The organism is Okeania sp. SIO2C9 (assembly GCF_010672455.1).
Lineage (GTDB): Bacteria > Cyanobacteriota > Cyanobacteriia > Cyanobacteriales > Microcoleaceae > Okeania.
Genome location: NZ_JAAHGO010000011.1, coordinates 4,903 through 62,573 on the forward strand (window position 1 = coordinate 4,903; position 57,671 = coordinate 62,573).

At 37.2% G+C, this 57,671-nt stretch carries 52 protein-coding genes, 1 tRNA gene and 1 pseudogene; 23 read left to right on the plus strand and 31 right to left on the minus strand.

The genetic code is table 11. The features are described 5' to 3' along the window. Positions 1-168: 168 nt before the first annotated feature. The 3 genes from F6K23_RS09980 to F6K23_RS09990 all read right to left on the minus strand — a co-directional run bounded on the left by F6K23_RS09980 (position 169) and on the right by F6K23_RS09990 (position 3,652). Positions 169-732 carry a Uma2 family endonuclease gene (locus F6K23_RS09980; protein WP_293154161.1) on the minus strand — a complete coding sequence of 188 codons (564 nt, stop codon included), beginning with the start codon at positions 730-732 and terminating at the stop codon, positions 169-171. A gap of 155 nt (positions 733-887) precedes the next feature. Continuing rightward, positions 888-1,793, minus strand: coding sequence for a RimK family alpha-L-glutamate ligase (locus tag F6K23_RS09985; protein ID WP_293154164.1), 906 nt, complete (start codon positions 1,791-1,793; stop codon positions 888-890). Positions 1,794-2,407: 614 nt separating this feature from the next. After that, entirely contained in the window at positions 2,408-3,652 is a 1,245-nt protein-coding gene (locus F6K23_RS09990) for a hypothetical protein (RefSeq protein WP_293154167.1), read from the minus strand. Between the two features lie 222 nt (positions 3,653-3,874). Between F6K23_RS09990 and F6K23_RS09995 the strand changes: the two genes are divergently transcribed. The 4 genes from F6K23_RS09995 to F6K23_RS10010 all read left to right on the plus strand — a co-directional run bounded on the left by F6K23_RS09995 (position 3,875) and on the right by F6K23_RS10010 (position 8,218). Further along, on the plus strand, positions 3,875-4,639 hold the full coding sequence (locus F6K23_RS09995) for a DUF1995 family protein (protein ID WP_293154170.1): 765 nt from the start codon (positions 3,875-3,877) through the stop codon (positions 4,637-4,639). A 302-nt stretch (positions 4,640-4,941) separates the two neighbouring features. Next, positions 4,942-5,742, plus strand: coding sequence for a metallophosphoesterase family protein (locus F6K23_RS10000; RefSeq protein WP_293154173.1), 801 nt, complete (start codon positions 4,942-4,944; stop codon positions 5,740-5,742). A 38-nt stretch (positions 5,743-5,780) separates the two neighbouring features. Next, entirely contained in the window at positions 5,781-6,467 is a 687-nt protein-coding gene (locus F6K23_RS10005) for an RNA methyltransferase (protein ID WP_293154176.1), read from the plus strand. Between the two features lie 938 nt (positions 6,468-7,405). Continuing rightward, positions 7,406-8,218: a class I SAM-dependent methyltransferase gene (locus F6K23_RS10010; RefSeq protein ID WP_293154179.1), complete on the plus strand. Its 813-nt coding sequence runs from the start codon at positions 7,406-7,408 to the stop codon at positions 8,216-8,218. 432 nt (positions 8,219-8,650) lie between these two features. Here F6K23_RS10010 and F6K23_RS10015 read toward each other — a convergent pair whose 3' ends face one another. The 3 genes from F6K23_RS10015 to F6K23_RS10025 all read right to left on the minus strand — a co-directional run bounded on the left by F6K23_RS10015 (position 8,651) and on the right by F6K23_RS10025 (position 10,845). Then, positions 8,651-8,929 (minus strand): hypothetical protein, encoded by a 279-nt coding sequence (locus tag F6K23_RS10015; RefSeq protein WP_293154182.1) that lies wholly within the window; start codon positions 8,927-8,929, stop codon positions 8,651-8,653. Between the two features lie 352 nt (positions 8,930-9,281). Continuing rightward, on the minus strand, positions 9,282-10,043 hold the full coding sequence (locus F6K23_RS10020) for a YebC/PmpR family DNA-binding transcriptional regulator (protein WP_293154185.1): 762 nt from the start codon (positions 10,041-10,043) through the stop codon (positions 9,282-9,284). Positions 10,044-10,197: 154 nt separating this feature from the next. Continuing rightward, entirely contained in the window at positions 10,198-10,845 is a 648-nt protein-coding gene (locus tag F6K23_RS10025; protein WP_293154188.1) for a histidine phosphatase family protein, read from the minus strand. Positions 10,846-12,376: 1,531 nt separating this feature from the next. Here F6K23_RS10025 and F6K23_RS10030 point away from each other — a divergent pair. Further along, the gene (locus F6K23_RS10030; protein ID WP_293154191.1) at positions 12,377-12,634 is read left to right on the plus strand and encodes a helix-turn-helix domain-containing protein; all 258 of its coding nucleotides are present in this window, start codon (positions 12,377-12,379) and stop codon (positions 12,632-12,634) included. Here F6K23_RS10030 and F6K23_RS10035 read toward each other — a convergent pair. Further along, the gene (locus F6K23_RS10035) at positions 12,629-12,976 is read right to left on the minus strand and encodes a zinc ribbon domain-containing protein (RefSeq protein ID WP_293154194.1); all 348 of its coding nucleotides are present in this window, start codon (positions 12,974-12,976) and stop codon (positions 12,629-12,631) included. The two genes, F6K23_RS10030 and F6K23_RS10035, sit on opposite strands and share 6 nt — an antisense overlap. Next, positions 12,969-13,724 carry a hypothetical protein gene (locus F6K23_RS10040; protein WP_293154197.1) on the minus strand — a complete coding sequence of 252 codons (756 nt, stop codon included), beginning with the start codon at positions 13,722-13,724 and terminating at the stop codon, positions 12,969-12,971. Before F6K23_RS10040 ends, F6K23_RS10035 begins: the two co-directional genes overlap by 8 nt. Positions 13,725-13,852: 128 nt before the next feature. On the opposite strand from F6K23_RS10040, the pseudogene F6K23_RS41685 reads away from it, so the two are divergent. Continuing rightward, positions 13,853-13,987, plus strand: a pseudogene (locus F6K23_RS41685) (transposase); the annotation flags it as partial. A 68-nt stretch (positions 13,988-14,055) separates the two neighbouring features. Here F6K23_RS41685 and F6K23_RS10045 read toward each other — a convergent pair. Both F6K23_RS10045 and F6K23_RS10050 read right to left on the minus strand, forming a co-directional pair. Then, on the minus strand, positions 14,056-15,129 hold the full coding sequence (locus F6K23_RS10045; protein WP_293154200.1) for a bifunctional 2-polyprenyl-6-hydroxyphenol methylase/3-demethylubiquinol 3-O-methyltransferase UbiG: 1,074 nt from the start codon (positions 15,127-15,129) through the stop codon (positions 14,056-14,058). Positions 15,130-16,371: 1,242 nt separating this feature from the next. Then, complete coding sequence (locus F6K23_RS10050; RefSeq protein WP_124143727.1) at positions 16,372-16,671, minus strand: 30S ribosomal protein PSRP-3; 300 nt, start codon at positions 16,669-16,671, stop codon at positions 16,372-16,374. 74 nt (positions 16,672-16,745) lie between these two features. On the opposite strand from F6K23_RS10050, the gene F6K23_RS10055 reads away from it, so the two are divergent. Next, entirely contained in the window at positions 16,746-17,537 is a 792-nt protein-coding gene (locus F6K23_RS10055; protein ID WP_293154207.1) for a TIGR01548 family HAD-type hydrolase, read from the plus strand. A 171-nt stretch (positions 17,538-17,708) separates the two neighbouring features. Here the strand turns inward: F6K23_RS10055 and F6K23_RS41690 are convergent, their stop codons facing one another. Together F6K23_RS41690 and F6K23_RS10065 are read right to left on the minus strand one after the other, a co-directional pair. Continuing rightward, the gene (locus tag F6K23_RS41690; RefSeq protein ID WP_367267673.1) at positions 17,709-17,954 is read right to left on the minus strand and encodes a zinc ribbon domain-containing protein; all 246 of its coding nucleotides are present in this window, start codon (positions 17,952-17,954) and stop codon (positions 17,709-17,711) included. A gap of 217 nt (positions 17,955-18,171) precedes the next feature. Continuing rightward, on the minus strand, positions 18,172-18,312 hold the full coding sequence (locus F6K23_RS10065) for a hypothetical protein (RefSeq protein WP_293154210.1): 141 nt from the start codon (positions 18,310-18,312) through the stop codon (positions 18,172-18,174). Between the two features lie 808 nt (positions 18,313-19,120). On the opposite strand from F6K23_RS10065, the gene F6K23_RS10070 reads away from it, so the two are divergent. Then, complete coding sequence (locus F6K23_RS10070) at positions 19,121-20,287, plus strand: histidine decarboxylase (protein ID WP_293154213.1); 1,167 nt, start codon at positions 19,121-19,123, stop codon at positions 20,285-20,287. A gap of 197 nt (positions 20,288-20,484) precedes the next feature. On the opposite strand, the gene F6K23_RS10075 is transcribed toward F6K23_RS10070, so the two are convergent. The 3 genes from F6K23_RS10075 to F6K23_RS10085 all read right to left on the minus strand — a co-directional run bounded on the left by F6K23_RS10075 (position 20,485) and on the right by F6K23_RS10085 (position 23,902). Further along, complete coding sequence (locus F6K23_RS10075) at positions 20,485-21,972, minus strand: pitrilysin family protein (protein ID WP_293154216.1); 1,488 nt, start codon at positions 21,970-21,972, stop codon at positions 20,485-20,487. Positions 21,973-22,148: 176 nt separating this feature from the next. Further along, positions 22,149-22,280 (minus strand): hypothetical protein, encoded by a 132-nt coding sequence (locus F6K23_RS10080; protein ID WP_293154219.1) that lies wholly within the window; start codon positions 22,278-22,280, stop codon positions 22,149-22,151. Between the two features lie 20 nt (positions 22,281-22,300). Continuing rightward, complete coding sequence (locus tag F6K23_RS10085; RefSeq protein ID WP_375340753.1) at positions 22,301-23,902, minus strand: M16 family metallopeptidase; 1,602 nt, start codon at positions 23,900-23,902, stop codon at positions 22,301-22,303. Between the two features lie 735 nt (positions 23,903-24,637). Here F6K23_RS10085 and F6K23_RS10090 point away from each other — a divergent pair. Beyond that, positions 24,638-25,267, plus strand: coding sequence for a TetR/AcrR family transcriptional regulator (locus tag F6K23_RS10090; protein ID WP_293154221.1), 630 nt, complete (start codon positions 24,638-24,640; stop codon positions 25,265-25,267). A 336-nt stretch (positions 25,268-25,603) separates the two neighbouring features. On the opposite strand, the gene F6K23_RS10095 is transcribed toward F6K23_RS10090, so the two are convergent. Next, positions 25,604-26,611 (minus strand): DUF2207 domain-containing protein, encoded by a 1,008-nt coding sequence (locus F6K23_RS10095; protein ID WP_293154223.1) that lies wholly within the window; start codon positions 26,609-26,611, stop codon positions 25,604-25,606. Positions 26,612-26,786: 175 nt separating this feature from the next. Next, complete coding sequence (locus F6K23_RS10100; protein WP_293154225.1) at positions 26,787-26,984, minus strand: hypothetical protein; 198 nt, start codon at positions 26,982-26,984, stop codon at positions 26,787-26,789. A gap of 366 nt (positions 26,985-27,350) precedes the next feature. Here F6K23_RS10100 and F6K23_RS10105 point away from each other — a divergent pair, with 366 nt between their 5' ends. Then, positions 27,351-27,938: a hypothetical protein gene (locus tag F6K23_RS10105; RefSeq protein ID WP_293154228.1), complete on the plus strand. Its 588-nt coding sequence runs from the start codon at positions 27,351-27,353 to the stop codon at positions 27,936-27,938. A 175-nt stretch (positions 27,939-28,113) separates the two neighbouring features. Here F6K23_RS10105 and F6K23_RS10110 read toward each other — a convergent pair whose 3' ends face one another. After that, positions 28,114-28,683, minus strand: coding sequence for a hypothetical protein (locus tag F6K23_RS10110; protein WP_293154230.1), 570 nt, complete (start codon positions 28,681-28,683; stop codon positions 28,114-28,116). 227 nt (positions 28,684-28,910) lie between these two features. On the opposite strand from F6K23_RS10110, the gene F6K23_RS10115 reads away from it, so the two are divergent. Then, complete coding sequence (locus tag F6K23_RS10115; RefSeq protein WP_293154232.1) at positions 28,911-30,275, plus strand: DUF1800 domain-containing protein; 1,365 nt, start codon at positions 28,911-28,913, stop codon at positions 30,273-30,275. 194 nt (positions 30,276-30,469) lie between these two features. Here the strand turns inward: F6K23_RS10115 and F6K23_RS10120 are convergent, their stop codons facing one another. From F6K23_RS10120 to F6K23_RS10130, 3 genes are all read right to left on the minus strand, one after another. Next, the gene (locus F6K23_RS10120; RefSeq protein ID WP_293154234.1) at positions 30,470-30,778 is read right to left on the minus strand and encodes a hypothetical protein; all 309 of its coding nucleotides are present in this window, start codon (positions 30,776-30,778) and stop codon (positions 30,470-30,472) included. After that, on the minus strand, positions 30,757-30,888 hold the full coding sequence (locus F6K23_RS10125; protein WP_293154237.1) for a hypothetical protein: 132 nt from the start codon (positions 30,886-30,888) through the stop codon (positions 30,757-30,759). The genes F6K23_RS10120 and F6K23_RS10125 overlap by 22 nt, the downstream gene beginning before the upstream one ends. 110 nt (positions 30,889-30,998) lie before the next feature. Next, on the minus strand, positions 30,999-32,984 hold the full coding sequence (locus tag F6K23_RS10130) for a protein kinase (protein WP_293154240.1): 1,986 nt from the start codon (positions 32,982-32,984) through the stop codon (positions 30,999-31,001). A 256-nt stretch (positions 32,985-33,240) separates the two neighbouring features. Here F6K23_RS10130 and F6K23_RS10135 point away from each other — a divergent pair, with 256 nt between their 5' ends. Continuing rightward, positions 33,241-33,519, plus strand: a complete 279-nt coding sequence (locus tag F6K23_RS10135) for a hypothetical protein (RefSeq protein WP_293154243.1) — start codon at positions 33,241-33,243, stop codon at positions 33,517-33,519. A gap of 115 nt (positions 33,520-33,634) precedes the next feature. On the opposite strand, the gene F6K23_RS10140 is transcribed toward F6K23_RS10135, so the two are convergent. Both F6K23_RS10140 and F6K23_RS10145 read right to left on the minus strand, forming a co-directional pair. Continuing rightward, positions 33,635-33,796, minus strand: coding sequence for a Uma2 family endonuclease (locus F6K23_RS10140; protein ID WP_293154246.1), 162 nt, complete (start codon positions 33,794-33,796; stop codon positions 33,635-33,637). Positions 33,797-34,312: 516 nt separating this feature from the next. Then, positions 34,313-34,385, minus strand: a tRNA-His gene (locus F6K23_RS10145). Positions 34,386-34,481: 96 nt separating this feature from the next. Here F6K23_RS10145 and F6K23_RS10150 point away from each other — a divergent pair. The 3 genes from F6K23_RS10150 (at position 34,482) to F6K23_RS10160 (ending at position 36,751) form a co-directional block, all read left to right on the plus strand. Continuing rightward, on the plus strand, positions 34,482-36,011 hold the full coding sequence (locus F6K23_RS10150) for a serine/threonine-protein kinase (protein ID WP_293154249.1): 1,530 nt from the start codon (positions 34,482-34,484) through the stop codon (positions 36,009-36,011). A gap of 134 nt (positions 36,012-36,145) precedes the next feature. Continuing rightward, positions 36,146-36,310 (plus strand): VOC family protein, encoded by a 165-nt coding sequence (locus F6K23_RS10155; RefSeq protein ID WP_293154252.1) that lies wholly within the window; start codon positions 36,146-36,148, stop codon positions 36,308-36,310. A 60-nt stretch (positions 36,311-36,370) separates the two neighbouring features. Next, a complete protein-coding gene (locus tag F6K23_RS10160; protein WP_293154255.1) occupies positions 36,371-36,751 on the plus strand; it encodes a hypothetical protein in 381 nt (126 codons plus the stop codon). A gap of 1,211 nt (positions 36,752-37,962) precedes the next feature. Here F6K23_RS10160 and xseB read toward each other — a convergent pair. Together xseB and xseA are read right to left on the minus strand one after the other, a co-directional pair. Beyond that, positions 37,963-38,160 carry an exodeoxyribonuclease VII small subunit gene (xseB, locus tag F6K23_RS10165; protein ID WP_293154258.1) on the minus strand — a complete coding sequence of 66 codons (198 nt, stop codon included), beginning with the start codon at positions 38,158-38,160 and terminating at the stop codon, positions 37,963-37,965. A 4-nt stretch (positions 38,161-38,164) separates the two neighbouring features. After that, the gene (xseA, locus tag F6K23_RS10170) at positions 38,165-39,349 is read right to left on the minus strand and encodes an exodeoxyribonuclease VII large subunit (protein WP_293154261.1); all 1,185 of its coding nucleotides are present in this window, start codon (positions 39,347-39,349) and stop codon (positions 38,165-38,167) included. 780 nt (positions 39,350-40,129) lie between these two features. Here xseA and F6K23_RS10175 point away from each other — a divergent pair. The 7 genes from F6K23_RS10175 to F6K23_RS10205 all read left to right on the plus strand — a co-directional run bounded on the left by F6K23_RS10175 (position 40,130) and on the right by F6K23_RS10205 (position 46,203). After that, a complete protein-coding gene (locus tag F6K23_RS10175; protein ID WP_293154264.1) occupies positions 40,130-40,786 on the plus strand; it encodes a pentapeptide repeat-containing protein in 657 nt (218 codons plus the stop codon). Positions 40,787-40,801: 15 nt separating this feature from the next. Then, the gene (locus F6K23_RS10180; RefSeq protein ID WP_293154267.1) at positions 40,802-41,089 is read left to right on the plus strand and encodes a DUF559 domain-containing protein; all 288 of its coding nucleotides are present in this window, start codon (positions 40,802-40,804) and stop codon (positions 41,087-41,089) included. A 457-nt stretch (positions 41,090-41,546) separates the two neighbouring features. Further along, entirely contained in the window at positions 41,547-43,289 is a 1,743-nt protein-coding gene (locus F6K23_RS10185) for a mechanosensitive ion channel family protein (RefSeq protein ID WP_293154270.1), read from the plus strand. A gap of 709 nt (positions 43,290-43,998) precedes the next feature. After that, positions 43,999-44,145 carry a hypothetical protein gene (locus tag F6K23_RS10190; RefSeq protein WP_293154273.1) on the plus strand — a complete coding sequence of 49 codons (147 nt, stop codon included), beginning with the start codon at positions 43,999-44,001 and terminating at the stop codon, positions 44,143-44,145. A 210-nt stretch (positions 44,146-44,355) separates the two neighbouring features. After that, on the plus strand, positions 44,356-44,901 hold the full coding sequence (locus F6K23_RS10195) for a serine protease (RefSeq protein ID WP_293154276.1): 546 nt from the start codon (positions 44,356-44,358) through the stop codon (positions 44,899-44,901). Then, the gene (locus tag F6K23_RS10200; protein ID WP_293154279.1) at positions 44,855-45,289 is read left to right on the plus strand and encodes a tetratricopeptide repeat protein; all 435 of its coding nucleotides are present in this window, start codon (positions 44,855-44,857) and stop codon (positions 45,287-45,289) included. Before F6K23_RS10195 ends, F6K23_RS10200 begins: the two co-directional genes overlap by 47 nt. Before the next feature lie 167 nt (positions 45,290-45,456). Further along, positions 45,457-46,203 (plus strand): tetratricopeptide repeat protein, encoded by a 747-nt coding sequence (locus tag F6K23_RS10205; protein ID WP_293154281.1) that lies wholly within the window; start codon positions 45,457-45,459, stop codon positions 46,201-46,203. A 212-nt stretch (positions 46,204-46,415) separates the two neighbouring features. Here the strand turns inward: F6K23_RS10205 and F6K23_RS10210 are convergent, their stop codons facing one another. From F6K23_RS10210 to F6K23_RS10220, 3 genes are all read right to left on the minus strand, one after another. Then, complete coding sequence (locus F6K23_RS10210) at positions 46,416-46,748, minus strand: hypothetical protein (RefSeq protein WP_293154283.1); 333 nt, start codon at positions 46,746-46,748, stop codon at positions 46,416-46,418. A gap of 257 nt (positions 46,749-47,005) precedes the next feature. Then, positions 47,006-47,923, minus strand: coding sequence for an alpha/beta fold hydrolase (locus F6K23_RS10215; RefSeq protein ID WP_293154286.1), 918 nt, complete (start codon positions 47,921-47,923; stop codon positions 47,006-47,008). A gap of 572 nt (positions 47,924-48,495) precedes the next feature. Next, on the minus strand, positions 48,496-49,275 hold the full coding sequence (locus tag F6K23_RS10220; protein ID WP_293154288.1) for a hypothetical protein: 780 nt from the start codon (positions 49,273-49,275) through the stop codon (positions 48,496-48,498). A gap of 328 nt (positions 49,276-49,603) precedes the next feature. On the opposite strand from F6K23_RS10220, the gene F6K23_RS10225 reads away from it, so the two are divergent. Continuing rightward, positions 49,604-49,885 carry a hypothetical protein gene (locus F6K23_RS10225; protein ID WP_293154291.1) on the plus strand — a complete coding sequence of 94 codons (282 nt, stop codon included), beginning with the start codon at positions 49,604-49,606 and terminating at the stop codon, positions 49,883-49,885. 1,761 nt (positions 49,886-51,646) lie between these two features. On the opposite strand, the gene F6K23_RS10230 is transcribed toward F6K23_RS10225, so the two are convergent. From F6K23_RS10230 to F6K23_RS10240, 3 genes are all read right to left on the minus strand, one after another. Next, positions 51,647-52,981, minus strand: coding sequence for a response regulator (locus F6K23_RS10230; protein WP_293154294.1), 1,335 nt, complete (start codon positions 52,979-52,981; stop codon positions 51,647-51,649). Positions 52,982-53,288: 307 nt separating this feature from the next. After that, complete coding sequence (locus F6K23_RS10235; protein WP_293154297.1) at positions 53,289-55,622, minus strand: ATP-binding protein; 2,334 nt, start codon at positions 55,620-55,622, stop codon at positions 53,289-53,291. Positions 55,623-55,918: 296 nt separating this feature from the next. Next, on the minus strand, positions 55,919-57,481 hold the full coding sequence (locus F6K23_RS10240) for an ABC transporter substrate-binding protein (protein ID WP_293154299.1): 1,563 nt from the start codon (positions 57,479-57,481) through the stop codon (positions 55,919-55,921). Positions 57,482-57,671 lie beyond the last annotated feature (190 nt).

The window sequence follows — 57,671 nt, forward strand, 5'->3', positions numbered from 1 at the left end:
TCTACAGTAAATAGTCGTCGCAATAATTGTACAGACATTTTCAACTCCTTGAGAATAATTGTATTCAGCATTCAGCTATTTTTTAGTTATAGCTCAAAGCTTTTTTTACTAATACTCAGAACACAATAAATTTATATAGTATTGGGTAATTAATGTTGAAAATTTCTGTTAATCTCCCAATATTTCATCAACAGTAAAAGTCACATTAGGCAAAGCTTGAATTGTTACAGTTTCACCGCTCTTAAAAGTCTGCACAATTTCATAACCATTCGCAGTAGGTTGTCGATAAACTTCCAGACATTTTTCAGTCAGATTCACCAACCAAACTTCAACAATATTATTCTCAGCATATAAAGGAATTTTTACTTCTTGGTCATATTTAACTGTTGTATCTGACACTTCTATGAGGAGAAATACATCTTCCGGTTGAGGATGTTGAGTCTGATAAAAATCTGGTCGTCGTTGCAGCAAACTTATATCTGGTTCTGGTTCAGAATTATTATTCAATCTCACAGGATTTTGAATTCTCACAGTAACAGTTTTTGCTAAACGCAAAAAGAATAGTTCGTTAATACGGTCCACACAAGCTGCGTGATGAATACCAATAGGGGACATTTTGACAATTTCTCCTCGGATTAGTTCTACTCGTTCATTTTCAGTTAATATTCCTGCTTCCAGCATTTTATAGTACTGCTCTACAGTAAATAGTCGTCGCAATAATTGTATAGACATTTCCAACTCCTTAAGAATAGTTACATGAATTTGCTTATATATAACAATTATATTTACGATAAATATTCTTGCCTAACTTTAAAAAGCGTTTTAGTCCGGAATGCTCCGCAAACAGATACCATTATCTATACACAAATTTTTAAGCTGGTAGCTAGTTAACTTGTTAATAGTTCAATCAAATCCTCAGTTATCGGACAACCTGTTTCCCTTTCAAAATGAAGAAACATCGGGCTAAAATTCGCCTCCAAGAAAACAAAGTCTCCATTAGGTTTAAATCGCCAATCAATACCAGTCCATTTTAATCCGAATGCTTTAGTAATAGCTAAACATTGTTTTTTCATATCCTCTGGTGTTTCTAAATAGATTAATTTTGCTCGTTTATCTTCCCGAAAATCTAAGGAACTACTCCGAATTTCAGCAGAATAAACTTTTTCTCCAATCACATAACTACGAATATTTGTACCAGGAATAAATTCTTGGATAGTTACCGGAGAAATTCTTAATGCTAATTTCATCCGATTAATTTCTAGATGTTCTTTCGTTAAAAATTGAGTATGAGAACCTCCATAAACAGGTTTAAAAATTACATCTTTAAATGTTTGAGAAAATTCTAAAATTTCATCAGCATTATTAGTAATAATAGTCGCGGGAATAGTCACGCCTATTTTATTAGCTAAACTTAATTGCAAAGGTTTTTCTTTATGAAATTCATAAGCATCCCAACTATTCACCCATTTTTCAGGTTTAGACCGCATAAAAGAACGTAATAAACCCATCGAATCATTAACTGCTATTCTCTCCTGATATGAATCAGTTAATTTCGGAACATTTACCCCGGCAAAAGTCCGCCAAAAAATTTTATTTATATCTGCTAAATTCCATTTTCTGCCATCTGGAAATATTAAACATCCTGTGTGACTAATAGGTTGCCAAGAAATTTTTAACTTAGTGGGAAATAAACGAGTATCTAAATAATCAACTGTTATTCCTTTTTCCATCAGAGACTTTTTGAGATGGGCAGCATGAATATCTTCTTCACTGCCGAGGATTAAAATATTCATTAAAGTTATACCAATTTGACAACTGTTTGCTACAAATAGTTAGGCTATTTCTTAGGACTCAGGAGTCAGGACTCAGGAGTCAGAATGAATTGCTTTGCTCCCATTTTTTAGTCGTAATTTATCTTTTTAGTCAAAGGGACATCTCCTGTCAAGTATTTTATAACAGTCGAAGCAAAGGTTAGGACAGATCAAAAACTTAAAACTCAGACAAGGTAATACTTTTCCTTCTTCCTTCTTCCTTCTTCCTTCTTTCTTCTGCTATAAAGGAAGAAAGGGAATGAGAAAGAAAAGGAAGACTTGGGAGAAAAAAGCGTAGATATTCAGGACTTACCCATGAGGTACAAAAAACTAGGATTTGAGATTGCTTCCCTATCAGTAGCTTCGGACGAAAATACCTTAGTATTGCGTAATACCAAATTGAAATGAAGCTGCATAGAATAATCTTTCAAGCATAATTGACTTCAAGCATAATTGACCGCAGGTAAGCGTAGATAAAAATAGATCGATTTAATGAATTTCATCATTCTATGCAACCTCAAATAAAACTGGTATAAGTTCTAATATTATGAGTTTGAATATATTTCTGCTTACAAGTCTACTTTCCCATTTATTAACTAAATAAAATTAAGGTTTAAATTATCTAGAGATGAAACATTTTCTATGATCGCAATCAAATCTCCTGATACAGTAGATATATTAACTGAATTCTTAACTATTTCAAAACGATAATCATTCAAACTTCCTGATAACTGAATTCGGTCTAAAGGAACATCAAAATTTTGAATTAAAGCAAAGTCTAAATCACCAAAACCAAGATAAAAAGGCGACCCTGGGGAAGAACCAAGTATAAATTGATCTACTCCTTCTGTTCCCGAACTACCAACTAATATATCAATTTCTCCCGTTCCCAAATCACTAGGTATAACTCGGTCGTTGATGAGGTCATATCCAATAACACTAACACCAACAATTCTGGTATTGTTGCCGAAAGCATTAATAATATCATTACTATCATTGTCAGTAAAAAAACCAATGCGTTCAATTTCAAATTGTCCAAACAGAATGTAATGTTCTAAAGCAGAACTAAATTCTCCTCTATTGATAGCAACATCAATACCAGGATAAGATTGCCGATAAATCTCTTCATTAAAATCTCCACCTTCCTCTCCTATAGCTAAAGTAGTGACACCACCTTCTTCAGAACCTGGTTGAGTAAGAGTTCCATTATTAATAGGAGTAGCAAAACCACCTTCTTCCCCTATTGCTTGAGTTGTTGCGAAACCTTCTTCAGAACCTGGTTGAGTAAGAGTTTCATTATTAATAGGAGTAGCAAAACCACCTTCTTCCCCTATTGCTTGAGTTGTTGCTTCTCCCGGTGGCACTCCTATTGGAGTCATACCACCTTCTTCTCCTATTGCTTGAGTGGTTGCGAAACCTTCTTCAGAACCTGGTTGAGTAAGAGTTTCATTATTAATAGGAGTAGCAAAACCTCCCTCTTCTCCTAGTGCTTGAGTTGTTGCTTCTCCCGGTAGCATTCCTATGGGAGTAAGACCACCTTCTTCTCCCAGCGCTAGAGTCGTAGGTACAGGAAGATTACCACCTTCTTCTCCTATTGCTAAAGTAGTTGCTATAGCTTCACTGGTACCCCCTTCTTCTCCTAGTTCTAAGGTTGTAGCTATCAGTTCGCCACCATTTTCTGAATCATCAAAAGCTTCTGTTGTAGCACCACCTTCTTCCCCTGTTGCTAAAGTAGTTGCTATACCTTGAGAAGGATCATTAGGAGTATTACGCTTAGGTTCAACTTGACTTTTTTGTAAAGACTCAAGAGTCTCTAGGTCATTCTCAAATGGATGTCTCATATTTTCCTTTTGTTCAACTTTAATTTATCAGGACTTACGCGCGGACACGCTTATCGAGTGAGTGCGAATGCCATTCGCCCCTACAAATGGCGTTTTCAAGGGAGTTGCATGCCTAAGTCCTGTTTGATTTATTATGTTATGGAAAGTACTGAAGATTGTTGAAAATCTTCTATCAGTTACAGTATAGTTGAGAAATTTAGAAATATCGATCGCTATTTATAGATGAATAAACTACCCAATGACATAGATGAAGCACTCGCTCAAGCGATAGAAGCTACTAAGATAGCTCTCCAGGATGGTTACAGTAGAATCCAAATCGAAATAGTTATTCCAGAAATTGAACTTCAAGCTCAATCTCTAGCAGCACAATTTATCCCTGCTTTACTTGAAGAAGGTATTCAACCAAAAGTCTTCTTTCCTGATACTGGTGCTGCAGCATTAGCAAGACGAGATTGGCAAGAAGCGTCCTTTAAAGTAAAAGTAGAAGATATTGGTACAAGTAGGTCTCCAGTTGATAGCAGAATTTCACCGGAAGACGAGTTTTTTCTGTTAGTTGCCCTTTCTTCTGTAGAAGTGGCCCAGGCCGAAAAATTGTGTAATCTGGCAGGCGATCGCCCAGTTGTGATGTTGATTCCTAAATTAGAAGATATATCTATTGTAGGAATTGGTTATGCAGCACGCCAACTCCGCGAAAGATTTCTTAAAACTATTGAATCTTGCTACTATATCAAGTCTTTTGGTGAGGCTGCATTGTATCGTTGTTATCCTTCTCCCTGGCAAGTTTGGCTTGAGGAAAATGGCCAATATAAATTAATTGCAGAGCGACCTGAGAAACCGATGGGAGATGCGGTGGAAATAATTTTAGCTGAAGCTACTGCTACAGTTAAAACAGATAGCTCTACTTCTTCTGAGCAAACTACTGCTACACCAAGACGGAAAGGATTTTTAACTGAAATTCAAAAATTCCTGCGTGCTTTAAGTAACTAAATTTTCCGCAGAAATGAACTTACTAAAAGTATTTTTCGTCTAAGGTAGGCCGACCCCAATTTTGATCGAAGCTACAATTTATTTCAAATTAGCTACATTCTGGATTTGCCTGAAAATTAGGGTCGGTTGACCTCAGAAACTATGTGTTATTATAGATATAAATAAATTGAATAATATATTTAGATGTTTTAATTAAATTTTCTGACATTAAAATTTAACATAAATAGTCTTTTTTGCCTTAGTTAATGCAATTAAGTAGACAGAGGAAAACTAGATATTATAGGAAATCTTTAGAAGTAAAAATGAAGCAAAGACGTATTATAATTGGCGATGTACATGGGCATTATGATGGTCTGATGGTTTTGCTAGAGGCGATCGCCCCTGGAAAAGATGAAAAGGTGTATTTTTTAGGGGACTTAATAGATCGAGGCCCAAAAAGCTCCCAAGTAATAGAATTTGTCAGAAATAGCTCTTATGAGTGTCTCCTGGGAAATCACGAACAAATGATGATTCAAGCTCTCTCAGATAAAGGGGGCAAAAAAGGAGTATGGGAAGCTTGGTTTTACAGTGGAGGGAATGAAACGGTAGAAAGTTATAGAGATACAGGAATTATGCCTTATGAGGATGTAGAATGGATTCGATCACTACCTCTGTATCTAGACTTAGGAGATATTTGGTTAGTTCATGCAGGGGTAAATCCAGAACTACCTATTCAAAAGCAAACCTATCATGAATATTGTTGGATTCGCAAAGAATTTCATGGTATTGAAAAACCTTACTTTCCCAATAAGTTAATGATTATAGGTCATACTATAACTTTTACTTTTAATAATGTTGAGCCTGGGGAGTTAGTTCGTGGGGCAGGTTGGCTAAATATTGACACGAGTGCGTATCATCCTCGTAGTGGATGGCTAACAGGATTAGATGTTGATAATAATATTGTTTATCAAGTTAATGTTAATAATAATGAAACTAGGAAAATGCCTCTAGAAGAACTTGTAAAACCTTATGTACCCAAGCCAACTTTAAAAGAAGTAATGCAAGAACGTTTATTAGCTCAAAAAAAGCACAAAGAGAAACTCAAGCTCAAGAACAATCGGTGATTATAGAAGTTTCTCTGTAAATATTAGATTAATGCTGAATGCAACTAGAAGAAAAACAAAAATTAATTACTTATTTAGGTCAATTTGTTACCCATGCTCGTTGGGAAAAAATTGTATCTATTTTGCATCAACGAACCCGTCATATTACTGTTATTTTAGAAGATATTTATCAACCCCACAATGCTAGTGCGGTACTCCGAAGTTGTGACAGTTTTGGGGTACAAGATGTGCATATTATAGAGAATAAAAATATATTCACAATTACTCAAGGTGTTAGTGTTGGTTCAGACCGCTGGTTAACATTATACCGCTATAATCAAGAAGGCATAAATAATACTCAAGAATGTTTAAAAAAATTAAGAAGTGAGGGTTATATTATAGCAGCAACAACCCCCCATACAAAGCAAATCACTGTTGAACAATTATCTGTAAATACAAAAGTAGCATTAATGTTTGGTTCGGAAATTAATGGGTTGTCAGAATATGCTCAAAACAATGCAGATGTATCGGTAAAAATTCCAATGCAGGGATTTAGTGAAAGTTTTAATATTTCAGTTAGTGTTGCTTTGTGTTTATATGATATGACAAATCGTTTGCGACGAAAGCATAATAATTGGGAATTAACTGAAACAGAAAAATTAGATTTGGAATTAAATTGGCTGCGGAAATCTATTAAAGCTGGGGAACTTATTGAGAAGAAGTTTTTCAGAGATATTTGTAATTGAATAAGGAAGAAGTAAGAAGTAAGAAAGCGTTTAGTTATTTAGGAGGTAGCTGTATTTTGGTATCATTATTATTTTGATTGCTCTTTAAGTGATAAATTTCCTAAATAATTTATCAAAATCAAAAATTAATGATGGCAAATCGGATATTTTTTTGTTTAGTTATTTGATAATTCACTTATGCTGAATATGTCTATCAGGACTTACGCATTTTCATGGTAAAAACACTATATATACCATAGTGCTATAGTTTGAATTTACTATATGTAGTGGCTTTGCGTAAGTCCTGACAGAGATAGGAGCAGCAATTAGGGAAAACCAAGTCACGACCCTATGGCTGAGTGCAGGATTATTCCAACCGATGGTAGAAGAGCAACTAGAAAACTTACCATTACCCACATCTTTCTTAACATAAGGTTTGACAAAAAAAAGCATTTATGTATGGAGTAGCGATATAGCTGCCCCTAGGCTCCGCCAACGCTAAACTTACTCTCCGAAAATCGTCATTAAGCTCTGCTTGTTGATAATTAGATTTTGAGGTAACATAAACTACGTGATAAATATATTAGTCGCTCCTTGGGCATACCTCCTCCGGAGGAGCTGCGCTAACGGAGACAAAAAAGCGCACCGAACCCGCGCCGCCGAAAGGCGCAAGGGAACGCGGAGCAAGAAACGGACGTGGAGGCAAGCGTAACTCACCCCCATCCCCTCCCGGGAGGGGAGCAAGAGGGGTGGGTGCAGCAGCCTGTGTTAGCGGAGCTTTGCGGAGCGCAAAACATCAACCCACCGAAGAGCTCAGGCTCAGTAGAATCTCCGCGCCTTTAGGCCGGACAGGATCTCAAAAGCTTTTATACAGCAAGCTGTGAGTAACAGAAGTTAAAGTCAATAATTCAATCAACCCCAGTCAAAATTTTCAATAAATTGTAGGATATTAATGTTTTATGTATCAAATCGTTACTGAATTAACAGGTGTACCTCGCACCCTACTTCTTCCACTCAGGGGACGAGCTGATGAACAATCAAATCCTCATCCACTGTTTCAAGATCCACTAGCTGTTGAGTGGTTAAAACTCGCGGGTTGGGATCAAGAGCTAGAGAAATTATATTCTATAAGTGCTAAAGCCAGTAGTATTGCAGTTGCAATCCGAACTTACCAGCATGATCAAATAGCATCTCGTCATATTACCAACCATTCCCATCCGATTGTAGTGGAATTAGGCGCTGGATTATCTAGTCGTTTTCACCGCATTGGAAAGAATGCTTATCGTTGGTTTGAGCTAGATTTACCTGTGGTAACTGAATTACGTTCTAAATTAGATACACAGACAGAGCAGCACCAGTTTATTAGTGCTTCAGTTATGGATTTTGACTGGATGAGTAATTTGCCTAATGTAGAACCAGAAAACATTTTATTTATTGCAGAAGGCTTACTACCCTACTTTGAGGTAAATGAAGTCCAGCAACTTCTATCTATGATGTGCTCTCGTTTTCCAGGTGCAACCTTAGATGTGGAAGTTCTAGGAAATTATGTCAAGATGTTTAGTAAAATGTTCTCTCAAATTGGAGCTCCCCTAAAGTGGTTTGTGAAAAACGAACAAGACTTATCTGCTATGGAATTGCAAGTAGTCAATGCTTGGCCTCTCTATAAACTACATCAAGAACGTTGGCCTTGGCAATGGCAACTACTTTTGAAATTCTTTACCCAATTTCCCTATTTTCGTAATGCTTATCTAATTGTGGAAACTAAGCTATGATATAGCATTTCCCATAGTCATAAGGTTCACTAAGATGAATAGTATTTATGGTGACCGCGTCAATCAATGAAACCTTATTCTATAGAACCCCTTTGGTATCTATACGATCGCCTAACTTTGTTGACGCTACATATAGTCTCCTTGCGTAAGTCCTGAGATTAAAAAATTTTTCATTGACTTATATAAATGTTCTGTTGTGCCATCAATTGAACAATAAATTAATATGTTTTAGCGGTATGGGTGAGCGATCGCTCACCCATATCAGTAATACCAGTTTGAAAAAAGAATGCTATAAAAAGTGCATCTCTATCAGATATGCCTAAAAATAGTTTCTCTAGTTCATTTTAGATGGTTATCTCTATCTTTTTCCCTTCTTTTTCAATATTTATCCCTTCTTCCTTCTTGCTTTTTCCTTTTTCCTTATTTCTTATATCATGTCCGTTTATATCGTTTGTGTAAACCCAAGGGTGAATATCTACAGGAAATAATGGTTTTTTTCTTGCGAGGGTAGCCTTTCTTCCTCTTCTCTCTTCCCTCTTCCTTCTTCCCTCTTCCTTCTTCCTTACCTTTGCTATACAAGACCGATGCTGCCGGACATGATATTACTTCTACTATTTGTAGCAAACATTGATCAATTTGGTATAACAATAATCCCACATTCCGCACTTCAAAATGTAGTATAAAAATACCATGACAGATATCTAATATCATGATCCGGAAAATTGCTACGAAGTCTGAAACTCAAAGCAGACTAAACGAAATTATTTTGTATTATCTGCCATGGGTTTACCATCACTTTCTGGATAAATAATAGTTGAGTGCTTTTGAGATTCCAGTTGAGAAACCATCTTTATTTCCATGAGAGTTTGTGCTTTTAATTATAGTTAGATTGTTCCCAGAATTATCTGGGAAAAAATAATCTAAGAGACTGTTTGTAAAGTTTTGTAATATACAATGATTGACCTTTAAACTGTAACAACTTGGTTATTTATCCCAGATTTATAGCCTGAAATACCCAATTTGCCAGGGGTAAAAACACTTCATAATTCTTTACAAACAACCTCTAAACTAAAGCAGCAGAGATAAGTTCATTTGCTATATCAAAATTAGCTGTCACATTCTGCACATCATCAAGATCGTCAAGAGCATCCATTAACTTGAGGAGTGATCGTGCCTGGTCTGGTTCTGTCACCTCAACAGTATTACTAGCAATCCACCGAAACTCAACTTCAATCACATCAAAACCTTTACCTCGTAGCATCTGACTAAGATTTTCCAAATTAGTAGTTTCAGTAAATACCTCTGCACCTTGAAAATCTTCTTCAGAAATCATTTCATAATATTCCGCTTCTCCTTCAACAGATGCTTCCAATAATTCATCCTCATCAATAGACCCTTTAATAGTCACCACACCCTTGTGGTTAAACATCCAACTTACGCAACCAGTCTCACCTAAATTACCTCCATTTTTAGTAAATGCACTTCTGAGGTCTGCTGCTGTACGGTTACGATTATCTGTAAGTCCCTCAATCAGAATAGCTATCCCACCTGGCCCATAACCTTCATAACGAATTTCCTCAAGTTCATTACCATCATTGAACTGACCAGAACCTTTAGCGATCGCCCGCTCGATATTATCATTGGGAATACCTGCCACCTTTGCCTTATCTATCGCTGTACGCAACTGAAAATTACCAGCCGGATCGGCCCCACTACGGGCAGCAACAATGATCTGGCGAGAAATTTTAGCGAACACTTTGCCTTTAACGGCATCAACTCTAGCTTTTTGGCGTTTAATATTCGCCCATTTACTGTGTCCTGCCATAAAATCAAATAGCGTAAAAAAAATACATTTTCATCACTAATGTTGATAACTATTCACAGGCATAAAAATCCTGGTACAATAGTTATCAAACTTCTATCGAAATTATATTTTAACGCTTTTTATGGCTTTCCTCAAAACTCACCTATGAGTTAGGTTAAACAAACCTGACATTGGTTTCTATATGATCTAGATGAGAAGTATCCCCACTTAATTCCATGACCCATTGTTGTCTTTCACGAACAATTTTAACTAAACAACAAAGAGAGGCTTTAATTTCCATCTTAGCAATTTCACCTACTAATCCTGCAGCAGTGCCAATGACTGAAGCTCCGTGCCCCAGTAATAAAATATTTTCTGTGGGAAACTGTGCCACTAGACTTTGAGAAGTTTCTCCGGTGCGCTTCATACAAGCTTCCCAAGTTTCAGGATATTGGGGAGTGCCTGCATTGTAAGAAAGATCTATTCTGTTGTAAGCTTTGGCCATTATTTCTAGGGATAGAGTTTCTGGCATAGTAGGCATCCATTCTGGATTTAACCATTCACACAGGCCCCAATCTAGTTTAATAGGTAAATCAAGAACTTCTGCTACTTCATTGGCAGTTTGTACGGTTCGCAGAAAGGGAGAGGAAAAAATTTGAGTGATATTTTCCCCAACTAAACGGTTTGCTAGTTGTTTTGCTTGAATGACACCATCATCCGACAGATGAGGATCGTATGGTTTTTCAGCAGTGTTAAACCATTCGGGGTTTACGAAGTCGATACGGTTTCCATGCCTTGCTATCCAGACTGTTTGTTTAAACATAGGTTCATCTGTTGCAGATTGCAATTTTAAATATATAGCAATTCAGAAGTCTGAGAGACCTCAGACTAATTATCAAAAATAATTTGGCAAAAAGGAAATTGAAAAATTATATAGCACTACGTCTTTTAGTGTAGGACAATAAATTTTGGTTGTAAGGGAACAGTGAATAGCGGTGTGATATCAAATCCGGTTAAACAGTTATAGAATGGTTAAGTCAGGAGGAGTCAACCCACCCGCGCGCCCCTCCCTGGAGGGGGAAGACCGAGTCAGGAGGAGAGAGAATTACAAATATGAGCGTAGTTATGACGATTGGAGAATTTTTTTATGTCCAATAAAACGGATTTGATATGACCCCGCGACGACGACAGTCGCAAGCGGTCAATCTTCGGAGCTTCCCGTAGGGTGGAATGGCGAGGAAACCCGCTCTTGTAGAGCCACTCGCTCCCCTAACGCCATATCCAATCGACAAAGAGAGGGAATGCGCACTCCTGTGAGGGAATAGGGAACAGAGGAATGTCAAGAGCATATTTGTGTAGGGCTATAGTTGAAATGATATACTCCCATCTCATCGGATATCTATACTCTATGGTTACTTCCATCTTTAAATCTTGACTATTGTCCCATTACTTTATGGCGTTTGGCATTACTTAGGGTTTGCTGAAAAAAGCTTTTTTGTAGGGGTAGGAGACAGGAGACAGGAGACAGGAGACAGGAGACAGGAGACAGGAGACAGGAGACAGGAGACAGGAGACAGGAGACAGGAGACAGGAGACAGGAGACAGGAGACAGGAAGAACGGGGAATGAGCGAGGAGGTAGGAGCTAAGTTTTGTCCCAAGATTGCTCTGCTCCACTCTTGCCTAAAATACTAGCTTTTTGAGCGTTTTCAACATGATACCTGGCACTTTTTTCGACCCTCACAGTACTCAAAGCTTTATATATCAATACTTTTATAATTAATCAGCAAGCCCTACTTATAAAACAAAAGTCATAACTATCCTCTTTCTTTACAAAATCTTCATAAAACTTTTCAGTATCTTTATCGTTTCTTTATGTAAAAATACGGAAATAGCTGCTAGTATATATATATAAATAAATTAAGTATTAACTTATTTGTTAATTATTATTTTATTGGTTTGTGTGTTGTAATTAGCTTAAGCTTCCTCAAGAAGAGGGGGCTATTTTTTTTGAGAATCGGTATTGTAAGCGTGAAGGTAAGGAAGAAGCGGTGCGACCCCGCGTCGGCGACAGACTCAAGCGGTCAGACCCCGCGACGACGATAGCTCGCTTGCGGAACGCGCACTCCTGTGAGGGAATGCTGACCAAGAGAGGGAATGCCCACTCCTGTGAGGAAGAAGGAAGAGGGAAGAAGGCTTAAAAACTTGAAAAAACCTAAATTTCCTGTAGATATTCACCCTTGGTTTTACACAAACACGCCCCAGTGGACATTATATAAGTCTAAGTCTCAGTACCTCCTCAGCAACTGGTCTGAGTATGATGCTTCCTTAAAACAGAGAGGGAGTTAAAACTTAGTTGACAAGTTACGTCATTACGCAGTATAATGCGCTAGTTGATATCAAAAATAAAGTAGTGAAATTTGTCAAACCAAGAGAAGCTGCTGAGATATTAGGAGTTGATGTGCGCACGTTGGTCAAATGGGAACAAAGTGGTCAAATAAATGCCATAAAAACCCCATCGGGACAAAGACGCTATGATATTGAATCCTATATCAAAAGTACAGATACATCAAGCCCGGCAATTCCCGGCAAAAGTCGGGAAAACCGTTCATAGCAATGTGACGGCAAAACCATCTACATTGGCGGTATCTCGCAATGCTTTGAGGAATATCCCCAAAGCGCCATTCCAATCTCTTGGTATTGAGTGACCGCAGTGCGAAAATTTAAAATGCTTTGAGCCTCCCAAGTTTTTATGAACATGACCGCACTTTGTACAAGTTTTAGATGTATACTCTTCAGTTACATCTATTACGGTTGCACCTCGTTTTAAAGCATGGAACTTAAGAGTTTGTTTAAAACCATAATGTGCCCAACTTAGCATTTGGCGGACTGTTTTTGAGGTAAGCTTGCGTTTCTTTTTTCCTGATTTGGCAACCATTTGGGATGACTCACTCATTTGGGATAAAGATCATGCGATACTCAGTTGTTAACCATTTTGCTACTTTTTTATGGACTTCATCTATAAGGTTTCTTACTTTAATAAACAAGCTATTAATTTTCTGGCTTACTCGCTGTCTTTTGTACTTATTGTTACGACCTTTTAATTTAGTTTTAACAGAGATTATTTGATCAATATGCTGCCCCAACCGAAAAATTCTAGTAATATCTCCCATACCGATATCAATAAACTTTTCTCCATCAAAACCCGTTAAAAAACTGCGAACGTCAGGGTCTAATGCAATAATAGATTTACTCTTCGATGTTTCTGGTTTAAACTCCACCGGAAATACAGCAAACCAGCGTTTTTTGTCATAAACTAATTGAGTTTCTGCATTCCAAGATTGTTCTCTCACACAAACTTTATATGTCCCATCTTTTTGCTTTTGCTGGTATTCAACATTAATACTCGGAATTAACTCTGATGCGAATAACTTTAATCCTTTTGTTACTGATGGTAACCAAGTACCTTTTTTAAAGTCTTCGACCCTAAATTTAATTGATTGTATTCGGTCTCTAATTGAACGGAATTTTCCGCAACAAGGCTTTTTCGTCCCACTTTTACGACTAGCTTTAAATGCAGCGTTAGCATCATAAATTGCATTCACTTTAAGATGATATGGTGATTTTTTAATCCAATCTGGTAAGTCACTGTTTAAGATTACTTTACGCAAATCGTATTTAGAAATAAAACCATGTTTGCGCATTTTAGCTATGGCTTGATTAAAGCAATATCTACTTGCTGCTGCCGACAGTTCCGGTGGAAGCAGGAAGTAAACAGTAAAATGTCACATTATGACGTTTTATATCGGTTTTATGAAGCAGTCTAACATTTTGGCTAAATGATGAAGTGATAGAGCAGTGGGTAAACCAACAGAAGACTGGACGTAGGGGAGCATCTAATATTTATAGTGATGTAGCTATAAAACTAATGGTCATTCTCAGTAGTTTGTTTGGATTAGCGTATGGGACAAATAGAAGGGTTGTCGTGATCGCAACATTCATGCAACAAAGCCGTTCAAAACTACTAAATCTTGACTACATCCGCCGACATAATATCCACCTCAATTCTACAGGTGGTCTACCATTGGCTAGAGGAAATATATCTCTACCAGTCGCCCAACTTTCAAACCAACTTGTAGGAGGCCAAGCTGTTTGAGGCAGATGTTGACGTTCATATTCTATAACTAACTCATTAGAAACGATCGCTAAGGGTAAACTCTGCATCGCTGTGGCAAACTCCTTAGCAGTGAACAAACTCGACCAAGATAACTGTGCCATCTCTCGGACTAACTCATCCGGTACATACCCATCTACGGTTAAAAATATATTGAACAGAAGCATACCACCAGGACAAATAAAATCAGACATTTTTGCTAGAAATAATCGCAGTTGCTCTACATCGCGAAAATGAGATACTACTTCTGTGGCGATCGCCAACTGATAAAAAGCTGGCTGCATTCGTGTCAGTGGGTCGAGAATATCTCCCTTAACCACATTCATAGATAAATTTTCTGTAGCGATAGCTGTTTGCAACTGTTCAATAAAAGCAGGGGTTAACTCTAAAACATCTACAGAATGACCTTTTCGTGCCAAAGGTAAAGCATTCCTACCTGTTCCCCCACCCACATCTAATATTTTTAATGAAGTGTTTTTACGAAATTCTGCCACAGTTGCTAATACTCTAGCATCAGGGTGAGAACCAAACAAGGGAGGCTTTCTCTTCTCTACCCAAGACTGGTACTGTTCCTCTAAAGTTGGGCTACGAACAGTTACTTGGCAAGCCATACCTTTTTTGGGAGGCTTCACTAATTCATACTGAATAACTAATATTGAACTTGTAGAAACATTAAACCCCTCTGTCAACTTCCTTTCTATCATTTGACGTAATTGTAGTTGTCTTTCCTTGGGCATTGGTCTACCCAGGTGAGAAAACAAGCTTTCTACAATATTTATGTAATGCTCAAGCATACCAGGTAGACATGGAAACGCTAACTCACCACGTCCTGAAATATAGCTATCAAGCTTATATATAACAGCTTTTTTGAGAATAGCTGGAGAAGTTACAAGTGGCAGTTGATCACTTATGAATAATGTCTGTTCCTGGTTCATCAGCAGATTCTGCTTTAATTAATTTTTTGACAGTGTTAGTATAATATTATTGACATCAACTAACTATTGTTGAAGAAGGAAGAAAGAAAAAGTGGATGGGGACTCAAACCCCAGGCAATTGTCAAAACCCTGTAGACGACAGGGTATTAAACCCAAAAGAAAAATATAACTGATTAAAACCTGAATATTTGATCAAGTATAGCGCTGTGCGCAGCTCATCTGGCAACAGGCAACAGGCAACAGGGGGAATAAAAAACCGATAATATCAGGCTTTTAGCTATTGGACAGTTACTGTAATTTGTAAATATGCCAGCGCACATTGCTATAAATTGATCTTAACAGAAACTACATCTCAAATTGATAATTACCGAAAAATTCTGGGTATGCGCCTCCCCTTTTAAGGGGATCAAAAGCAGTCGATCTTCGGAGCTTCCTGTAGGGATGGCATGAGCAGAGCAGGTCTGCAAGAACGGGTCTCCTCGCCATATCCAATCGACCAAGAGAAAATAGAATATTCCTTATGTCAAGCCTCCTTATTGCAGGAGGTACTGTTAGCGTCGCTCCTCCGGAGGAGGCGTACCTGATAACTGAAATGACCTCTTCTTGAAAAGAAGAGAATTGACTAAAAGGAAAAAAAATTCTTGTTTCTGCTTGTAGGGCGACAGCTTGTACCAAAATCAGGCAAAGATCTAAACCTTAATTATTTGGTAACTAAGAGCTGATTTTTAAACTTAGCTAAAACCCTTATTTCATCTAACTCTCAGGGATTAAGGCATTATTGAACTATAACTCCCAAAACCCTTGTATTACCAGAGATTCAGCCTCTTAATATTTACTTTATAAATCAGCTCTAAGTCATCCATTTAAAAACTAAAGACAATATTTTCGATAACTATTAAGTACCTGTATTAAATTAATTGAACTAATGGTCGATATAGGGAAAAGGCAAAAGATATGCTACCTTGCGTTAGTAAAAAGCAGATAGTTTAAGAAAGGCAAGGTTTCCTTGCCATATCCAATCAACCAAGAGAGGGAAGATGAAATATATCTGATACCAAATCCAGTTATTATTAGTTATTTAAGTAATTACGCAGAGCCTCTCTGGACAAAAACTTGAATTTTTTTCAGAATAATCTTAACGGGACTTGGTATAAGTGTCAATATACAAATAATTTTGTCTTTCTACTTAAGCTTAATGTTCCTAATATTCTGAAGTTAATTTTTACTTTTAACTTTTAACTTCTAATTAGTCCCTGTAAAAACTATTTCTGGAAATTTTGATTGAACTTCTGTCATTGGCCGTCTTCTTCCCTCTTCTTGCCAGTAGTTAATTATCTCAGTAGCTTGATTGAGAAGATCGACCCGGTCTGATTCATTAATCCAATGTTTGGCTTCTATTTCTTTTCTTAATTCTTCCCAAGCATCATTACGAGGCCAGAAAAAGTAACAAGTTAAGGGGCTAGTACCATTTCCTACCACTTGATCTACCGCAAGTGCTACATTATCTTCTAACCAAACTACTTTAAGTATAAATTTGGACAATTTACCTCCAGAGCCAATATTAGGCTTATTTCAAAACTTTGCACAATATTTAATCTTACCACGGAAATTGAGTGATGGACAAAGCAATTTTAGTTTTTGATATTGATGGTGTAATTCGGAATGTTGGAGGGTCTTATCGACGGGCGATCGCGGATACGGTAGAGCATTTTACATCCGGCACATTTTGCCCCACTTTGACAGATATTGACCAACTAAAATCTGAGGGAGTTTGGAATAATGACTGGGAGGCTTCGCGAGAGTTAATTTATCGCTATTTTGAAGGCCAAGGTCAAAAAAGAGAGAATGTTGGTTTAGATTATCAAAAGTTAGTAGCTTTTTTTCAGTCTCGTTATCGGGGTCCCAATGAAGATAATTGGACTGGTTATATTTGTACTGAACCATTGTTGGTAAGTTCTGGTTATTTTCAGAGACTGACAGCAGCAGGATTTTTTTGGGGATTTTTTAGTGGGGCAATGCGGGCAGAAGTGGCTTATGTTTTGGAGGGTAAGTTAGGGTTGAGTTCCCCTGTAGTGGTGGCAATGGAGGATGCACCCGGAAAACCTGACCCCACGGGGTTGTTTGCGGTATTGAAGACATTGGAAAAACAGCATGGTTTAGCTGAAAATCTACCTGTGATTTATGCTGGCGATACAGTGGGAGATATGTATACGGTGGAGAATGCTCGTCAAGTGATGCCGTCGAGAAGTTGGACAGGGGTGGGTGTGTTGCCTCCCCATGTGCAGGAAAGTCAGACAAGGCGAGAGGCTTATAGTGCAAAACTGTTGGAGGCAGGGGCAAAGGTGGTTTTGAGTAATATCGAAGAATTGTCTGAAGAAGCTATCGCTTGCGCTTTGAGTGGTGGTTAGTAGCCGTGTAAAAATAACTTGAACAATTTAAGCGATTGTTCTAGGCTTAATCACATAATTCTATTGACCTTGACATGCTCCCGACGCTGCTCTTACAAGACAGGGCGGGATTCCTGCTCCATCGCTGTTAGGGGCTTTCTGTTTCTTAGCACCCGCCTTCCGAGATTTACTCTATTCGGGTCTAAAAGCGCGCTCCACAGTACGTCGCCAATCCGACGGCTCCCCTATCTGACTTCTGACTTCTGACTTCGTTAAGTCGCGGTCATGGTGAGAAGAACACTCGGGGCAATTCCATTCTCTGATACTTAGAGGTAATTTTTCTACTATGTTACCGCAACTAGAGCAACGCTTAGAACTGGGAAAATTTCGGTCAATTTTGATTACAGCACTTTTTAGGAAGCGTGAGGTACAGTTCATTAATTCTCTGTTGCCTGTTGCCTTCCGGAGCTGTTGCCTAAAGTCCTAAAATTTTGTACCTCACTAACTCCGAAACTGCTGTAATTGACGACCATACCAATCAGCTTTGTACTCTAATTGCCTGACTAACTCGGACCAGTTGGCGTCACTACCCACCCCTCTTGCTCCCCTCCCGGGAGCAGGGCTAATTCTTTGTCGTCAGAGAATATTTACAACCCTATATTTTTTTGAGATCCTGTGCTTCCCACACTCCCCACACTCCCCACACTCCCCACACTCCCCACACTCCCCACACTCCCCACACTCCCCACACTTCCCACACTTCCCACACTCCCCACACTCCCCACACTCCCCACACTTCCCACCCCCCTCCTTTTTTCTATTGATTGGTTTCATACGACGCTTCCTTACAGCAAAGCGCGGGTCTTCAAGCAACATTTAGATCAAAAACGGGTTGAGGATATGAAATTTAACCTGGCGTTGTTATGCCAGAAAGAGTATGCGTTTATTAACCCTTATTATTGGGCGGGTTTTGTTTCCGGTGTTTTACAGTGAGCTGTTTGCAGCAAAAAAAGTGGAAATTTGCCTCCAGATTCACCTATCTTTCCAAACTCCCCAAACTCCCCCTAAATTTTTAAATAGAACCCATTTTGGTTTTATATTGACTACTTAGGATGATAGTCTTTGGGGGATATACCCATGCGATCGCTTAGTATGAGTGTAACAAAACCCATAGGTGACTTGCACCATAGGTATTTCATCCTTAGTTGTGTAACCCCATTTTTTAAAATTTTCGATCCATCTCCAAATCTTGAATTTCCCTCTGGTTTTGATATACAACTACTATTAAAACTTTATTTGCGGTAGTCATCATAATTTTATGTCTTGACAAACATAGGTAATCATGATTTCATATAAACTCATATATCATATATAGTCATTCCAGTTAAGATTGAGACAAAGGTTTCTTGCCTTGAAAGAGTTTCAGCTGAAAAAGTGTTCCAGTCTTATTCAGAATGACTATAGTAGTCATAGCAGGCTCTTAGTTTAGCCAACTATTCACATAAGCCACAATATAAACTGAGTGAAAACAATAAAGCTCTGCCAAAACGAAAAGTCAAAATTTAACTACTCAACAACAAATTAAAAACCAGTATTCAAGAACTATGAAAAATTTAACTAATGTCAGGGAAAAATTAAATCCTATCAATAACAACAGTCAAACGACAAGATTTTCATCTCCTCTCCCAGAACAACAAGAAATTTTGAAGACTTTAGAAAAAAGTATTGCTGAGTCTACAGAATTTTTCATTGGCTATCCACTCAATCTTAATTTTAATTACACCCCTCTGATACCTTTCTTTCAATATCTAATCAATAATTTAGGCGATCCGTGGGAGTCTGGATACTGGTATATTCAAAACAAAAATATTGAGCAACAATGTATTTCTTGGTTAGCTGAACTTTTTCACTTAGAAGCAGAGTGGGGATACGTTACCAGTTGTGGTACGGAAGGAAATATCTATGGTATGTTTTTAGGTCGAGAGTTACTCCCTGATGCAATTCTCTACTCCTCGAAAGATACTCATTATTCCATTGCCAAAGCGGCCTGTATGTTGAAAATACCTCATGTAGTTATTAACTCTCAACCTAATGGGGAAATAGATTACGAACATCTCAAACAAGAAATATCAAAACGAACGAATCACAGTGTTATTCTCAATCTCAACTTAGGCACCACAATGAGAGGAGCAGTGGATCGAATAGAGCCAACAGTTGATATTTTAGAAAAACTAAAAGTTCCTTTTTATATTCATTGTGATGGTGCATTAGGAGGAATGTTATTACCTTATATGGAAGGTGCTCCAAAAATTAGTTTTCAGGATTATCCCATTGGTAGTATTGCTGTTAGTGGTCATAAATTTTTTGGTTCTCCTATTCCTTATGGAATTGTTTTAACTCATCAAAGTTATACTGAAAAAATTCGGCACAAAATTGAATATATTGGCTGTAATGATACAACTATTACAGGTTCTCGTAGTGGGCTTGCTTGCTTATTTCTTTGGTATGCTATTATGACCAGAGGTCAACAGTTTGCTACAGAAGTTTCAAGTTGTTTAGAAAATGCTCGGTATTTGTATAAACGTCTAGAAGAGATTGGGTACAAGCCTTTTTTAAATGATTTTTCAACTACGGTTGTATTTGATAAACCATCAATCAATATTTGTCAGAAGTGGCAATTAGCTACTCAGGGTTCTTTAGCTCATATTGTTGTGATGCAACATCTTTCTCAAATGAAAATTGACTTATTTATCGAAGATTTGTTAGCTTAATTTGTATCTAGTGGAGTTGATTGAATCAGTGATATCATGTCCAGTAGAATACTCATAAATAAACGACGGAGTAGTTAGAAGAAAGTGGTAGGTCTTAGGTTTTAATATCAGTTCAAAATTATGTCCCTGGTGTTAGGTGCGTTGCAACGAACCCTACTACTGTAGGGGCGAACGGCCGTTCGCCCCTACTCATTTATTTAACTAGGTTCTGGAATTGTGATATCTATTGAAGTAATTTTAAGATCATTTCCGAGACTACTCAGAGGTGGTTGAATTGCTTCTTGGTTACCAACAACTAAAGTTACAATTTTATCTGGTTGCAAATATTTTTGAGCTACTCTTTGCACATCCTCAACAGTAATATTTTCTATTTCCTGACGATAACGGAAAATGAAATCTTGAGGATAATCATAATATTCATATCTCATCAAACGGGATAAGGTTTGAGCTGGATCTTGAAAGTTGAAAATAAATGAGTTGAGAGTTGAATCTTTAGCATGGGTCAGTTCCTCTTTTGTAATAGGTTGAGTGCGAATACGTTCAATTTCTTCATTAACAGATTTGATAAATGGTACAGTTGCATCCGAACGAGTTTCACCCCCAGCGATGAATACTCCTGGATAATCATAATTAGGACTCCAATAAGCAGAAACTGAATAGGCTAAACCTTGACGCGATCTAATATTATTAAACAAGCGTCCTCCCAAACCATTAAGTACCCCATTCATTACGCTCAAAGCTGTATAATCAGGATTATCTAATTTTCCGCCTAAATGACCCATTTGTACATAACTTTGAGTTAGCTGAGGTTGGTCAATAAAAAACATATCACCGACTTGAGCTTGACTAACTTTTGGTAGGGGAGGTTTCACTGCTTTAATGCTTGGTTGCCAGTTGCTAAATTGCTCTGTAATGAGCGATCGCATCTGTTTGGTCTGAAAATCTCCTACTACTCCCAAAATCATATTCTCAGGATGGAAATATTTAGCATAGAAATCAATTAAATCTTCCTGGGAAATGTTGTTGAGGGTTTCATATTCAACAGTTCGAGCATAAGGACTTTCTGTCCCATAAATCAATTTTTGGAACTCACGACCAACAATAGATTCAGGGTCGTCATTCCGACGAGCAATTGCACCTTGCCATTGTTGTTTGTAAAACTCTAGCTTTGTTGGAGCAAATACAGGTTCGCGAATGACTTCGGTAAATAATCCAAATACTTCTGTCAAGTCTTCAGTGAGGCAACTGAACCTGGCACTACCAGCAGTACCACCGATACTTGTTTCTACTACTGCTGCTTTTTGTTCGAGTATTTGATTTATTTTTTCAGGAGAATGTTGGGTTGTACCACCTGTACGCATGACAGTCCCAGTTAAGTCTGCTAACCCTGCTTTATCTTCGGGTTCAAATCTTGAACCTGTCCGGAATATTGCTCTGCCACCTATTAGGGGTAATTCATGGTCTTCCATAAGATAGACAACGATGCCATTATCAAGTTGAAAGCGAGTGTACTCCGGTAGTTCTAATTCTGGTAGTGGGGGAAATTCCAGTTCGGTATAATGTTTGGCTGGAGTTAGAGCTATGGCTGGTATTTGCCCTAAAATAGCTAACAGCATTACTACGGCTAAAAATGCTGTGATGAAAATTTTGGATCTAGTAATTTTTCTTTTGTAGTTAGAAAGCATTGTTTGTTTTGGTATGAAAGGGAATAGGGAATAGGGAATAGGGAATAGGGAACAGGGAACAGGGAATAGGGAATAGGGAATAGGGAATAGGGAGTAGGGAGTAGGGAGTAGGGAGTAGGGAGTAGGGAGTAGGGAGGAGGGAGTAGGGAGGAGGGAGCGAATGCCATTCGCCCCTACTAGATATGACGGTTCTGCATAAGTCCTGTAGGGGTAACTATGACAGAAAAATCGCTCTCTCTATTATTCCTCCTACTTGCTCTTTCTTCCCACACTCCCCACACTCCCCACACTCCCCACACTCCCCACACTTTGCTTTTTTCAGCAAACCCTACTTGGGAAGTAGTCTGCCAATAGTACGGTTTTCGGCAACAAAAGTTTTTTGAGCCACACGCATAATATCTTCTATCGTTACTGCATTAATGGCATCTAACTCTTTAAATAGATTTTGCCACGAACCAGTTTTAACTTCGTAGCTCAAGAGAGCAGAAGCCATTCCTGTATTAGAATCGAGAGAGCGCAATAAACTTGCCCGTGCTTGAGTTTTCACCCTTTCTAATTCTTGCTGAGAAACTGGCTCTGTTTTCAATTTTTCAATTTCTGTCTGCAAAGCTGCTCCGACTTCATCTACATTACTATTGGGAGCAGTCATAGTATAAAATAGCATCAGATGTGGATATTTATCTCCTGGATAACCACCTGTTCCTCTTGCTACCAGGGCTATTCGCTGTTTCTCGACTAATGACTGATAGAGGCGAGAAGTACGACCATCACTCAAGATGCTAGTAATCATTTGATAAATTACATTGTCAGGATGATTCGTTGCAGGTCGGTGATAACCTTCTAGATACCAAGGTTGAGATTGCAACTTCATTGTTACTTCCCCTTGTTCAGTTTGGGGAGGTTCGACAATATTAAGTTCTGGTGGTTTTTCTTTAGTTTCGTAGCGACCAAAATAAATTTTTGCTAATTTTTTCACTTCTTTGGGATCTACATCTCCAACTATCCCTACCGTTAAATTACTGGGAACATAATGCGTATCAAAAAAGTCGCGCACATTTTCTCTGCTTAAATTTTCGATATCTTCTTGATAACCAATAACAGGGCGACGGTAAGGATGAACTTGGAAAGCTTTACCTAAAAATTTTTCTAACAGTTGGGCAACAGGTGAATTTTCTGTACGCGATCGCCTCTCTTCCAGAATTACTTGTTTTTCTTTATAAAATTCTCTAAATACTGGTTCCAAAAATCTTTCTGACTCTAAAGACATCCATAATTCTAGTTTATTGGCAGGTAAGCTATAGAAGTATTGGGTGTAGTCTGCGGAGGTGGCAGCATTCAGTCCAACTCCTCCTGCTTGTTGGACAATTTTCGAGAATTCATTTTGATTTACATATTCAGATGCCTGCTTTTGAGCTGCCTCAAATTCTGCTAAAAGTTGGGAGACTTGTTCAGTTTTTTGATTGGCACTAGCTGTTTGAATTTCTGCAAATATCTTATCTAGTTTCTCTAAAGTTTGTTTTTCAGCTTGATAGTCTTTTGTACCGATTTTTTTTGTACCTTTAAAAGCTAAATGTTCTAGGTAATGTGCCACACCTGTTTGACCGTCTGGTTCATTCGCCCCACCAACATCAGCATAAATAGAAAAAGATATAACTGGGGCATTATGTCTTTCCAATACGATGAATTTCATGCCATTGTCGAGGCGAAATTCTGTGACTTTTTTGATTACTCGGTCTAGGTAAGGCTTAATTGATATTTTTTGGTCGGGAGTAAATTCCCGTGCTAAGGCCATATTTGCAGGAAACCCAAACCAAAACAAACTTATGGTAATTAAGCAAAGACATAAGTTGAGCGATCGTTTTTTTAGTTTGGCCAATTCAAAGTTGGCAGTAATTATTTTTTTACACCAAGCTGGTAAGAAAGTTTGCATAAATATTTGGAAATAAAAATTTAATTCTGTAAATAGTTCTATTGTTGGTATGAGCTTACCTCTAAGTATTTGAAATTTTGACCTCCCCATAGCAATGTTATTTGGACATATCTGCATAGGTAAAATCCATTAACTAATTGAATTTATGATTAGGTGACAATTAGAATTATATTCTCAAGTATGAGATTTTAGGAATATTGGTGTGGGATGCAAGTTTTTCGATTATACTCGTGAAATTAAAATTACAGCAGATTCGGTCGTATATGAGGTAAAAATATTAACGAGGGAATGTTCCCAGTGCGGGATCTTGCCCGCGAAGGGTATACCTCACGCCTGATGAAATCTGCTGTAAATCTTTTTTTTCCTAAATATGTATAAAATCTGGTAGTCCAGCAGTTGTAATGGTAAGTGGAGACAAGCAACACCTAGAACGGGAGCAAGATGCTCCCACTAGCTATACCATTACAATAGACATCTGGTGGAAAATAAAGAAACCTTTTAATTAGATCAGCTAAGGAAAGAAAAATTTACCATAAAAAATCCTTTTTCGTAAAAATATCTTACCTGTTGCCTGTTGCCTGTTGCCTGTTGTCTGTTGCCTACTCCTGCAAAAAATCTATATCTTTTTCACCAGAGGTCTAATGCACCACTACCTAAAATCTTTGTTAATTAATGCTTAAATTGCCAAATAATAACGCTACAACTGATTAAAGTAAAATAAAAATTTTAACTATTATGAAAGTTTTAACTAAGTTACCAACTTCGGAAATACAGACACGAACTAAGATATTACAAGCAGCTCAAAAATTGTTTGCTAAATCTGGATATGATGGTACTACGATTAGAGATTTAGCAAAGAAGGCAGGAGTATCAGAGGGTACTTTGTTTCGTCATTTTAGTAATAAAAAAGCGATTTTGATTGAGTTAGCTACGGAGGGTTGGGTTGAAATTCTCACAGATTTATTGACAGAATTAAGTGAGATGTCTAGTTATAAAGCTGTGGCACAAGTGATGCGTCGCCGGATGTTAAATATTAGTCGTAATGCAGATATGATGAAAGTCTGTTTCTTAGAAGCGCAGTTTCATCCAGAATTGAGAGATAAAATTCAATCGGAAGTTATTGAGAAAATGACGGATGTGGCGGAGGCTTTTTTTGCAACAGCAATGGAGCGGGGTGTATATCGTCAAATGAATCCGAAACTTGTGGCACGGGTTTTTTTAGGAATGTTTGCGATCGCTGGTTTTAGTCAAAAAACGTTATTAGAACCTGATGCTTCTCCCCAAGCAATGCAAGAAATGGCAGAGGGATTAGCTGATATTTTCCTGAATGGTGTTTTAGCCTCTGAAGAAGGTGGTAAATATTAGGCATTGGAGAACTCCACCAATTATCAGTCTTTTGTGAAACCATTGTAGGGACGTTCCATGGAACGTCCCTACAGTCTTTTTTGGATAGGAGAAGATTTACAAAAGTTTAATTATGGTAAGCGGATTTAGTATTAGTGGGGGGTGGTGGTTATGGCCATATTGAGAATGGCTAAGTAGGGAGGTGGGAAAACTTACAACTACGTCATTGTGACTGGAACGGAGTGGAAGGTTTGCGGAGCATTCCAGAACGGATAGCAATCTCAAGGGTATGAGGTGCATCAACATTTCGTTATATAGTGAGGTTAATAGGTAGTAGTCCTAATGGTTCAACTGATACTATCCGCCGCCACCACCGCCGCCACCAGCGCCACCAGCGCCACCGCCACCAGCGCCGCCACCGCCGCCACCGCCACCGCCACCAGCGCCACCGCCACCAGCGCCACCGCCACCGCCACCGCCACCAGCGCCACCGCGAGTGATGCTACCTCCTCCAGTACTACTACTATTAACAAGATCCACGGCGATCGATAAAAACACTATCACTATCAATAGTGGAGACAGCGCAGATATTACGTCTAATAATACTAAAAAAAGAGAACTAATTAGTTGAGTGCTCTGCAAATGTAGTTGAGTTCCCTGCCAATTTGCTTTTGAAACATCAAGAATATTATGAGGAAATAGCACCAAAACTTCTATTTCTTGTTGCGGTGGAATTGCTTTTTTAGCTACAAATTCCACAGTTGTTGAATTAATTTTTTGAGCTTTTGCAGGAAATCCAAAACTTTTATATGTTTGAATTTTTTCTGATAAAACTTCTGGCAGTCGGACTATTATTTTGGCATTGTTAATAACAGCACTCCGGTTAGCAAATATTGCTTTCCAGTAAACTTTATCTCCACTCTCATTAATATGTAAACCACCAATTACTCGATATTTCAATACAAAAGTATGAGCTTCAGGAGCATTGAGTTTATGTTGCCATCTAATCCATCTCTTGTTATTTCTGATGCCTGTTTTGCTAGGAATCTGTTCCTGATTTTCCCAAACTGTCACATCGGTAATTTTATCTACTTTATCTAGTGGAATATATCGATATCTTTGGTTTGTATGGGGTTGGGTGAAGACATATTTATGGGTTTCACTGACCAGCATATCTCCATTTTTTTGCACATCTATTTCAACATTGATAAAATCCCAGTAAAAAGGAGAAGTTCCCTGAGCAATAGTTTGTAATGCTGGAGATAAACCAATCAATATTGCTACCAAAAAAGTTAAGATTTTTCGTAGTTTAAATCGGGATTTTTTCCGAGAGTATGGTTCGATCAAAACTGGTAATTCATTCATTTTTTCTTTTCCTTAGTCGAAGTGAAAACTTTGGTGGCAAATCAAGACAAAATAAAATTCAGTGTATTGATCTCCGCAATATTTGTATAAATACAATATTTCAGAGATAAATAAGTCTGAAAAAATCATAATTATTCCTTGATGAGTAGAGAAATTGTTAATCTTAAATTGATGCTTAGTCAATTATCCAATAACCATTTTGCCTCCAATATTGTTCATTTAAAGCTTCTTCTAAATTTTGTGGTTGAATCCAACCTTGGAACATTAAAAGTTCTCCTAGTTTCATATGCAAGGAAGTCTGAATGTCTATTGCTTGGTTTAGTTGAACCTGGGAAATTAATTGTCTTCGGATTAAAATTTCACCTATTTTCATTATCGTGTTTTACCTTAATTGATGTGGTGTGTTCATTAACTACTAGCTCTTGTCAGAGAGAACTTATGCAAGTTATTTCAACAATTAATAATGAATAATGAATAATGAATAATTACCTCTCCTTGAAAAGAAGAGGATTGACTAATAATGAATTTTTTTTTCTCTTGGTCGATTGGATATTGCTCCGAGACCTCGCCATCCCATCCTACGGAATGCTGCGCAAACGACTGCTTATTATCCCCTTAAAAGGGGAGGCGCATACCCACAATTTTTCGGTAAAATTTTTTTCAAAAGTGCATAAGTTCAAATCATCAGAGACTATAATAAAAATGAAGTTAGTTGATGAAGCTTTCAATTTTAAATCCTATGAATCAATCCAATACGACTATTTATCAATTGTTAGACTATCAAATCAATAATTTATTAAACGAAAAGTTTGCCAAAAAATTAAGCCTTGGCAAGTATAGTAGCTGGGTATTAGACTTAACTGCAGCCCAAATTATTCCGATGCTATCAGCTATTGGTGAGTATGGCAAAGCTGGTATTCAATGTCCTGATATTGATACTAGACCGATTCTTTCTGGGAAAAGTCTTGATTCTTTAGGAATTATTTTATCGTTAAATGAAGAGCAACAAAAAGCTCTTAACTTTCTTGGTAACTATTTTTGGAAGCAGGATAAATTGAGTCCACCTTTTGACTATAGTAAACGATCGCCTCATTTTGCTGAAAATGTTAACTGGGCAATAAATCTCACCAGTAGTGACTTATTTGGTATCATTTGGCATCTGGGAGGTTTCGGTATAAGATTCCCATCGTATGCTAAGAATTTTGGAAAATCTATTAATAGCTATCATTGTCGTGCCCAAGAATGTTTGATTTGTTTGATGCGTGTTGCTCAAGGACAACTCACTTATTATCAATTGGGTGGTGAGAGATTTCCTTTACGAGAATAGAACACCAACTCTCATTATGAATAAAAAATTAGTAGTCCTAAAAAATATTCGAGGTATTAGCAAAGATTGGCGATCGCCTAATGAAACCAACTGTTTTGTTTATAGATGTGACAATTAGACATCACCCTCCCGTCTAGAAACTTGAATATTTTTATTTCAATTATTATATCTAGCTTTATTTTGTCTTCTGCATTTGAAAGCCATTGTCTGTTTTTTGAAATGTAAAATTACTATAAATAACAGGATTTAGATTACAGTTTTGGTCTTGATACATAAAGATTACATATATATAATCTGCATCAGCTAGTTTGGCATATTCTTGATTAACTAACTTAACTGTATTTTCAGCAATCTTTTGACGCTTTTGTTCTGTCAAATTCTCCCAACTTTTATCAGCAAAAGTAATTTGTAAACTTGCGATATAATTAACATTCTTTGTCAAGTCAACACCTAAATAATTGCTGCTTCTAGTATCAAAAGATGCACCAGCTTCTCCTGGATAATGTTTGCTGAGAACTTCAGATAATTCCATTACATATTCCAGGGTAATCATCATTTCTTGAGCTTTTTGATTCATTTGTTGAAGTTGTTGATTATAAGTTTTGATTAATTCTTCCGTACCACAACTACTCAGCAATAAAAAAGGGAAAAAAACCAGTGTAATTATCCCCAAGCGGAAAATAGGTATTGGCAAAAATCTACTAATTGAAAATGTAGGTTTGGTTTTTGGCAAGTTTATTTTCATAATAATGTTCTACCTTAATTGATGTAGTCTGTTCATTAACTACTAGCTTCCATCAAGGTGAACTTATGCAGGTTCTGTAAAATATTTCTAAAAGGTGCATAAGTTCAAATCATCAGATAATTAAAGCTTGTAGTAGGGATAGGGCTAAAGCCCTACTACAAGCCTTAATTATAACTATTTAAAAAGAGATATTAATCTATATAATTACTCAAACTTAGATCAATATTATGACTGACACTAAAATTTTACACCTAATTAATCGCCTCAGTTTTGGACCGACTCCAGGACAAGTTGAACAGATTAAAAATATTAGTATTGAAGTCTATATTCAATCTCAACTAAAACCTAATTATATTCCCTATTCAAAAGCATTAATTCAAAAGCTAGAATATCTCGATACATTACCTCTAAAACCTGGTGAAATAATCACAGAATTACAAAAACTTCAACAAATAAGAAAAGAATTAAAATTAGACCAAAGAGGATTAAATAGAATCAAAAGACGCTTTGAACAAAAAATATTTTTACAAGCTACTAAAGGACGTTTTCTCCGCACTCTAGAAAGTCCGCGTCACTTAGAAGAAGTTATGGTAGATTTTTGGTACAATCACTTTAATGTTTTTGGTCGTCAAGGATTAAATCGTTTATATTTCAGCTCCTACGAACAACAGGCAATTAGACCCCATGTTTTGGGAAAATTTAGAGAATTATTAGGTGCTACTGCTCATCATCCAGCCATGTTAATTTATTTGGATAATTGGCGGAGTCATCGGGGAAAAATCAATGAAAATTATGCTAGAGAATTATTAGAATTACATACTTTAGGTGTGGATGGAGGCTATACTCAAGATGATATTATTGCTCTAGCAAAGATTTTTACTGGTTGGGGTTTACCTCCTAATGTTAAAAGAGCTGAAGATGTAGATGGATTTTATTTTAATGAAAAACGTCATGAACCAGGAGATAAATTTTTTCTCGGACAAACAATTAAAGAAAATGGTATGGCTGAAGGTGACATTGCTTTAGATATTTTGGCTAGTCATCCTGCCACAGCTAAACATATTAGTTATAAATTAGCTCAAACTTTTGTGTTAGACCAACCGCCAGAATCTTTAGTTCAAACTTTAGCTCAGATTTTTTTAGAGAGTGAAGGAGATATTTCTGAGGTATTAAAAACTCTCTTCAACAGTTCAGAATTTTTGCAAGTAGAAACACACAATAGTAAGTTTAAAAATCCTTATCATTTTGTAGCTTCTGCCATGAGATCTATTGGTAATGAAGTTGATAATTTTCGACCTATTAATGGCATTTTAGACCAGTTAGGAATGCCTCTTTATGGTTGTGTTACTCCTGACGGTTATAAAAATACGAAAGAAGCATGGTTAAGCTCAGATACAATGATTCGACGTAGTAGTTTAGCCGTACCTTTATCTGGTGGTTTATTGGGTAGAGGCAAACCTATTAGTGCAGAAAAATTAATGGTGACTTTGGGTAATAATTTTTCTGCTCAAACTCTTGCAGTAATTGAAAATAGTTCTCCCGAATTGAGAGCAGCATTAATTTTTGGTAGTCCTGAATTTATGAGGTATTAAACAATTAATTATTAATAATTAATAATTAATAATTAATAATTACGTATCCTTGAAAACGGATATGATTGACTAAAAAGAGGCTTTAAGCCTTAATTATCTGGTAAGAAGGAAGAATATTTGATTTTGGTCAAAGTATAAAGTTATGAAAAAAAACCATATTTTCCCTACTCCCTACCCACTTATTTATAACTATTCTAACCGGACATGATATAATTAGCAATCTTAGCGGACTTACCCCAATAATCTCCCTGAATCAGAGTATGCAATTGCCAATCAGCAGAAGTTTGAGAATAATCGCTGCGGTAATGTCCGCCTCTACTTTCGGTGCGCCAAGCAGCACTTTTCAAGATTAAATAAGCAACATCAGTCAAATTGAGAGTTTCCGCAGCTAGCTTCAGGTTTTGTTCAGCCTGATCGGAATTTAATTGTACTGTTTGGTTGGGTGTCGCCTTGAGTAAGTATCCCATAATATTCAAATCAGTTAGTTGAGTTGAGAACGCCAAATATTCAGTTGTGATATTCCATCTTCAAGTATTGCTTGAGAGCGAGAAATACCAGTACTTTCCCACATAAGTTTGGGTAAATTTTCTCTGATTGAGTTAACTTTCTCCATCTGGTTATCCCAATCCTGCTATATAGCACTACGCAAATAGGGAGCGGACATTTATAAATGCTCAAAGTTAGTCGATTACTTCTGACTTCAGACTTGCGCGTAGCGCTACATTACCCAGGAACGCACCATATTTTAATCGTCTTATCATTACTCCCACTAGCTAAACTCTTACCATCCCGACTAAAAATCACCGAAAATACATCAGAAGAATGACCTTTAAGAGTTTCCAACAATTCTCCCGTAGTCACATCCCATAAATTAATAATCCCATTGCGATACCCACCCGCAACAATTTTTCCGTCCGGACTAAATGCAACAGACAAAACATCGCTCATACCATATTTCAAATTCTGTGTAGGTGTCGAAATAAGTTCCCCTCCATAAACCTGCCATAACTTAATAGTGCCATCCCTACTACCACTAGCTAATGTGCCACCATCTGGACTGAAAACAAGTGATCGCACCCAGTCTGAATGGCCTTTAATTGTAAACACCTCTTTCGCCTTCTGAAAATCCCATATTTTAATTGTGCGATCGCGACTCCCGCTTGCCAATATCCGACCATCTTTATTGAAAGCAACACTATAAACTCGGTCTTCGTGACCAACCAGAGTAAACCACCGCCTTGCTTTCTGCAAATTCCAAACTTCAATTGCCTTATCTCTCCCCCCACTTGCTAACGCCTCACCATCTGGACTAAATGTCACTGCATCCACCCAGTCAGAATGACCGATGAGAGTAAACCAACGTTTGCCTTTGTTCATATCCCAAATTTCAATAGTCTTATCCCGACTGCCACTCGCTAACATTTCTCCATTTTCACTAAATGCCACAGTTTGTACTGAGTCGCCATGACCAGTCAGAGTATACCAACGTTTGCCTTTTTTGATATCCCAAATTTCAATAGTCTTATCCCGACTCCCACTGGCTAAAATTTCTCCATTCGGACTAAATGCTACTGAATTTACCGAATCAAAATGTCCTGTCAGGGTCGATACACATTTCCAAGTTGACTTTTGTGGTTGAGGAATAATTGTCGGTTGAATAACATGAGGTGGTGCAGTTATAGAATTTTTTGTTTGTCTAATGGGTGTATATGTAGATATTGGCGCTCTGGTGGGGGTAGGAGATGGTGTTGGTCTTCTGGTGGGAGACGGTGTGGGTGAAGAAATATTAGGGAGAGTAGGGAACTTCTGCTCTGGGTTTAATTCTTTCATTACCTCAGCAGCAGACTGATAACGCATTTTGGGGTTAGTTGCCAACATTTTATCAAGAATTCGAGCCAACATACTATTAATAGACTGATTCAAATAATCTCGCCACACCCATTTATCTTTCATTACATCAAATAGATCGAAAGGAGAAACTTGAGTTAATAAATGAATACAAGTCACCCCCAAACTATAGATATCGCTAGCAAAAATAGCATGACCTCTTACTTGTTCTGGAGCTACATATTCCGGACTGCCAATAATTGTTCCAGGTTGCATTAAAGAAGTTCCAGTAATAACTTTAGCTGCACCAAAATCAACTAATACTAATTGATTATTATTAGTCATCCATCCTGTAGTTTGTGGTGGAAAATTACGACGAATAATATTTTCTGGTTTAATATCCCGATGAATTACTTTATGTTCGTGAATAAACTGTAAAACTGGTAATAATTCATTCAATATTTGTTTGATTTGACCGTCGTTAAAAGGACCTATTTTTGTTGACTCTTGAGCAAGATTAGAACCATCAATAAATTCCTGTACTAAATATTGATTATTATCCTGTTCAAAGTGAGCTAATAATTCTGGAATTTGTGGATGTTGACCAAGTTCATCTAATCTAACTGCTTCTTGTTGAAATAACTCAGCAGCTTTTTTTGGGTCGCCAGTATTTTGAGGTAAAAATTGTTTAATTACACAAGGAGGATGAGAAGGTTTATCTTCATCTACAGCAAAAAAAGTCCTACCAAAGCCACCCCTACCAATAGGTTTAATCGGACGATACCTTTCTCTGAGCAATAACTTTGACCCACAAGCTAGACAATATAATGTTTCTTCAGGATTTTGGGGATTTGGGCATTGAGGATTTAAACAGTAGCTCATATTATAAGTATTAAAAAGATTCGGCAACTATAGAGCTACGCGCAAGTTAGAAGTCAGTAGGGGCGAATGGCATTCGCCCCGACAGAAGTCAGAAGTTATCCTTGACTGAATTTGAGTATTTATAATTGTCCTAACCTATTTGCGTAGTGCTATATCTCTATATTAATTCTTCCCTTGGACAGAGTGTAAATAGCCTAAATTGAACTATAAGTCTGGTATTACTGAACTTACGCCGAATTTATGTCTAATAATAATTATGTCAAATGTTAATTTAACTGATGATATCCAAGTTTCCCAGCCTTCTCAGCAAGTGCCATTATGGGCAAAAGCGATCGCTTTATTGACTCTTTTTAATCTTACTTTAGGACTATTTAATATTAGTTATGTGCCATTGCGGGACATTTATTTCAGGTATTTACCTGCTCTTGTTAGAGTTTACTACCCGATCAAAGGTATCAAACCTAATATTCAGACGGATAACTATGTTGTTACTGTGAATCAATTGGTGGCACAACTACCAGAAGAGGTTCTTTAATTAATTCTGATTTATCTAAAACAATAACATCAGGACGTAGGGCAGTTGCTTCAGCAAATAGGGGTTTGACTAAACAATTTTTAGGAATCAACCAGTTGAAATTATTCCGAAAAATTTAAACATAAATTCTACCAGCAATACTTCCAGCAACAGCTTCGTGAAGGCCAGTAGGTTGCATATCTCTTAATTCTCCGTCAATGAGTTCATACCTTGTATTATCTCCATATTGGGTAATAAATTCTTCAAAGCTTAGTTCTTTGGATGAGGCGTAAGTCATTTCACTTATCAGTTAACAGTTAACAGTTATCAGTTATTAGTTATCAGCTATTAGTTAACAGTTATTAGTCGTCAGTTATTAGTTACAAATATTAACGTTAAAACCTATGTAGTGCGGGCATCTTATACCAAGCGTGAAAAAAGAATGTTACAAATAATAAGCAGTATTAAAATAATTTGTAGGAAATATCTATTGGACGAAAAAGATAAATTACTACATAAGAAATGGTATCAAACCGATTTCCATACGACTCGGTCTTCCTGTCTCCTAACTCCTAAGCAGTAACCTAAGTATTTGTAGCAAAGATTTATCAAACTGGTATTACCCGCGTACTGTACCTGAGTGAAATAAAAATCGCTTTAATTAGTTCTCTATTATTTTATTTTAGATATTATCATAACTTAAACACATCGAACCCAGAAACCCAGTATGAGCATAAATGTCCGACGATGGGAAACAGTAAAAAAAGTTTTAGTGCTGACCGCTGACCGCTGACTGCTGACTGCTATTAAAAAGGGCGAACGATGGGACTCGAACCCACGAATGGTGGAACCACAAACCACTGCCTTAACCACTTGGCCACGCTCGCCATACATATTTTTCTTACAGTAAACTACTATAGCATCACTAAATTATATTTGTAAAGCCCCTAGACAAAAATCTAAAATATAAAACCAACCCCTCAATGAGTTATTGTGTTAACCCTCAATGTCCCAATCCTGAAAACCCAGACACAGCAATCTATTGCCAAAGCTGCCGATCGCCCCTACTCCTCCACAGGCGTTATCGTCTCCTGAAAAAAGTCGGTCAGGGAAGCTTTGGCAAAACATTTTTGGGCGTAGACGAAAAACATCCTCTGAAACTCCCATGTATTCTCAAGCAACTTTCATTTCCTACCCAAGACCCAGAAAACCGTCAGACAACAGCAAGATTATTTCGGCGAGAGGTGATGCGGTTAGTACAGTTGGGGCAACATCCACAAATTCCTTTGCTTTTAGCTCACTTCCAAGACAATCAAAATTTGTATTTGGTGCAGGAATATATTCAGGGTTTGACCCTTAAGCAAGAATTACAACAACAAGGGGTATTTAACGAAGAACAAATATGGCAATTTTTGCGAAGTTTATTGCCAGTATTGCGGTTTATTCATCAACATCAAATTATTCATCGGGATATTAAACCAGAAAATATTATTCGTCGTATTTCTCCACCTATTAACTATCAAAAACCACCCCACCTACCTGGAGAAAATCAAGCAGGGGAAAAATTAGGAAAAATGGGAGAATTTGTATTAATTGATTTTGGCGTGGCGAAGTTGTTGACAGGTACAGCTTTAATTCTTAATGGTACTGTTATTGGTAGTCCCGAATATATGGCACCGGAGCAAACTAGAGGGAAAGCACTGCCAGCAAGTGACTTATTTAGTTTGGGTGTAACTTGCATTCATTTACTGACGAATGTTGCGCCGTGGGATATGTTTGATGTTGTTAATGACTGTTGGAGATGGCGAGATTTTTTGCCGAGTGGGAGTAGTGTTAGTCAAGGTCTCGGCAATATATTAGATAAGTTGTTACAAAATTCTGTGAGTCAACGCTATCAGACAGCGGAACAAGTTTTGGAGGCGTTGGAGTCTAGGTCTGGTATTGTCAGGCAACCTGTGAAAAATGTTGAGTATTTGGCGTTGGTAAATCAAAAGTTGTCTGTGTTGCTATCGGTGCAGAGTTTGGTGGGGAGATTTATTCCGCAAGTTTTGACACTGGATGAAAATGAGTTAATTTCGGCAGTGGGGGTAGAGTATGAGAAATTGCAGTATTTGTTGGCAGTGCAAAAGTGGCAGGAAGCAGATATGGAAACGTGGGGAGTTTTATGTGATGCTTTGGGTAAGAGGAGAAAAAGTTATTTCTTTCGGGATGATATTGATAATTTGCCTTGTGAAGACTTGCTGACTATCGATCGCCTTTGGGTGAAGTATAGTCAAGGGAAGTTTGGGTTTAGCGTGCAAAAACAGATTTATGAAAGTGTGGATGAAGATTATGGAGAATTTTGTAGTCAGGTTGGTTGGTTGACTTATAATATGCACTTTCGTCATCAAGGATTTAAGTTTAGAAGTTGGGCACCAGTTGGTCATTTACCTTCAAGAATTTGGGTGGGTGGTCAGAAGTGCTGGAGTCATGCTGAGACAATGGCGAAAAAGTTGGATAAGTGTTTGTTGTAGGTAGTAGCTGAAATAATTTTATGGAAAGGTTTAGCTATCAACCCATAAAAGTCAAAAAAACCGATATTTGAGGAATTGATTTTTTCTTAGCGATCGCTTATACTACTACCAAAATTTTAAAGTGGATTGAAAATATGTATGAAAATCTGGAAGTAGACCATATTTTTAGAATAGTTGAAGATGATGCGGATGCGATAAATCAAATATCATCACTAGGTTTTTCTCCTTCTGAAATGAGGGAGCATACTGGACAAGGAACCAGTTCAAGGTTTATTTTTTTTGAGAAAAATTATTTATAACTAATATATCTTAGAAGTAGAGAAGAATCCCAGAATAACTTTGTTAAATTTCATCAAAGGGTGGATAATTTCAGAAATAAATCTGGTTCTCATTATGGAATAGCTTTTAGAGGTAAACTTTCAGAGATAGAGAAAAATGATTTTGAATTATATCAACCTAAATACAATTTATCTGGTAAAAGTTTCACTATCTATATGCACAGTTCTTATTTCACAAATCCAGAAATGCCTGCGATATTTTTCCTGGAAGTAAATAACAGTACAAAAGAGGAATTTTATCCGATAAACAGGGGGGTTTCTTGTGAAAGAGATATGTTTTTAAATCAATTTACTGATGTAAGATTAATTTCTCCAATATTAAAAGAAGAGTCTTTTGTAAATTTTGAAATTCAGAAAGGGGATGAGGAAAAATTACTAATTAACGGTAAATTTTCATTTTGATAATTATCAGTTTTAGGGAGTAGGGAGTAGGGAGTAGGGAATAGGGAATAGAGATTAGTATTAAACTGTACCTCACTATCCTCTAAATTTTCAATTAATAAATTAATTTCTTGTTTACCTTGAAAAAGAAAAGCTTCAGATGTTTATCCATATTAATCCGTATATCCGTGACCAAATTCCTGTGTGCTATATCTCCTAAAAATCCTCTTCTAAAGTTTCAATTTTAGGGAGTAGGGAGTAGGGAGTAGGGAATAGAGATTAGTATGAAACTGTATCTCACTATCCTCTAAATTTTCAATTAATAAATTAATTTCTTGTTTACTTTGAAAGAGAAAAGCTTCAGATGTTTATCCATATTAATCTCTATATTAATCTGTATATCCGTGACCAAATTTCTGTGTGCTATGTCTCCTAAAAATCCTCTTCTAAAGTTTCAATTTTAGGGAGTAAGGAGTAGGGAATAGAGATTAGTATTAAACTGTATCTCACTATGCTCTAAATTTTCAATTAACAAATTCATTTCTTGTTTACTTTGAAAGAGAAAAGCTTCAGATGTTTATCCATATTAATCTGTATATCCGTGACCAAATTTCTGTGTGCCATATCTCCTAAAAATCCTCTTCTAAAGTTTCAATTTTAGGGAGTAAGGAGTAGGGAATAGAGATTAGTATTAAACTGTATCTCACTATGCTCTAAATTTTCAATTAATAAATTCATTTCTTGTTTACCTTGAAAAAGAAAAGCTTCAGATGTTTATCCATATTAATCCGTATATCCGTGACCAAATTCCTGTGTGCTATATCTCCTAAAAATCATCTTCTAAAGTTTCAATTTTAGGGAATAGAGATTAGTATGAAACTGTATCTCACTATCCTCTAAATTTTCAATTAATAAATTAATTTCTTGTTTACTTTGAAAGAGAAAAGCTTCAGATGTTTATCCATATTAATCTGTATATCCATGACCAAATTCCTGTGTGCTATATCTCCTAAAAATCATCTTCTAAAGTTTCAATTTTAGGGAGTAGGGAGTAGGGAGTAGGGAATAGGGAATAGAGATTAGTATGAAACTGTATCTTACTATCCTCTAAATTTTCAATTAATAAATTAATTTCTTGTTTACTTTGAAAGAGAAAAGCTTCAGATGTTTATCCATATTAATCTCCATATTAATCCGTATATCCGTGACCAAATTTATGTGTTCCATATCTCCTAAAAATCATCTTCTAAAGTTTCAATTAATAAATTCATTTGTTGTTGACTTTGAGAGAGAAAAGCTTCACATTTTTGTAAATCTACCACAGCAAGAGAAAACTTTTCAAATACTTCCTCTAATGTTAATTCTCCCGATTCAATTTCAGCAATAATATCTTCAATATTAACGACAGTTTCCTCATAATCAAATTCCATTTTTTTACTCCATACTCTCAGATTCAAAAATATCCATAATTTTAACTTTTACCTTACCACTATTTAACTGAATTATCAATTCTTGGTTTGTCATTAAATCCGACGTTGAATTTACTAACTTACCATCAGTTTTTTGCACCACTGCATAACCTCTAGATAAAACCGCTTTAGGGTCAAGTGCTGCTAATTTTTGCCTTAACATCTGACATTTAAAATTTGCTTTGTCTAAACTTATGGAAGTTTGGGGAATATTTTTCAGACGATTTTTCAGAGACTTTAAACTTGCCTTTTCCTCATTAAACTTAGTTTTCAAAGCATCAATAATTCTTTCAACTCTTTGACAATATTCTTCATAAAGTTGATTTTGGTCTGGCACAACTTTTTCTGCTGCTGCGGTGGGAGTATGAGCAGAATAATCTGCCACTAAATCTGCTAAAGTTTCATCTCTTTGATGACCAATACCCGTAATAATTGGAATTTGACAATCAGCAATAACTCTGACAACTCTTTCATCATTAAAACAGGATAAATCTTCTACCGCTCCACCACCTCTAGCTAAAATTATTACTTCCGCACGTCCGTCTAATTCTACTTTTTTTATGGCTTCAACTATAGCAGGAGGAGCAAATTCTCCTTGTACAAAAGTTGGCGATAATAAAATTTTTACCAGAGGATAACGTTGTTTAATTGTCCGTTGAATATCTCCCCAGGCAGCAGCAGTATCCGAGGTTACTACGGCAATTGTTTTGGGAAATTTGGGGAGGGTTAGTTTATTTTCTTGGTCAAATAAACCTTCTGTTTCTAGACGGGAACGAAGTTGTAAATAGCGGATATTTTGTATTCCTTCCCCGGCAAGGGAGACAGTATTAACTATTAGTTTATAGTCGCCTCTAGGAGGATAGAGACTAATTCTACCTGTAACAATTATTTGTTCTCCTTTTTCAGGTTGATGATGAATATTTTTTAGGGTACTTCTCCAAATAGCACAGGGAAGAGAGGCAGAATTATCTGGTTCAGAAAGTGTGAAATATAAGTTTCCTGAATTTAGCTTGGCGCTAGAGACTTCTCCGATAACTGATATTTGTTGAAGTTGGTAGTCTTCTTCTAAAATATCTTGGATATAAAAGGTAATTCCTGCGACTGATAAGGGAGATTCTTCTATGAATTGATTGGAAAGATTGAGAGTCATTGATGATAATTTCGTCTCCTTCGTTATTGTGGGTAAAGTTTACAATATATGGAATTCAAAGGTCAAAAAATCAGTATGATATTTGACCAAATTATTGTATACATTGAGTAATACAATTTTGACAAAAGAATGTTACGAATAATAAGCATGATTAAAATATTTTAAAGGAGATGTCCCTTTGACAAAAAAGAGAATTTCCTAGGTCAAAAATGGTATTGAAGCCATTCATTCTGACTCCTGACTCCTGACTCCTAAAAAATATCCTAGCTATTTGTAGCAAAAATTTATCAACTTCCGATAACACCTTATTTTTTTAGCTTAATCCTACCAAACTAAAATCTGCATTAATGGGCAATTAAAACCAGTTTTTTTCCGATAGTCTTTTTGAGAAAAACATTACTTCCAAATTTTAAATTTCATTTGTTTCCGGATTGAAACGATCAACAACTCCATACTCAATTTCTGCTGATTATTGTTCTGGATATGGAGTGCATTTATTGATATAAAAAATATCTCCAATCTGGTCATATTCAAAAGTTAATTTCGAGTCCATATAATTTATCCTTGAGTAATTTTGGGGTGAGTTCAACAATTAACAATTAATAATTACCTCTTCTTGAAAATAATTGGAAATATTAGGAGTCATAAATGACGCTTTGGTTGACATAGTTATTTTACTCAAACGTTATAGTTTTGTCAGAGCGATCAATCTGAGAATGAAATTATTAGTTTGGCTTTTGGAATTATAATACAGTAGTTGTTAATAATGTCAAATTTGATATGGATGCTGAGGAACTTTTGAGGCGTTATGCTTCTGGAGAAAGAGATTTTTGGGGTGTTAATTTGAGTGGTGCTGACTTGAATAATGCCGAGTTGAGTTGTGCCAATTTGAATGATGCCACCTTATTCTTTGCAAGCTTGAGTGATGCTAACTTGAGTAGTGCAAGCTTGGTACAGGCAAACTTAAATTGTGCCGAGTTGAGTTGTGCCAACTTGAGCAATGCTGACTTGTGTGGTGCTAAGTTGAATAGTGCCGAGTTGAATTATGCCAACTTGAGTGATGCTGAGTTACTTTGTGCTCATCTGATGCACGTTAAATTAAATAGTGCCAACTTAAGTAACGCCAAACTAGCTCGCGCTTCTTTATGGAAGGCCAATCTAACAAAATCAAACCTCCAAAATGCCGACTTAACTAATGCAAACCTAGCTGAGGCAAACCTCACAGAAGCAGACTTAACAAATGCTGATTTAACCAATACTAACTTAGGAGGTGCAGACTTAACAAATGCCAGATTAGATAATGCTAATATTACAGGAACTATTCTCGATTCCTTACCATTAAATAATGGCAGATTTAAAAATCTAAAAATAGACAATATTATCACATGGGAACATCTCAATTTTCGCTCCAAAACAGAAGTTAAAATAGCAGAATAACTCGACAAAAGAGACTTGCTTTTCTTTCCCAATAGTGCCGCCCGTCTCACTACAAAAAAAGGGCGTGAAAATAAAGAACCAGATTTCTTAGTTTGCTATAAAACCACCAAAGGATTTAAGTGGGCAATTCTCGAAGTTGATGGTTTCTATCATACACCTGAAAGACGAGTAGAAGAACAAGAAAGAGAAAGAGATTTTGAGCGGAATGGTGTGAGAGTTTATCGGTTTGGCGCGAAAAAATGTTATCAAGAAACTAATAAAGTTGTGGATGAATTTTTAGAGCTATTAGAAAATCAAAATTAATATCTATCTAATAACTATAGGAAGAAAGCTAAATTATCTCTAAGATTCTAGAATGGAATTGTGCGTAACGCTACCACTAACGCACCTACAGCTACAGCCCAAGAGCATATTTTAAAAAATATAGTATGGATTTTCCTGTTTGGTCGTAATTATTATGAATAATACTAATAATGCTGCTTGATGATAAAGTAAACATTTCAAAAAAAGCTGAAGTTTCGTTTTGAATGATTGCTTTTACTGGTGTTTCAATGATTAATTCCTAATTACTTTATGGGGAGATGGGAAGCAGGAGAGATGAGAGTATTTTTCCTAGATATATTAATTTTCATATTCTGCAAATAAGAGTCCAATCATCGGCAAACATAACATACTTCTACCTAATGTAGAAAGATTTATTGAGATAAATTCACTCACCTACCATCCACACCTCAATTGACAAAATCAAATATTATTAGTGATGAAAAAAAGAAAAAAATCGATCTTTAAACATCAATGGCAAGCATTTTGCCTAACAGTAATTGCTTGTACTCTAACGCTATGGGGATCTCCAGCTAGTTCCCAAGAATCAGAAACAGAAATTACAGCAATTACTACCGAAGAACCGGAAATTCCTGTCGATGAGCTGAAGCTTTTGCTTAAACCTTTGACTCAGGAAGAATTAGAAGTCGAAGCTAAAGCTTGGCAGAATTTGCTAAAAGCCAAAGTTCAGGAAATTAGCGATGCTGAAATTGCAATCAAACGCAAGAATAGGGAAACCCGAAAATCTGAAGAAGCGGTTGATGCTATAGAAAAAGCTCAGAAATCTCTTGAGGAAGCAGAAGCAGGAAAAAAGAGTGCATCTCCTAGTTCTCCAGAAGCAGAAGAAGCTGAAAAAAATCTAGAAGCGGCACAAAAAGAACTCGCGAAAGCTCAAGAAGCTGTTGAGGAAGCTGTTGAGGTTAAAAAACAAAGTGAAGGAACTGAAGAAGCTACCCAAAATCTAGAAGTAGTAGCAGAAGCGATCGAAGATGAAGCCAGTAATACAGATGATATCGATAGTCAACAGGAATTAGCAGAGAAAGAAAAACAATTAGAAGCATTATCACAACAACTCGAAGATTCTAGTGAAGAAGCATCGGAAGTCAAGACTCAATTAGTCGTTGGTGTCACTGAGCTTCAGCAGGAACAAACTGCCCTTGCCGATCGCTTCGATACTGTTTTGGATGAATTTGAGAGTAAAGGAGGCCAAGCTGAATCTTTTCGGCAATATATTGAATCTGTTAGTGGTCTCGAGATTGATGTGAGCGATACTGAAGGTTTGTGGTTAAGGATAGCTGGTTGGCTAAAATCAGAAGAAGGTGGTTTACGTTGGGGCAAAAATATTGGTATCTTTTCCGCAATTGTGGTTACTTCCGTAATTGTGGCTGCAATTTTAGGCTTTGTTACTAATAGGAGTCTGCGAATTGTAGGGGGAGTTTCCGATCCTTTGCGTCAATTATTGGTTAGAACTGTGTGGCAAACAACTGTTGGTGTTGGCGTCTTATTGGCATTGACAGCTTTGGAAATAAATCTTGGTCCAATTCTCGCTTTAGTTGGTGGTACTAGCTTCATCTTGGCATTTGCTTTGCAAACCAATATTGGAAATTTGGCTAGTGGTTTAATGATTATGGTCTATAGTCCGTTTAATGTAGGCGATGAAGTAGAATTATGTGGAACATCGGGTTACATTGACTCCATCAGTCTCGCTCATACAAAAGTAAAAGGTTGGACTGGTCAGATTATTACAATTCCCAATAACTCAGTTTTGAGTAGTGTGGTCATCAATCATAATGCCAGAGATACTCGTCGCATTAGTTTGCAAATTCGAGTTGGTTATAGTGAGAATTTGTCTAAAGTTGAGCAATTACTTTTGGATATTTTTAAATCTCATCCTTTAGTATTAGACCAACCAGGACCAAGTACATTTGCATGGAAATTTGAAGAATATTTTGTCGAGCTGTATGTAGGAGGATGGACTAAAACTTCAGATTACTGGGGGGTATATAATGAAACTATTCATCAGATTAAGGAACGATTTGTTCAAGAGGGAATCTCTATTCCTGTTCCTCAGCAAGATATTCGTTTTCAAGAGTCTACCCAATTATCTTTTAAACCTCAAAAAAATAGTAGTTCTGTAGGGCAATTAAGTAGCAATGACGAGCAAAGTGATGCTCAAAGCTAAAAGAGGATAGCTACTGTATTAGATATCTCCATAAAAGAGGGTGTAGGGAGAAATAATTGATAATTTCTGTGTAATAATTGATTTTATTTTTGATTTTTGGATATGTCTAATAGTTGTAGCTTTCTCATAACAGAATAACCCCGATGTTCAACAATTAATAATTAATAATTAGGGTTTGCGTATGGAAAGTCTTTTTGCTGGGGTAGGAGACAGGAGACAGGAGACAGGAGACAACACACCCCTCGCCCCTCCCCCTCCCAGGAGGGGATAAATGGGAATGAGCGAGGAAGTAGGAGTAAAAATTGTCCCTTGATTTTTCTACCCAAATATGCGCCTAAAATACTAACTTTTTTAGCTTTTTAGACTGAAAACCAGGTACTTTTTTATGCCCAAAAAAGGCACTTGTCTTTATATGTCAATGCTTTTATATTTAATCAACAAGCCCTAATTAATAATTACCTCTCCTTTAAAACGGATAGTATTGACTAATCATGAAAATTGTTCTTCTCTTGGTCGATTGGATATGGCGAGGAGACCTCGCCATCCCTCGACCGCTTTTTATCATCTTAAAAGAGGAGGTTTTCAACCACAATTTTTCGGTAAACAAGTTCCCATTAATGCTGAACCCTTTAAAGAACAGCGAATACAAAGATAAGATAATAATACAGCAGTTTCCGCGCGTTATGAGGTACACCCCGAAGCGGGCAAGATGCCCGCACTTGCATTCATTCAATTGTTAATTTCTGTACCTCTTATGCAAGGAATTTGCTGTATTATTTTACTCAAACGTTATGGTTTCCTCAGAGCGATCGCCCTTGAAATAAAACTATTATTAGTTTGGCTTTTAGAATTATAGCAATATGATTTGAGTTGTGAGATATTGAAAACTTTTAAGGAACAGGGAACAGCGGTGCGACCCCGCGACGACGTTAGTCGCAAGGGAACGCGCACCAAGAGAGGGAAAAGAGAAGAAGAAAAAAACGTATTATATGAATATAATAATTGGTATATTCTATACTTTTAAGGAACATTTCAATTCTCACAACTGATTCCTGATTGCTATATAATGAAACATATTACTAGATTAACAATTGGATTAATCGCAATTTTTCTGGTCAGCTACACTAAATCTGAACCAGAAATAAATACAGATTTGTCTAGCAAAACTTCCAGAGCAAATCCAATTTTTACTGCTCAACAAGACAATACTCCTTTAAGTCCTTTTGCTATAGCTAGATTAGCTGAAAATATCACTGTAGAAACTGTTACTCCTAGTTTTACTTCTATAGTTAGTGAGTTTGTCACTTCTGGTTCTGGGGTAATTATTGGTAAAGAAGGTTCTACTTATTATGTACTGACTGCCGCACATATTTTCCGCAACCAAAATGATTATCAAGTGGCTGTTCGTAGTAAAGAAGCAGCAGGAGGTGTGGAAATAGTTAGACTAGAAATTATCCGCCTTTACCCAAAAGAGGATTTGGCTGTGGTGAAGTTTGCTAGTGTCAAGGAATATCAGGTGGCTGAAGTAGGGGAAGTGAGTCAGTTAAAGAATAATAGTCAAGTTTATGTGGCAGGTTGGCCGGGAAGAGAGAATAGAGAAGGTTTTCAGTAACCAAGCTATTCGACTCAATCCCAAATATGCTTATGCTTACAATAACAGGGGTATTGCTTACTATAACCAGGGAGAATATGAAAAGGCGATCGTTGACTTGAACGAAGCTATTCGACTCAATCCCAAATATGCTTATGCTTACAATAGCAGGGGTGAGGTTTACCGCAAGCAGGGAAAATATGAAAAGGCGCTCGCTGACTATAACCAAGCTATTCAACTCAATCCCAAATATGCTCATGCCTACTATAACAGGGGTTTGATTCACAAGCGTAACAGGAATATTGAAAAAGCCAGATCGGACTTTAAAAAAGCTGCCGACTTATACAAACAACAAGGAAATCAAAAGGATTATCAAGACTCTCTAGATCAACTCAGAGAGTTACAATAATACTAAATCTGGTTTAGATAGGAGATTTATTGAATACTCAAAGCCAAAGGATTAGAAGGATTTGGATAAACTACCTTTTTCTAAGCGGATTTGGTATAATTCTAGAAACCTTTGCGGAGCATTCCGTCAAAGCTATCTCAAAATGCTTAAATAACCAAATAACCATAATGAAACATATTACTAAACTAATAATTGGATTAATCACAATAGCTCTAGTTGGCTATAGTAAATCTGAAGCAGAAATAAGTACAGTAGAAATTGTTACTCCAAGTTCTTCAAATGGAGACGATAGGTTGACTCCTGGTAATTCAGAGGCGATCATTAGTCAAAAAGATTCTAGCGCTCAGGATGCTGAAAGTTACTTTGAAAAGGCTGTTAAGCACTATAACGAAGGAAAATATGAAGAGGCGATCGCTGACTTTAACCAAGCTATTCGACTCAATCCCAAATATGCTAAAGCTTACAACGGTAGGGGTCTTGTTTACACTCTCCTAGAAAAAAATGAAAAGGCGCTCGCTGACTATAACCAAGCTATTCGACTCAATCCCAAATATGCTCAAGCTTACAATAACAGGGGTATTGTTTACCGCAGACAGGGAAAAAATGAAAAGGCGCTCGCTGACTATAACCAAGCTATTCAACTCAATCCCAAATATGCTCGGGCTTACAATAACAGGGGTCTTGTTTACCGCAAGCAGGGAGAAAATGAAAAGGCGCTCGCTGACTTCAACCAAGCTATTCGACTCAATCCCAAATATGCTCGGGCTTACCATAACAGGGGTTTGATTCACAAGGGTAACAAAAATATTGAAAAAGCCAGATCAGACTTGAAAAAAGCTGCCGACCTACACAAACAACAAGGAAATCAAAAGTTCTATCAAGACTCTCTAGATCAACTCAGAAAATTACAATAATATTATTAATAATGGATAATTAATAATTAGTAAATCCTAATTAATTAGCCATAATGGCTTTGTTGCATGAAAATATATAGCTGCCGCACTTGCTTGTGCATATGTACTTCATAACGCGCGGAAACTGCTGTAACTATTGGACAATAGATCAATAGAACATCAATGTTTGAGGTGAAAAAGACTGAAACTTTTACCTGTAAAAGCTTTGAGGTTTAATCAGCAGAGCAATAACTATTGGACAATAGATAAATTAACATCAAGCCATCGCCAAAGATAGCGATCGCTTTCTCAGTAGAGTCATAACTATTGGACAATAGTAAATAGAACATCAAGCCATCACCAAAGATAGCGATCGCTTTCTCAGTAGAGTCATAACTATTGGACAATAGTAAATAGAACATCAAGCCATCACCAAAGATAGCGATCGCTTTCTCAGTAGAGTCATAACTATTGGACAATAGTAAATAGAACATCAAGCCATCACCAAAGATAGCGATCGCTTTCTCAGTAGAGTCATAACTATTGGACAATAGTAAATAGAACATCAATAATCGTGATTCAGCAAACCCTAATTATGAAGAATAATATAGTTAAAGAAAAATCATCAGGACTTACGCAGAACCACGATATTTGGTAGGAGCAAATGGCATTTGCCCCTACAGATAGCTACCCAAATGAAAATTCTACTTGATGCTTATATTTCTTATTGATAAACCACATCGTCATAATCAAAATCCTACAAGGGCGAATGATGAGGGCGAATGCCATTCGCCCCTACTGGAAACCCGATTTTTCCCAAGATCTAAACTACAGCAACCGGAACTTCATCTAACTGTTTCAAGAACTTTTTAATCAACCCAATAGTCACCGCTGGAACTTCCAATTGAGGGGTTAAACCTACCTCATCTAATGTTTGAAAAATCCTTACAGCTTGAGGATTCAAATCTGCTAAACGTTGACCTATTTCTGGACCAGTAAACTCCGACTTTTTACCCCAAATAATTACCGTGGGAATTGTTAATTGACCCATATATAAAGATAGGTCAAAACACAAATCTCCCCGCACAAAAGATAAAGCAGCATATTCAGCATTAGGTTGAGTTGCTGACTCTAAATATGCCTCCACAATTTCTTCATAAACTAACTTGGAATTAGCAAATTGTCGGTTTTCCAAAAAACTTCTAATCCCCCCAGGAGTAGCAACACCACCATTATAAATCAAACGATCTAGTACGGGGGTACTCACAAGTTGAGCGAAAAAACTGCGGGTATAATTTTCCCCGAAGTCAGATAAACCTGCGGGAGTTGTCAATATTAGAGACTTGAATAATTCCGGACGGGCGATCGCTACTCTCACCATTATTGCAGCAGTCAGGGAAGAGGCAATAACGCTGGTGGGAGGTTGACAAGTTTGTTCTAAAAATTCGGTAATTGTGGTGATGTAGTCATCAACTTTGTAAGCTAATGCTTGATGTTCTGATCGCCCCCATCCAATTAAGTCAGGAGCAAGGATGCGGTATTCTGAGGCGAAGGCGGGGTAAACTTTCGACCATTCGTAGGCAGATGAACCTCCACCGAAACCGTGGAAAAATACGAGGGTCGGTACATCGTCAGTGTTGTCGCTCTCAATTTTCCAGGGTGCTTTGTCATTGGTGTAGTAGACCATGCGACCTTGGGAGGTGACAATTGATTTTTGTTCAAAACCTACAGGAATAAACATAGTAATTTTAGACTTTAGAATTGGAATTAAGTAGAAACAACCTTAGTATAAGATTTTTTCTTCTGTTTGATAGCTTTATTACCTTGACTTTTGTTGCTAAACCTAGAAATAATACTACCTAAGTGTCTAATTAACTTTGGATGGGTAATACTACATCCAAATAATTGGCTTGAGGTACTTATAGAACCCCCGATCGTATCTTTTAAAACTTAGGCGAGCACTAATCTCTTGAGCATTATCCGTAGTTATTTATTTATCACTGTTTAACCGGACATGATATAACTCCTGTAAGGGCGAATGGCATTCGCCCCTACTGACTTCCCCTCCTGGGAGGGGTTAGGGGTGGGGTTACTCCTAAGTAATTAAGGTTAATATCATACACTCGCTTCATCAACGCCAGATTTTTTTGTCCCTGGCGCTGGTTTGGTTTAGATGTCTAGTTCTGTTTGTACTTTTACGTTTGACTCTGATGGTTGCGACTCTAGCTTGCTTCCAATCTCTGAACCACTTTGGGGATTTGGGGTGGGTGCTAATCCTGTGAAGTCATTATTGGCTATTTCCTGAACTGTTGGTTACTCTGGTTCTGGTTGTGCTTCTAATGCAGCTTCTAACTTAGTCGCAAGCTCAGGAGGGCAAGGTTTTTGAGACTTTGCATTTATTCCTTTGAGCGATCGCTTGTCCACGACTTTGAATGTGTCATGCTTTGGTAGATAAATCACTCGTTCGTTCTCTTTACACTGTTTACCTCCACGGTAAAACCCAACATAGCGACCTATCTCTCGTCTTCCTTGAGGGTTAACCCAACAAACTAAATCAAAAGGTAAGGCTCCTTTTTTAGTGGTAGCGTTAATACATTTGATTAGATTGCGCTCAGGAATTGTGCAGCTTTCCCAAATCTCAAGAGCCTTCTGAGCTCCTATCTCTGACTTGAATTGCTCTAGTTGTGATTTATTTTTCTTAGATAATAGCTGCTGCTTCAGTTGAGTCAGAGTAGTTTCAGGTTGTGGCAAACTACTCCTAGTTTCACTCGCTTCTACAGCTTCTAAAGTTTCAGTTTGGGAGGATGTCAACTTAGCTATTTCTGCCTCATTAGAATATAGTGATTCGATTTTCTCAGATTCTGGTGTATCTTGTGGAGGCTGTTGACCAAATACACTGTCGTATGCTTGTCCCTCCTGTGGGGTGTAGGTAGTCTCTGAATTGCTTTTGTGTTGCTCTTGCTTTTCTATGTAGGTATCGGCAGCCTCAATCTCAGCGATCGTTTTTTCTAGGTGGTAGATTAAGTAGCCTAATAAGCGGTTATAGTAAAATCGTGTTTCGTTTACTGAATTAGTAATTGGTTTAGTGGCCATTGATTTTGTTAGGCCCAAGTAGGCTCGTAATAAAGCCTTGTCTTGGCTGAAATTTTGTAATATAATTGAAATTGGATTGATGAAAAATATCATTAATTTGTCTCCTGATACTTGTTTACCGGGGACTTTAAAAGGACATTGCCTCAACTTTGCTAGGAGAGGGCGGTGTCCTTTTTTATTGTCCACTTGTAGAACTTCTTTATTGGCCTCTACATTTATTATGATAGTTTGCATACCGGGAAATGTAAATAATTTTTATAATTTTTTTTGCTTGCTTACTAACTATAATATAACTTATAATATATACAAACAATAGAAGGACTGTAATATGGCCACTAAAACAACAAAAAAGAAGCAGACTAAAACCTCTACTAAGTGTGGGAGACCAGGAGGAAACCCTGATTTATTAGCTTATAGATGGAAACCTAAAGTACCAGGAAAACCCAAGTCTAATAATCTGACTGTCCGAGTAGATGACGAGATGTTCAACGGAATCAAAAATATTTCAGGTTGGCAAGACAAGTTAAGAGCGAAAATCGACGAACTTCTACAAGAGGAAAACGCGCAAAACTATCAGACTGGGGACGGGGTGGGTTTAGTGGGAAAGTAGTTGCGATCGCGAAAATAGCATTCTATGATAAACTTACCGAAAAATTGGGTTTAAAGCCTCGCCCTTGTAGGGCGACTTTTTATTTTATGTGCAAGTGAATTGAATATGTGGTACAGTGTTATTAGTTGCCGGGGGGCACTCGGAAACTCGTGCGCGGACGTGGAGGGAAGCGTTAGACTACCGCCAAGGAAGCAGCACCCTGTGTTAGCGGCAGCTATGCGAAGCAAAGCGTCAACCCGCCGAGGAGCTACGGCTCAGTAGGAATCCCCGTGCCTTTAGGCCGGGGAGCCTTTAGTTCTGATAGTTTGAAGATTGCCCATGGTAGTGAAGAGGGAGTTATATCATGTCCGTTTATATCGTTTGTGTAAACCCAAGGGTGAATATCTACAGGAAATAATGGTTTTTTTCTTGCGAGAGTAGCCTTTCTTCCTCTTCTCTCTTCCCTCTTCCTTCTTCCCTCTTCCTTCTTCCTTACCTTTGCTATACAAGACCGATGCTGCCGGACATGATATTATTAGGATATGGGATGTCGAAAATGCAAGTCTTCTAAAATCTCTAAGATCGCCAAGACCATACGAAAACATGAATATTAATGGAGTGACAAAGGCAGAAGAACCTTTGACAGAAGCTGAGAAAGCCACGTTGAAAGCCTTGGGAGCAGTTGAAATAGAATAGGCAATCAAAAGCCATTTTTTTCAGAAATATGTAGTCTTCAGAAATCAAGAATGTGCAAGTCCTATATTATTATATTCATAAGCAAAACTAATTACCGAAAAATTGTGGGTATGCGCCTCCCCTTTTAAGAGGATAATAAATAAAAATTTTCATCTCTTTGTCAATCCTCTTCTTTTCAAGGAGAGGTAATTATTAATTATTCATTATTAATTATTCATTATTGAAATATCCTATTTCTCACCATCAGGTAATTGATAATTTGTAGCCTCATCCCAAATGATTTTGTATACAGATCGCCTTAACTTTTCTTAACAAAGGTTGAAAGTATATGTCTGCTATTTTGTCAATAAATGTAACGAAAAATTTCAAATTTCTGATCGAATTGTATCAAATCAAGACCTTACCCTACCTTTTATTAACATTTTCTGGTAAGTATACTTATTAAGTATCAGCAATTATCCTCAAGGAGCAATACTTAATGTTCACATCCGTTAAACCTACCATTCGCCACATTGTCCCAGAAGACTTGAAAGGGCGATCGCTCTTAAAAGTTGTATAGAACCCATTTGAGATCTATATAATTATGGTAGTCAAGTCTTTTCGCACATCAATTTTGACCGAAAATCATCTCAAGGAGTGTTGAATTTTTTGTATTATTTCTCCCCACATCTTCCCTCTTCCCTCTTAGCGAAAAATTATGGTTTAAAGCCTCCCCTTTTAAGGGGATAATAAGCGGTCGTTTGCGCAGCATTCCGTAGGATGGGATGGCGAGGTCTCCTCGCCATATCCAATCGACTCCTGTGAAGAAAAATTTTCATCTCTTTGTCAATCCTCTTCTTTTCAAGGAGAGGTAATAATTAATAATTAATAATTAATTATTAATTGTTGAACTCCTGTCTCCTTTCTCCTGTCTCCTAGCTAAAAAAACGTGCATATTTATGAAGATACGATCGGGGGTTCTATATATAGTTTTAGAAGCACAATATCAGAGTTCTCTCTCAGCAGCGGTGTGCTCTATCAACAAAAAAGCGACTAACCATAACTATAGCTAAGAAGTTTGAAAACTTGCTTTTGTCAGACTCTAACTTACTTTTTAGCCAAAGTAATAACGAACTCAGTTCCTATTCCTAATTCTGAAGTACAAGTAATTTTACCTCCATGTTTTTCTTCCACTATTTGCCTAGAAATAGATAAACCTAATCCTGTTCCTTTTCCTACTAATTTTGTAGTAAATAAATGGTCGAATATTTTCTTTTTTAACTCCTCACTCATTCCCGTCCCATTATCTTCAATACGGATAATTGCCTCTTGTTTACTATTGTCAATTTCTGTCGTAATAGTAATCTGATTTGGTGCTGCTTGAATTTCTTGAAAAGTTTTTCCAGAATTACTTTCTTCTAAAGCATCAATAGCATTAGCAATTAAATTCATAAATACTTGATTTAGTTGTCCGGGATAGCAGTTAATTTCTGGCAAATTCCCATAGTTTTTTACTACTTTTATTTCTGGGCGAAGTTCATTAGCTTTGAGTCGGTGTCTGAGAATTAATAAAGTGCTATCTATGCCATCATGGATGTTAAATGGAACTTTTGCTATTGTATCGCTACGAGAAAAGGTTCTCATAGATTTACTAATCTCGGTAATGCGATTAGTTCCTTGTCTCATTGATTCGAACATTTCTGGCAAATCTTCTATCAGATAATCTAATTCTATATCCTCAATTTTATCTTGAGTTGTTTCGCTATTCCAATCAAATCCTTGTTGATAAAGTTGCAATAAATCAATTAAATTTTGGATGTATTTGTTGGCACAATCTAAGTTACCAGAAATAAATCCGACGGGATTATTAATTTCGTGAGCTACTCCCGCCACGAGATTCCCTAAGGTAGCCATTTTCTCGCTTTGAATAATAGTGAGTTGGGCTTGTTTGAGTTCATCGTATTTTTTATTCAGTTCCTGATTCACCCGCTGGAGTTGTCTATTTTGTTCTGCTAGTTGTTGAGCTTGCATATAAATTTCTTGTTTCAGAAGTTTTTGCAGGCGAGTGAGTTCTAAATGAGTAGAAATGCGAGCTAAAACTTCCTCCGCTTGAAATGGTTTCGTAATATAATCCACCCCTCCCACAGTAAAAGCTTTGAGCTTATCCATCACTTCATCTAAAGCACTAATAAAAATCACTGGAATATCACAAGTCAATTCGTTTGCTTTGAGATGTTGACAAACTTCGTACCCGTCCATATTTGGCATTTGAATATCCAGCAAAATCAAACTGGGAGAAAATTTTTCAATAAATGTTAAAGCCAATTTTCCACTAGGAAACGAACGTACCAGATAGCCATTTTCCTTTAACAGACTGCTAAGTACGTGTAAATTGGCTGGGGTATCATCAATAATAATAATTTGCTCTTGAGTAGAATTCATGTTTAGATGATGTCTGGTTGAACAGTTATAAATAATTAGGGAGGAGACAGGAGACAGGAGACAGGAGAAAAGAATGTACCAGGAAAAAGAAGTGTTTTTATCACTAATTATCCGGACATGATATTACTCCTTATATTATATGATGTCCGCTGGTATAGTTTGTGTAAAATCAAGGGTGAATATCTACAGGAAATTTACGTTTTTTCAAGCTTTTAAGTCTTCTTCCCTCTTCTCTGTTCCTTCTTCCTTCTTCCTTCTTGCTTCTTCCTTACTTCGCTATACAATACCGATGCCACCGGACATGATATTACTCCTTGTCTCCTATGGTTGCTGAGATTAAGCTCAAGACTTTTTCATACTCAAAGTTATGCAGAGAAGTTTTTAGTGCCAGAGCCAAAGCATTATTATGAGTAGCTATTTGTTTTATTAGCGTGGCAATTAAGTCCTCATCAGAAAACATGACTGCCTCTTCGAGTTGGGCTAAAATCTCAGTAGGAATTTCTGACATTACCTCTGGGGTTAAAACCTCTTTTGTTTTTGTTGTCGTATTTTCTGGAATTAATTCCTCATAAATATATTTGACACCAATATATCTATTCATCGCATTAAAAATTTCTTCCTCTCGAAAAGGTTTTCTCACAAAATCATCGCATCCTGCGGACAGGACTACTGCTTTTTCTTCTTCTAGGACACTTGCTGTTAAGGCAATAATTGCTGTTGCTTGACCTTTGAGGTGAGATTTAATAATTTTGCTGGCAGTGTAACCATCCATGACTGGCATCCGCATATCCATCCAGATTAAGTGTGGTTCCCATTTCTCCCAAATATCCACAGTTTCTTGGCCGTTATTTGCCTCTTGAAGTTCAAATCCCAAGGGAGAAAGTAGTTTAATTAATAATTGGCGATTGATAGGTTTATCGTCAACGATGAGAATACGATATTTGGGTTGATTGGGTTCGAGAGCAATAACTCGGCGAGAGGGATGGTGTGTGGTAATATCGCTGGCTGCTACTTCAGTAACTTGAATATCAAATAGGAAAGTTGTGCCTTGCCCCACGACACTTTTAACTTTAATCTCGCCTCCCATCAAACGCACAAATTGGTAGCTGATAGATAATCCTAAACCTGTTCCTTCCTGAGCTTGTTTTCCGGTTTTGGTTTGGCTAAAGGCTTGAAAAAGATGTTCTAATTCTTCTTGAGCAATTCCCGCTCCTGAATCTTCAATTTCAAAATGAAGTGTAGAGGAATTAGCATCTAACACTTTAGCTTGATTATTAGTTTTCAGATTGCCAGCTCTAATGGAAACGCCACCAGATTGAGTGAATTTGAGGGCGTTGTTAATCAAATTAATCAACACTTGGCGCAATTTAATTTGATCGGTACGGACATAGCGGAGCAGATCGGGTTCATACTCCATGAGTAAGTAGAGATTTTTTTCCTCCGCTTTGATTTTAAACATATCATCAATGTCATCTAGCAGACGGTGGAGGTCAAAGTTTTGGGGATTGAGAGTAGTTTTACCTGCTTCAATTTTAGAAAGATCGAGAATGTTGTTAATTAGACTTAAGAGATGTTCGCCACTACGATAAATAATGCCAACATTTTCTTGATTTTCGTGCCCCAGGGTTTGGGAGCGAGTCATAATTTGAGCAAAGCCAAGAACAGCGTTAAGAGGAGAGCGTAATTCGTGGCTCATGTTGGCAATGAAAGTGCTTTTGGCTTCGTTGGCAGAATCTGCTATTAATTTTGCTTGCTCTAGTTCCACTGTTCGTTCTTTGACTTTTTGTTCTAGAGTTTGGGAATATTCTTCCAGTTTTTGGAATGAGGTTTGTAGCTGTTCCGCCATGTAATTAAAAGAATTGGCTAATTCTCCCAATTCATCATCACTCTCAGTTAATAAAGATTGATGCCATTCTCCAGCAGCTAGTTTTTTAGCAGCATCATTTAAGCGGAGGGTTCGATTGACAATGAGCGATCGTGCTAACCACCGCACCATAATAACCGTCAAAGCTAAAATTATCAGGAACAGTCCTAAAGCGATTGCAGCAGCAATTTTTTCAGATTGCATGATTGAAGTAGCATCTAATTCAATCGCTAAAATTCCCTCTAGGCGACCAAATTGATCCTCGATCGGTGCATATCCATATAACAAGTTTTTGCCTTCTGTATTCTGCACAAAATCGTTTTCAACCTTTGGTTGGGATAGGGTATTTCCTTCTGCTGAGAGAATCGGAGTTACATTCTCTGCTATTTGTCCCACAAATGTTGATGATTTCGATGTAGGATAGACATCTAAGACAAAAGCGTATTTACCGTTGCTTTGGGGACGCAAGGTATAAATGCGGTTGACATCTTTACTAGCAGCTTGAACGGTTTTGAGTTCTTCGAGATTAATCTTGTAGAAGGGTTTATTAGTATCTTTAGGTGTAACAACTAGGGAATGATAGTCGCTGTCAATTTCTGGTGCTGTTAAACTCAGCAAATCTAATAGTCGATCGCGCATTGCTTGCTGGTTAGCTGTGCGAAACTGCCAGTAAAGAGTAGTGGTGAGTATTCCTGCCATCAGAGCAATTAAGCCTGAATAAGCAGCCACAATTTTGATACTTAAATTCCAACGAAACATTGATTGCTTTTGACTCATAATTATTTGTGAATTGAGTTTACTTTAGTTAGAAGTTATAATTTTGACTTTTGACTTTTGACTTTTGAATTAAATAATTCTTACTTTTGACTTTTGAATTGATTAATTCTTACTTTTGACTTTTGACTTTTGAATTGATTAATTCTTACTTTTGACTTTTGACTTTTGAATTGATTAATTCTTACTTTTGACTTTTGACTTTTGACTTTTGAATTGATTAATTCTTACTTTTGACTTTTGACTTTTGAATTGATTAATTCTTACTTTTGACTTTTGACTTTTGACTTTTGAATTGATTATTCGACTCCTAAACTGTCTCGGTAGTCTTGTAATTGGGAATCTCGCCCCATTTTATTTGTAATTTCCTCCCACTCTCGCTCAATTTGTTCCATGGTTTGATCGCGAGTTATCTTACCCGTTAGAAAACTGGCGAGTGCAGTATCCAAAATTTCTCGTTGGTAGAGAGCATTTTCTGGTATGCGTAGATCTAATACCATGTTGGGATTTCTTAAACTTACAGAAATACCACCCAAGTATTTACTAGCTGCTTCTTCCCCAATTCCTGCCTCTAACCAGGCTTCACGGTTAGTAAACTGTGATCTGCGGTAAGGATTAAAACCCGTAATGCCAATAGTGACATCAATATTGGATTGTGCGGGTTGGCTGATATAGGAAATCAGTGCATAAGCAGCATCTTTAACTTCTGGTTTTGCCGCTGCATTAATTGACCCTACCCATCCACCCATCGCACCATAAGGAGCATGGTTAACGCCATCAATTGCATAGGGACAGGTAAATTTATCACAGGCTACTAATTTACCAGTATTGCGATCGAGAACTTCTTTGCTACCTGGTAATATCGATGCACCAACTTTATCAGGTATTTGGGAAATGGCTGGATCTATCGCTAATGTGCCAGTATCGCCCCAATCTAAAGTTAGGGCACAGCGTCCACTTAAGAACAATGCTCTGGCTCCCTCTAAATCTAAGCTTAATTCTTCTGGCGGTGCGTATTTAGTTGTTTCTTTATAAATATCTAGTGCTCTGGCAAAGGCTTGGTTATTGACCAATGGCTTCATGGTTTCAGCGTCAAAAAATCCACCTTCTTCTGTTCCTTGACTTTGGAGAAACGGACTTGCTACAGACCAAAAAAACTGATCATTCACGTTTTTTGGCTTTTTAGGTATACAAGAACCATAGTCTGGTATACCATCACCATTGAGGTCTTGGCCGTGAAATTGTTTGGCAATAGCGAGATAATCATCCCAGGTTCTTGGGGACTCAAGTTCCGCCTTTTCAAATAAATCTGTGCGATAATAAAGCATGTGAAAATCACCATCCACAAGAACCCCATAGATTTGCTCTCTGTAGGTGGCAATAAAATTGCGGAAAAAGGGTGCAATATCATCCCATTCTAGTTGGCTATCTGCTTGGACACGAGCTGTTAAATTTTCCAAATATCCAGGCTTGGCAAAATCCGTCATCCATTTGGCAGAGAAAACAACCACATCATACTTGTTGGTTTTGTTCACAAAATCCCGCTGTATGGATGGAAAAGTATCTTGGAGAGGAAATTTAACCATATTAACCTGAGCCCCCGTTAGTTTTTCAAACTCACGCGCTCGACGCTCAACCCCTACCCCGTGAGGTTTCTCGTAGGTAGCAACCGTAATGGTAATCCCGTCAAATCTTTGTGGTTTTACTACATCTATATTTTCTATTGGAGCTTGAACCAGATCGGTTCCCGGAGTGGACTTGTTTTGACTACAACCCACTGCATTAAACAGCAAAAGGAAAGCTACAAGTGCTGTAGATAATCTTTGCTGATGACGATTTTTTTTGTGGCCTAGTATTTTCATAAGATGTCTTTCAACAATGAATAATGAATAATGAATAATTACCTCTCCTTGAAAGAAGAGGATTGACAAAGAGATGAAAATTTTTCTTTATTATCCCCTTAAAAGGGGAGGCACATACCCACAATTTTTTGGTAACAATTTTGATATACAATCCGGTTATATAGTATATGTTCATAATTGGTGTCTACAC

Coding starts and splice junctions, on each gene's coding strand:
- F6K23_RS09980 (WP_293154161.1), bottom strand. CDS start 732: ATGTCTATACAATTATTGCGACGACTATTTACTGTAGAGCAGTACTAT.
- F6K23_RS09985 (WP_293154164.1), bottom strand. CDS start 1,793: ATGAATATTTTAATCCTCGGCAGTGAAGAAGATATTCATGCTGCCCAT.
- F6K23_RS09990 (WP_293154167.1), bottom strand. CDS start 3,652: ATGAGACATCCATTTGAGAATGACCTAGAGACTCTTGAGTCTTTACAA.
- F6K23_RS09995 (WP_293154170.1), top strand. CDS start 3,875: ATGAATAAACTACCCAATGACATAGATGAAGCACTCGCTCAAGCGATA.
- F6K23_RS10000 (WP_293154173.1), top strand. CDS start 4,942: ATGAAGCAAAGACGTATTATAATTGGCGATGTACATGGGCATTATGAT.
- F6K23_RS10005 (WP_293154176.1), top strand. CDS start 5,781: ATGCAACTAGAAGAAAAACAAAAATTAATTACTTATTTAGGTCAATTT.
- F6K23_RS10010 (WP_293154179.1), top strand. CDS start 7,406: ATGTATCAAATCGTTACTGAATTAACAGGTGTACCTCGCACCCTACTT.
- F6K23_RS10015 (WP_293154182.1), bottom strand. CDS start 8,929: ATGATATTAGATATCTGTCATGGTATTTTTATACTACATTTTGAAGTG.
- F6K23_RS10020 (WP_293154185.1), bottom strand. CDS start 10,043: ATGGCAGGACACAGTAAATGGGCGAATATTAAACGCCAAAAAGCTAGA.
- F6K23_RS10025 (WP_293154188.1), bottom strand. CDS start 10,845: ATGTTTAAACAAACAGTCTGGATAGCAAGGCATGGAAACCGTATCGAC.
- F6K23_RS10035 (WP_293154194.1), bottom strand. CDS start 12,976: ATGAGTGAGTCATCCCAAATGGTTGCCAAATCAGGAAAAAAGAAACGC.
- F6K23_RS10040 (WP_293154197.1), bottom strand. CDS start 13,724: ATGCGCAAACATGGTTTTATTTCTAAATACGATTTGCGTAAAGTAATC.
- F6K23_RS10045 (WP_293154200.1), bottom strand. CDS start 15,129: ATGAACCAGGAACAGACATTATTCATAAGTGATCAACTGCCACTTGTA.
- F6K23_RS10055 (WP_293154207.1), top strand. CDS start 16,746: ATGGACAAAGCAATTTTAGTTTTTGATATTGATGGTGTAATTCGGAAT.
- F6K23_RS41690 (WP_367267673.1), bottom strand. CDS start 17,954: ATGAACTGTACCTCACGCTTCCTAAAAAGTGCTGTAATCAAAATTGAC.
- F6K23_RS10070 (WP_293154213.1), top strand. CDS start 19,121: ATGAAAAATTTAACTAATGTCAGGGAAAAATTAAATCCTATCAATAAC.
- F6K23_RS10075 (WP_293154216.1), bottom strand. CDS start 21,972: ATGCTTTCTAACTACAAAAGAAAAATTACTAGATCCAAAATTTTCATC.
- F6K23_RS10085 (WP_375340753.1), bottom strand. CDS start 23,902: ATGCAAACTTTCTTACCAGCTTGGTGTAAAAAAATAATTACTGCCAAC.
- F6K23_RS10090 (WP_293154221.1), top strand. CDS start 24,638: ATGAAAGTTTTAACTAAGTTACCAACTTCGGAAATACAGACACGAACT.
- F6K23_RS10095 (WP_293154223.1), bottom strand. CDS start 26,611: ATGAATGAATTACCAGTTTTGATCGAACCATACTCTCGGAAAAAATCC.
- F6K23_RS10100 (WP_293154225.1), bottom strand. CDS start 26,984: ATGAAAATAGGTGAAATTTTAATCCGAAGACAATTAATTTCCCAGGTT.
- F6K23_RS10105 (WP_293154228.1), top strand. CDS start 27,351: ATGAATCAATCCAATACGACTATTTATCAATTGTTAGACTATCAAATC.
- F6K23_RS10110 (WP_293154230.1), bottom strand. CDS start 28,683: ATGAAAATAAACTTGCCAAAAACCAAACCTACATTTTCAATTAGTAGA.
- F6K23_RS10115 (WP_293154232.1), top strand. CDS start 28,911: ATGACTGACACTAAAATTTTACACCTAATTAATCGCCTCAGTTTTGGA.
- F6K23_RS10125 (WP_293154237.1), bottom strand. CDS start 30,888: ATGGAGAAAGTTAACTCAATCAGAGAAAATTTACCCAAACTTATGTGG.
- F6K23_RS10130 (WP_293154240.1), bottom strand. CDS start 32,984: ATGAGCTACTGTTTAAATCCTCAATGCCCAAATCCCCAAAATCCTGAA.
- F6K23_RS10135 (WP_293154243.1), top strand. CDS start 33,241: ATGTCAAATGTTAATTTAACTGATGATATCCAAGTTTCCCAGCCTTCT.
- F6K23_RS10140 (WP_293154246.1), bottom strand. CDS start 33,796: ATGACTTACGCCTCATCCAAAGAACTAAGCTTTGAAGAATTTATTACC.
- F6K23_RS10150 (WP_293154249.1), top strand. CDS start 34,482: ATGAGTTATTGTGTTAACCCTCAATGTCCCAATCCTGAAAACCCAGAC.
- F6K23_RS10155 (WP_293154252.1), top strand. CDS start 36,146: ATGTATGAAAATCTGGAAGTAGACCATATTTTTAGAATAGTTGAAGAT.
- xseB (WP_293154258.1), bottom strand. CDS start 38,160: ATGGAATTTGATTATGAGGAAACTGTCGTTAATATTGAAGATATTATT.
- xseA (WP_293154261.1), bottom strand. CDS start 39,349: ATGACTCTCAATCTTTCCAATCAATTCATAGAAGAATCTCCCTTATCA.
- F6K23_RS10175 (WP_293154264.1), top strand. CDS start 40,130: ATGGATGCTGAGGAACTTTTGAGGCGTTATGCTTCTGGAGAAAGAGAT.
- F6K23_RS10185 (WP_293154270.1), top strand. CDS start 41,547: ATGAAAAAAAGAAAAAAATCGATCTTTAAACATCAATGGCAAGCATTT.
- F6K23_RS10190 (WP_293154273.1), top strand. CDS start 43,999: ATGCCCGCACTTGCATTCATTCAATTGTTAATTTCTGTACCTCTTATG.
- F6K23_RS10195 (WP_293154276.1), top strand. CDS start 44,356: ATGAAACATATTACTAGATTAACAATTGGATTAATCGCAATTTTTCTG.
- F6K23_RS10200 (WP_293154279.1), top strand. CDS start 44,855: ATGTGGCAGGTTGGCCGGGAAGAGAGAATAGAGAAGGTTTTCAGTAAC.
- F6K23_RS10205 (WP_293154281.1), top strand. CDS start 45,457: ATGAAACATATTACTAAACTAATAATTGGATTAATCACAATAGCTCTA.
- F6K23_RS10210 (WP_293154283.1), bottom strand. CDS start 46,748: ATGTTCTATTTACTATTGTCCAATAGTTATGACTCTACTGAGAAAGCG.
- F6K23_RS10215 (WP_293154286.1), bottom strand. CDS start 47,923: ATGTTTATTCCTGTAGGTTTTGAACAAAAATCAATTGTCACCTCCCAA.
- F6K23_RS10220 (WP_293154288.1), bottom strand. CDS start 49,275: ATGGCCACTAAACCAATTACTAATTCAGTAAACGAAACACGATTTTAC.
- F6K23_RS10225 (WP_293154291.1), top strand. CDS start 49,604: ATGGCCACTAAAACAACAAAAAAGAAGCAGACTAAAACCTCTACTAAG.
- F6K23_RS10230 (WP_293154294.1), bottom strand. CDS start 52,981: ATGAATTCTACTCAAGAGCAAATTATTATTATTGATGATACCCCAGCC.
- F6K23_RS10235 (WP_293154297.1), bottom strand. CDS start 55,622: ATGAGTCAAAAGCAATCAATGTTTCGTTGGAATTTAAGTATCAAAATT.
- F6K23_RS10240 (WP_293154299.1), bottom strand. CDS start 57,481: ATGAAAATACTAGGCCACAAAAAAAATCGTCATCAGCAAAGATTATCT.